General features: G+C 34.4%; 51 protein-coding genes (1 of these 51 running past the window's edge). 25 read left to right on the forward strand and 26 right to left on the reverse strand.

Translation table 11 applies throughout. The annotated features are described in order from the left end of the window. Nucleotides 1-280 precede the first annotated feature (280 nt). Nucleotides 281-2,647 carry an efflux RND transporter permease subunit gene (locus B0A67_RS09530; protein WP_072964308.1) on the reverse strand — a complete coding sequence of 789 codons (2,367 nt, stop codon included), beginning with the start codon at nucleotides 2,645-2,647 and terminating at the stop codon, nucleotides 281-283. Between the two features lie 178 nt (nucleotides 2,648-2,825). Here B0A67_RS09530 and B0A67_RS09535 point away from each other — a divergent pair, with 178 nt between their 5' ends. From B0A67_RS09535 to B0A67_RS09550, 4 genes are all read left to right on the forward strand, one after another. Then, the gene (locus B0A67_RS09535; RefSeq protein ID WP_072964309.1) at nucleotides 2,826-3,155 is read left to right on the forward strand and encodes a DMT family transporter; all 330 of its coding nucleotides are present in this window, start codon (nucleotides 2,826-2,828) and stop codon (nucleotides 3,153-3,155) included. A gap of 254 nt (nucleotides 3,156-3,409) precedes the next feature. Beyond that, the gene (locus B0A67_RS09540; RefSeq protein ID WP_072964310.1) at nucleotides 3,410-4,171 is read left to right on the forward strand and encodes a sensor histidine kinase; all 762 of its coding nucleotides are present in this window, start codon (nucleotides 3,410-3,412) and stop codon (nucleotides 4,169-4,171) included. Further along, nucleotides 4,134-4,853: a LytR/AlgR family response regulator transcription factor gene (locus B0A67_RS09545; RefSeq protein WP_072964311.1), complete on the forward strand. Its 720-nt coding sequence runs from the start codon at nucleotides 4,134-4,136 to the stop codon at nucleotides 4,851-4,853. Before B0A67_RS09540 ends, B0A67_RS09545 begins: the two co-directional genes overlap by 38 nt. A gap of 573 nt (nucleotides 4,854-5,426) precedes the next feature. Further along, a complete protein-coding gene (locus B0A67_RS09550; RefSeq protein ID WP_072964312.1) occupies nucleotides 5,427-7,697 on the forward strand; it encodes a cation:proton antiporter in 2,271 nt (756 codons plus the stop codon). Between the two features lie 405 nt (nucleotides 7,698-8,102). Here the strand turns inward: B0A67_RS09550 and B0A67_RS09560 are convergent, their stop codons facing one another. From B0A67_RS09560 to pyrH, 3 genes are all read right to left on the reverse strand, one after another. Beyond that, nucleotides 8,103-10,595: a DUF5686 family protein gene (locus B0A67_RS09560; RefSeq protein WP_072964314.1), complete on the reverse strand. Its 2,493-nt coding sequence runs from the start codon at nucleotides 10,593-10,595 to the stop codon at nucleotides 8,103-8,105. A 117-nt stretch (nucleotides 10,596-10,712) separates the two neighbouring features. Continuing rightward, a complete protein-coding gene (gene frr, locus B0A67_RS09565) occupies nucleotides 10,713-11,276 on the reverse strand; it encodes a ribosome recycling factor (RefSeq protein WP_072964315.1) in 564 nt (187 codons plus the stop codon). A 161-nt stretch (nucleotides 11,277-11,437) separates the two neighbouring features. Beyond that, complete coding sequence (gene pyrH / locus B0A67_RS09570; RefSeq protein WP_072964316.1) at nucleotides 11,438-12,145, reverse strand: UMP kinase; 708 nt, start codon at nucleotides 12,143-12,145, stop codon at nucleotides 11,438-11,440. 190 nt (nucleotides 12,146-12,335) lie between these two features. Between pyrH and B0A67_RS09575 the strand changes: the two genes are divergently transcribed. Beyond that, nucleotides 12,336-12,953 (forward strand): thioredoxin family protein, encoded by a 618-nt coding sequence (locus B0A67_RS09575; RefSeq protein WP_072964317.1) that lies wholly within the window; start codon nucleotides 12,336-12,338, stop codon nucleotides 12,951-12,953. 408 nt (nucleotides 12,954-13,361) lie between these two features. On the opposite strand, the gene truB is transcribed toward B0A67_RS09575, so the two are convergent. The 5 genes from truB to B0A67_RS09600 all read right to left on the reverse strand — a co-directional run bounded on the left by truB (nucleotide 13,362) and on the right by B0A67_RS09600 (nucleotide 17,013). Then, nucleotides 13,362-14,051, reverse strand: a complete 690-nt coding sequence (truB, locus tag B0A67_RS09580; RefSeq protein ID WP_072964318.1) for a tRNA pseudouridine(55) synthase TruB — start codon at nucleotides 14,049-14,051, stop codon at nucleotides 13,362-13,364. Then, nucleotides 14,051-14,848, reverse strand: coding sequence for an undecaprenyl-diphosphate phosphatase (locus tag B0A67_RS09585; protein ID WP_072964319.1), 798 nt, complete (start codon nucleotides 14,846-14,848; stop codon nucleotides 14,051-14,053). Before B0A67_RS09585 ends, truB begins: the two co-directional genes overlap by 1 nt. Nucleotides 14,849-14,932: 84 nt before the next feature. Beyond that, nucleotides 14,933-15,190 carry a DUF3098 domain-containing protein gene (locus B0A67_RS09590; RefSeq protein WP_072964401.1) on the reverse strand — a complete coding sequence of 86 codons (258 nt, stop codon included), beginning with the start codon at nucleotides 15,188-15,190 and terminating at the stop codon, nucleotides 14,933-14,935. 81 nt (nucleotides 15,191-15,271) lie between these two features. After that, on the reverse strand, nucleotides 15,272-16,147 hold the full coding sequence (locus B0A67_RS09595; RefSeq protein ID WP_072964320.1) for a cell division protein FtsX: 876 nt from the start codon (nucleotides 16,145-16,147) through the stop codon (nucleotides 15,272-15,274). Between the two features lie 269 nt (nucleotides 16,148-16,416). Then, the gene (locus tag B0A67_RS09600; protein WP_072964321.1) at nucleotides 16,417-17,013 is read right to left on the reverse strand and encodes a molybdopterin-dependent oxidoreductase; all 597 of its coding nucleotides are present in this window, start codon (nucleotides 17,011-17,013) and stop codon (nucleotides 16,417-16,419) included. Between the two features lie 338 nt (nucleotides 17,014-17,351). On the opposite strand from B0A67_RS09600, the gene leuS reads away from it, so the two are divergent. Next, complete coding sequence (gene leuS / locus B0A67_RS09605; RefSeq protein WP_072964322.1) at nucleotides 17,352-20,270, forward strand: leucine--tRNA ligase; 2,919 nt, start codon at nucleotides 17,352-17,354, stop codon at nucleotides 20,268-20,270. 94 nt (nucleotides 20,271-20,364) lie between these two features. On the opposite strand, the gene B0A67_RS09610 is transcribed toward leuS, so the two are convergent. Then, nucleotides 20,365-20,763: an MmpS family transport accessory protein gene (locus tag B0A67_RS09610; protein WP_072964323.1), complete on the reverse strand. Its 399-nt coding sequence runs from the start codon at nucleotides 20,761-20,763 to the stop codon at nucleotides 20,365-20,367. Nucleotides 20,764-20,928: 165 nt separating this feature from the next. Here B0A67_RS09610 and B0A67_RS09615 point away from each other — a divergent pair, with 165 nt between their 5' ends. The 3 genes from B0A67_RS09615 to B0A67_RS09625 all read left to right on the forward strand — a co-directional run bounded on the left by B0A67_RS09615 (nucleotide 20,929) and on the right by B0A67_RS09625 (nucleotide 24,345). Continuing rightward, nucleotides 20,929-22,935, forward strand: a complete 2,007-nt coding sequence (locus tag B0A67_RS09615; protein ID WP_072964324.1) for a tetratricopeptide repeat-containing sensor histidine kinase — start codon at nucleotides 20,929-20,931, stop codon at nucleotides 22,933-22,935. Beyond that, nucleotides 22,928-23,563: a response regulator gene (locus B0A67_RS09620; protein WP_072964325.1), complete on the forward strand. Its 636-nt coding sequence runs from the start codon at nucleotides 22,928-22,930 to the stop codon at nucleotides 23,561-23,563. The genes B0A67_RS09615 and B0A67_RS09620 overlap by 8 nt, the downstream gene beginning before the upstream one ends. A gap of 95 nt (nucleotides 23,564-23,658) precedes the next feature. After that, on the forward strand, nucleotides 23,659-24,345 hold the full coding sequence (locus B0A67_RS09625) for a zinc metallopeptidase (RefSeq protein WP_072964326.1): 687 nt from the start codon (nucleotides 23,659-23,661) through the stop codon (nucleotides 24,343-24,345). A 518-nt stretch (nucleotides 24,346-24,863) separates the two neighbouring features. Here B0A67_RS09625 and B0A67_RS09630 read toward each other — a convergent pair. From B0A67_RS09630 to B0A67_RS09640, 3 genes are all read right to left on the reverse strand, one after another. Continuing rightward, nucleotides 24,864-25,334, reverse strand: a complete 471-nt coding sequence (locus B0A67_RS09630) for an Lrp/AsnC family transcriptional regulator (RefSeq protein ID WP_041518480.1) — start codon at nucleotides 25,332-25,334, stop codon at nucleotides 24,864-24,866. A gap of 634 nt (nucleotides 25,335-25,968) precedes the next feature. After that, complete coding sequence (locus B0A67_RS09635) at nucleotides 25,969-26,718, reverse strand: uroporphyrinogen-III synthase (protein WP_072964327.1); 750 nt, start codon at nucleotides 26,716-26,718, stop codon at nucleotides 25,969-25,971. A 14-nt stretch (nucleotides 26,719-26,732) separates the two neighbouring features. Further along, nucleotides 26,733-27,425, reverse strand: a complete 693-nt coding sequence (locus B0A67_RS09640) for a DUF4271 domain-containing protein (protein WP_072964328.1) — start codon at nucleotides 27,423-27,425, stop codon at nucleotides 26,733-26,735. 106 nt (nucleotides 27,426-27,531) lie between these two features. Between B0A67_RS09640 and B0A67_RS09645 the strand changes: the two genes are divergently transcribed. From B0A67_RS09645 to B0A67_RS09655, 3 genes are read left to right on the forward strand one after another with little or no spacing between them, the layout of a single operon-like run. After that, nucleotides 27,532-28,257, forward strand: a complete 726-nt coding sequence (locus tag B0A67_RS09645) for a polyprenol monophosphomannose synthase (protein ID WP_072964329.1) — start codon at nucleotides 27,532-27,534, stop codon at nucleotides 28,255-28,257. A 13-nt stretch (nucleotides 28,258-28,270) separates the two neighbouring features. Then, nucleotides 28,271-29,611: a dihydroorotase gene (locus tag B0A67_RS09650; protein WP_072964402.1), complete on the forward strand. Its 1,341-nt coding sequence runs from the start codon at nucleotides 28,271-28,273 to the stop codon at nucleotides 29,609-29,611. A gap of 9 nt (nucleotides 29,612-29,620) precedes the next feature. After that, nucleotides 29,621-30,100, forward strand: coding sequence for a DUF4296 domain-containing protein (locus B0A67_RS09655; protein ID WP_072964330.1), 480 nt, complete (start codon nucleotides 29,621-29,623; stop codon nucleotides 30,098-30,100). Nucleotides 30,101-30,102: 2 nt separating this feature from the next. On the opposite strand, the gene B0A67_RS09660 is transcribed toward B0A67_RS09655, so the two are convergent. After that, nucleotides 30,103-31,104, reverse strand: a complete 1,002-nt coding sequence (locus B0A67_RS09660) for an NAD-dependent epimerase/dehydratase family protein (protein WP_072964331.1) — start codon at nucleotides 31,102-31,104, stop codon at nucleotides 30,103-30,105. 175 nt (nucleotides 31,105-31,279) lie between these two features. Here B0A67_RS09660 and tyrS point away from each other — a divergent pair, with 175 nt between their 5' ends. After that, complete coding sequence (gene tyrS, locus B0A67_RS09665) at nucleotides 31,280-32,575, forward strand: tyrosine--tRNA ligase (RefSeq protein WP_072964332.1); 1,296 nt, start codon at nucleotides 31,280-31,282, stop codon at nucleotides 32,573-32,575. Between the two features lie 72 nt (nucleotides 32,576-32,647). On the opposite strand, the gene B0A67_RS09670 is transcribed toward tyrS, so the two are convergent. From B0A67_RS09670 to B0A67_RS09685, 4 genes are all read right to left on the reverse strand, one after another. Further along, nucleotides 32,648-33,628, reverse strand: coding sequence for a LuxE/PaaK family acyltransferase (locus tag B0A67_RS09670; RefSeq protein WP_072964333.1), 981 nt, complete (start codon nucleotides 33,626-33,628; stop codon nucleotides 32,648-32,650). Between the two features lie 138 nt (nucleotides 33,629-33,766). Next, the gene (locus tag B0A67_RS09675; protein ID WP_072964334.1) at nucleotides 33,767-34,105 is read right to left on the reverse strand and encodes a T9SS type A sorting domain-containing protein; all 339 of its coding nucleotides are present in this window, start codon (nucleotides 34,103-34,105) and stop codon (nucleotides 33,767-33,769) included. Nucleotides 34,106-34,314: 209 nt separating this feature from the next. After that, complete coding sequence (locus tag B0A67_RS09680) at nucleotides 34,315-35,508, reverse strand: hypothetical protein (protein WP_072964335.1); 1,194 nt, start codon at nucleotides 35,506-35,508, stop codon at nucleotides 34,315-34,317. Between the two features lie 140 nt (nucleotides 35,509-35,648). Continuing rightward, entirely contained in the window at nucleotides 35,649-38,399 is a 2,751-nt protein-coding gene (locus B0A67_RS09685) for a TonB-dependent receptor (RefSeq protein WP_072964336.1), read from the reverse strand. A 233-nt stretch (nucleotides 38,400-38,632) separates the two neighbouring features. Between B0A67_RS09685 and B0A67_RS09690 the strand changes: the two genes are divergently transcribed. From B0A67_RS09690 to B0A67_RS09700, 3 genes are all read left to right on the forward strand, one after another. After that, nucleotides 38,633-39,316 carry a response regulator transcription factor gene (locus tag B0A67_RS09690; protein ID WP_041518469.1) on the forward strand — a complete coding sequence of 228 codons (684 nt, stop codon included), beginning with the start codon at nucleotides 38,633-38,635 and terminating at the stop codon, nucleotides 39,314-39,316. Nucleotides 39,317-39,510: 194 nt separating this feature from the next. Further along, nucleotides 39,511-40,590, forward strand: a complete 1,080-nt coding sequence (locus tag B0A67_RS09695) for a sensor histidine kinase (protein WP_072964337.1) — start codon at nucleotides 39,511-39,513, stop codon at nucleotides 40,588-40,590. A 169-nt stretch (nucleotides 40,591-40,759) separates the two neighbouring features. Further along, on the forward strand, nucleotides 40,760-42,055 hold the full coding sequence (locus B0A67_RS09700; RefSeq protein ID WP_072964338.1) for a porin: 1,296 nt from the start codon (nucleotides 40,760-40,762) through the stop codon (nucleotides 42,053-42,055). A gap of 2 nt (nucleotides 42,056-42,057) precedes the next feature. Here the strand turns inward: B0A67_RS09700 and B0A67_RS09705 are convergent, their stop codons facing one another. The 3 genes from B0A67_RS09705 to B0A67_RS09715 all read right to left on the reverse strand — a co-directional run bounded on the left by B0A67_RS09705 (nucleotide 42,058) and on the right by B0A67_RS09715 (nucleotide 44,530). Then, the gene (locus B0A67_RS09705; protein ID WP_072964339.1) at nucleotides 42,058-43,128 is read right to left on the reverse strand and encodes a glycosyltransferase; all 1,071 of its coding nucleotides are present in this window, start codon (nucleotides 43,126-43,128) and stop codon (nucleotides 42,058-42,060) included. Nucleotides 43,129-43,347: 219 nt separating this feature from the next. Continuing rightward, entirely contained in the window at nucleotides 43,348-43,905 is a 558-nt protein-coding gene (locus B0A67_RS09710; protein ID WP_072964340.1) for a hypothetical protein, read from the reverse strand. Nucleotides 43,906-44,302: 397 nt separating this feature from the next. Continuing rightward, complete coding sequence (locus B0A67_RS09715; RefSeq protein ID WP_072964341.1) at nucleotides 44,303-44,530, reverse strand: DUF5808 domain-containing protein; 228 nt, start codon at nucleotides 44,528-44,530, stop codon at nucleotides 44,303-44,305. A gap of 342 nt (nucleotides 44,531-44,872) precedes the next feature. Between B0A67_RS09715 and B0A67_RS09720 the strand changes: the two genes are divergently transcribed. From B0A67_RS09720 to B0A67_RS09730, 3 genes are all read left to right on the forward strand, one after another. Beyond that, entirely contained in the window at nucleotides 44,873-45,214 is a 342-nt protein-coding gene (locus B0A67_RS09720; protein ID WP_072964342.1) for a helix-turn-helix transcriptional regulator, read from the forward strand. A gap of 38 nt (nucleotides 45,215-45,252) precedes the next feature. Then, on the forward strand, nucleotides 45,253-46,314 hold the full coding sequence (locus tag B0A67_RS09725) for a helix-turn-helix domain-containing protein (RefSeq protein ID WP_072964343.1): 1,062 nt from the start codon (nucleotides 45,253-45,255) through the stop codon (nucleotides 46,312-46,314). Between the two features lie 113 nt (nucleotides 46,315-46,427). Next, nucleotides 46,428-48,605 carry an outer membrane beta-barrel family protein gene (locus tag B0A67_RS09730; protein ID WP_072964344.1) on the forward strand — a complete coding sequence of 726 codons (2,178 nt, stop codon included), beginning with the start codon at nucleotides 46,428-46,430 and terminating at the stop codon, nucleotides 48,603-48,605. 258 nt (nucleotides 48,606-48,863) lie between these two features. Here B0A67_RS09730 and B0A67_RS09740 read toward each other — a convergent pair whose 3' ends face one another. Further along, the gene (locus tag B0A67_RS09740; RefSeq protein WP_072964346.1) at nucleotides 48,864-49,094 is read right to left on the reverse strand and encodes a DUF5808 domain-containing protein; all 231 of its coding nucleotides are present in this window, start codon (nucleotides 49,092-49,094) and stop codon (nucleotides 48,864-48,866) included. Nucleotides 49,095-50,073: 979 nt separating this feature from the next. Between B0A67_RS09740 and B0A67_RS09755 the strand changes: the two genes are divergently transcribed. Beyond that, entirely contained in the window at nucleotides 50,074-50,424 is a 351-nt protein-coding gene (locus B0A67_RS09755) for a helix-turn-helix domain-containing protein (RefSeq protein WP_072964403.1), read from the forward strand. A 178-nt stretch (nucleotides 50,425-50,602) separates the two neighbouring features. On the opposite strand, the gene B0A67_RS09760 is transcribed toward B0A67_RS09755, so the two are convergent. From B0A67_RS09760 to B0A67_RS09770, 3 genes are all read right to left on the reverse strand, one after another. Further along, nucleotides 50,603-50,839 carry a hypothetical protein gene (locus B0A67_RS09760; protein WP_072964349.1) on the reverse strand — a complete coding sequence of 79 codons (237 nt, stop codon included), beginning with the start codon at nucleotides 50,837-50,839 and terminating at the stop codon, nucleotides 50,603-50,605. 178 nt (nucleotides 50,840-51,017) lie between these two features. Beyond that, a complete protein-coding gene (locus B0A67_RS09765; protein WP_072964350.1) occupies nucleotides 51,018-52,277 on the reverse strand; it encodes an aspartate kinase in 1,260 nt (419 codons plus the stop codon). Between the two features lie 204 nt (nucleotides 52,278-52,481). Then, a complete protein-coding gene (locus tag B0A67_RS09770) occupies nucleotides 52,482-52,970 on the reverse strand; it encodes a GNAT family N-acetyltransferase (protein WP_072964351.1) in 489 nt (162 codons plus the stop codon). 262 nt (nucleotides 52,971-53,232) lie between these two features. Here B0A67_RS09770 and fbp point away from each other — a divergent pair, with 262 nt between their 5' ends. Then, nucleotides 53,233-54,240: a class 1 fructose-bisphosphatase gene (gene fbp, locus B0A67_RS09775; RefSeq protein WP_072964352.1), complete on the forward strand. Its 1,008-nt coding sequence runs from the start codon at nucleotides 53,233-53,235 to the stop codon at nucleotides 54,238-54,240. Between the two features lie 137 nt (nucleotides 54,241-54,377). Here the strand turns inward: fbp and B0A67_RS09780 are convergent, their stop codons facing one another. Then, nucleotides 54,378-54,809, reverse strand: coding sequence for a tellurite resistance TerB family protein (locus B0A67_RS09780; RefSeq protein ID WP_072964353.1), 432 nt, complete (start codon nucleotides 54,807-54,809; stop codon nucleotides 54,378-54,380). 170 nt (nucleotides 54,810-54,979) lie between these two features. Here B0A67_RS09780 and B0A67_RS09785 point away from each other — a divergent pair, with 170 nt between their 5' ends. The 4 genes in view from B0A67_RS09785 to B0A67_RS09800 are tightly spaced (at most 17 nt apart) and all read left to right on the forward strand, a layout consistent with a single transcriptional unit that may run on beyond the window. Next, nucleotides 54,980-55,573: a HupE/UreJ family protein gene (locus B0A67_RS09785; RefSeq protein ID WP_072964354.1), complete on the forward strand. Its 594-nt coding sequence runs from the start codon at nucleotides 54,980-54,982 to the stop codon at nucleotides 55,571-55,573. A 5-nt stretch (nucleotides 55,574-55,578) separates the two neighbouring features. Next, a complete protein-coding gene (locus B0A67_RS09790; RefSeq protein WP_072964355.1) occupies nucleotides 55,579-56,010 on the forward strand; it encodes a deoxycytidylate deaminase in 432 nt (143 codons plus the stop codon). Continuing rightward, nucleotides 56,010-57,587, forward strand: a complete 1,578-nt coding sequence (locus B0A67_RS09795; RefSeq protein WP_072964356.1) for a S41 family peptidase — start codon at nucleotides 56,010-56,012, stop codon at nucleotides 57,585-57,587. The genes B0A67_RS09790 and B0A67_RS09795 overlap by 1 nt, the downstream gene beginning before the upstream one ends. Nucleotides 57,588-57,604: 17 nt before the next feature. Next, nucleotides 57,605-57,671 carry the beginning of a nuclear transport factor 2 family protein gene (locus B0A67_RS09800; protein ID WP_072964357.1) on the forward strand. The gene runs 299 nt beyond the window's last position, so 67 of the gene's 366 nt are visible here — the first part of the coding sequence; its start codon is at nucleotides 57,605-57,607; its stop codon lies beyond the right edge, outside the window.

Consider the following 57,671-nt stretch of genomic DNA (forward strand, 5'->3'; position numbering starts at 1 on the left):
TTGTGTCCAGACGGTAGGCTGCTATCGGGGCTAGGGCAATCGTTTTCAAAAGTGCGTAACTGCTGCTTTATAATTTTCGTATCTCACTTTTTTTTGTCATTCCGAGGAACGAGGAATCCCCGCAAGTAACTCTACAATCAAAATCGTCAATCTTTGGCGAGCTTCTCATGGGGTTTCCTCGTTCCTCGGAATGACAAGATTGTGTGTAAAAACTTTGTCAAAGTTTTAAACATTGACAAAGATGATATGTTTAATTCGTGAATTCGTGGCGAAAAGAAATCTAATTCTCTAATCCCTCCAAATCCTCTTTCTTAGCTTTCTTCTTTTCAAAAGTCAAAACTAAAGCCGGTAAAACCAATAAATTGGCAAACATTGCAAACGCTAATGTGCATGAAATTAATCCGCCAAGAGCGATTGTTCCGCTGAAACTAGAAAGCGTGAAAGTAGCAAAACCTAAAATTAAAACTACCGAAGTATAAAAAGTACTGATTCCTGTTTCTCTCAAAGCACTGAAAACAGATTTTTTGACTTTTCCGTTGCTCTGAATTAAATCATGTTTGTATTTCGCCATAAACTGAATCGCATTATCAACCGAAATACCGAACGCTATACTGAATACCAAAATCGTAGAAGGTTTAAGCGGAATCCCGAAATAACCCATTAATCCGGATGTAATGCAAAGCGGTAAAATATTTGTAATCACAGACGCCATTACCATTTTGAAAGATCGGAATAAGTACAACATTAATCCTGCAATTACTAAAATCGCAAAAATCAACGATTCGATTAAGTTGTCGACCAAATACGATGTTCCTTTCTGGAAAACCAATGCTTTTCCGGTCAGAGTCACTTCATAACGGTCTGCAGGAAAAATTTCAGCAATTTTTGAGCGTAATTTTTTCTCAACTTTTGCCATTTCCTGAGTTCCAATATCTTTCATGAAAGTCGTGATTCGGGCGTATTGTCCAGTCGAATCTACATACGATTTCATCAGATTGTCTTTGCTGTTTTTTGTTGCATTTTTAGCATACGATAAAATAAATGTCTGTTCCTGCGAAGTGGGCAATTGGTAATATTCCGGATTTCCGTTATAGAAAGCCTGTTTCGAATACTTCACCAAATTCACTATAGAAACCGGTTTTGACAATTCAGGAAGTTCGGCAATCGTGTTTTGCAATTCGTCCATTTTTTTCATCGTCGATAATTTCATAACACCTTTTTTATGTTTGGTGTTAATCATTATTTCAAGAGGCATAACGCCGTTGAATTCTTTTTCGTAAAATAAAATGTCTTTATAGAATGAAGCGCTTTTTGGCATTTCACCAATCAAACTTCCGGAAACTTTCATTTGTGCAACTCCAATTACACTAAAAACCAAAAGCAAACCATAAATAGTATAAATTACTTTTCGTTTGTTTTTTACCACATTTTCAACAAAATTCAATAAAGTCGAAATATAGGTTTTGTTTAAGTGATACAAATGTCTTTCTCCCGGAATCGACATGAAACTGTACACAATTGGCACAATTAAAAGCGTTAGTAAATAAACGGAAATCACATTGATCGAAGTCACCAGTCCAAATTCAAAAAGTAAATCATTCCCTGTAATCATGAAAGTAGCAAAACCTATCGCCGTAGTTAAATTCGTCATCAAAGTCGAAACCCCAATTTTGGAAATAATACGCTGTAATGCTTTTGCCTGATTGTTGTGTAATTTGATTTCCTGCTGGTATTTATTGATCAGGAAAATACAGTTTGTGATTCCGATTACGATAATTAATGGCGGAATAATAGCTGTTAGAATCGTGATTTTATAATGAAATAAACCAAGCGTCCCGAAAGACCAGATTACCCCAATTATTAAGATGCAAATCGAAATAAAAGTCGCTCTGAACGAACGGAAAAAGAAAAAGAAAATCAAGGAAACCGTGAATAAAGCCGCGCCAATAAAAAGCCCGATTTCACCTTTCATATTATCCGCATTAATCGTTCTGATGTACGGCATTCCAGAAACTTTCAAGTCAACTCCTGTAGTTTTTTCGAATTTATCGATTTTCGGAACCAGGTTTTCAAGAATAAAAGTCTTTCTTTCCGGTGTGTTTACAAGCGCTTTGTTGATGTAAATTGCCGAACGAATACTACCACTTTGTTTGTTAAACAATAATCCTTCGTAAAAAGGTAAATTGTGAAACAAATCATATTGTACCTTTTTTAAGTATTCAGGATCAAGTGCTTTTTGTTGATCGATAAACGGAGTCAGAACAAATTTTTCGTTGACAGTATCTTTTTCCAGTTTCTTTAAATCGTTTAAGGAAACGACCAAATCGACCTCTTTAGAGTTTTTTAAACCCGTCATTAATTCATTCCAGGCAGCATAATTTTTAGGTGTAAAGAATTTTGGATCCTGAAACCCAATTACCACTAAATTTCCTTCCTCACCAAATTTATCCAGAAACTGTTGGTATTGTTTATTTACGATATGATCTTTAGGAAGCAAATTGGCTTCAGTATAAGTCATAGAAAGGTTTTTCCATTGGTAGCCAAGGAAAATCGTTAAAACAGATAGGATTACTAGTATTACTATTCTGTTCTTAAGTATGATTCGGGCTAGTTTTTCCCAAAATCCAACTTGTACTGCGTTTTTCATAAAATCTTTAAAATGGATGCAAATGTAGTGAAAAGTGCTCTATATCATAAATAATCAGTTCTGTTTTTACTGTTTGTTAACATAAATGATACTCTGTTATTTAGGAAAATTTGGCCGTTTTGCGCAATTCTACGTTAGCTTTTCTCATATTTGTACTTAATTTAAAAACGAAAAGAATATGAATTGGATTTTATTAGTAATTGCAGGACTTTTTGAAGTTGGATTTGCATCTTGTCTGGGCAAAGCCAAAGAAACGACAGGAATGATCTCAACATATTGGATGGCTGGCTTTTTTGTTTGTCTTTCGATTAGTATGTTATTGCTGTATAAAGCCACGCAAGTTTTACCAATAGGAACCGCATATGCTGTTTGGACAGGAATTGGAGCGGTTGGAACCGTTTTAGTCGGGATTTTGGTTTTTAAAGAACCGGCAACTTTCTGGAGAATATTTTTTCTTTCGACTTTAATTGCTTCAATCATTGGGTTGAAGTTCGTTTCTAGTCATTAAGAAATATTGGCCCACGGATTTTGCTCAAACGGGTTAACGCAGATTATTTGATAAAAGCTCTTGGGAAAAATATGCCACAGATTGCACAGATTTTCACAGATTAAATTTTTGTCAATTATTAGAAAAAAATCTTTTTAATCATTTTAATCTGTGGCAAAAGAATACATGCAGATTTAGGCAGATAATTATAATCCGTTTAAACCCGTTTGGTCCGTAAAATCTGTGGGCAAAAAACTTTGTAATTTTACATAACTATGCAAGAAAACAACACCATCACTTTTATATTTCTAGCGATTCTTTTAGTGCTTATCGTTCTAATTTGCTTTTTGATCTATCAGTTGACTCAATTTAAAAAAGCAAAAGATAATGCCGAAAAGAGTTTTTATGCACTCGAAATGAAAGTGAACGATTTACAGTTAGAAACGTTAGAGTCAAAACTGAATCCGCATTTGTTTAAGAATATACTGAATTCGATTCAGTCACATGCGTACCAAACCTATTTTGCATTAGATAAACTCGCCAACGTTCTGGATTATATTCTGTACGAAAGCAAAAAGAAATTTGTCACGGCAAAAGAAGAAATTGATTTTGCTTTGAATTTAATCGAAATCAATAAAATCAAGATCAGTCCGCTTTTTGAATTGAAGATCAAAACCAATATCAATAAAGAAGATAAATTATACGATCAGCCATTATTAGCGCCGTTGATCTCGATCGATTTAATCGAAAATGCTTTTAAACATGCTGATCTGCAAAGTGCGGATGCTTTTATTTCGGTTGTTTTTGAGTTTAAGGACAATGCTTTTTTTATGACGGTTTCGAATAAAATCTCCGATAAAAAAGTGTTGAAGAAAGAGCGCAGTGGTTTTGGTCATACGACTTTAGAACACCGTTTGCGTATTATTTATAAGAATAACTTCAAACTTGATAAGTTTGTTGAAAATGACGTTTATATTGCTCATCTTAAAATAGATTTACTTGAATACAAAACTGAAATGCTTGCTGCTGGACGATGAGTTACCGGGATTAACGTACCTGAAAATGCTTTGCGAACAAATTCCCGAAGTTGAAATTGTAAAAACGTTTAATAATCCTGAGAAACTCCTTGCCGATATTCCGAATCTTGATTTTGATTTGTTGATATCAGATATCGAAATGCCCGGAATTGATGGTTTGCATCTGGCCGAAATGCTGGACAATAAATTGGTGATTTTCTGTACGGCGTATAAGGATTATGCTGCTGATGCTTTTAATATTGATGCAGTAGATTATATAACAAAACCAGTGAAACTGGAGCGTTTGCAAAAAGCAATCTCAAAAGCTTTTGAACGTTTTCATAAACCGGATGCGGCCAAAAAATTCATTCAGCTGAATACGGATAAAGGTAAGACCTTACTATATTTTAATCAGATTCAATATATCAAAACGGCAGTGAGTGACAGCCGTGATAAAACAGTTTTACTTGTTGATGGAAGTTTTCTGAACCTGAAAAATGTAAAATTCGATACTCTTTTAAACGAATTGCCCGATCCGGATTTTTGCCGCGTAAACAAAAAAGAAATTGTGGCGGTAAAAGCAATTAAGTTTTTTAATCATAACGAAATTGTCCTGCACCATTTAGAGAAAAATGACAAAAACAGCACTTTGATTTTAAGTGAAACATATCGTTCTGACTTTTTGAAAAAGGTGAAGTTATAAAATATTATATGTTAGGCTGAGCGGAGTCGAAGCCATTATTGTGATTGAGCCTTCGACTTCGCTCAGGTTGACAGTCATTTTTTGAGAAATGATATGAATTAAGGTTTGTCCGGCTGAGCGGAGTCGAAGCCCTTTAGTATAATCAAGCTTTCGTTAGAAGTCGGTTTTATCTAGTCAAGCCTTCGACTTCGCTCAGGGTGACAGTTATTTTTTGAGAAATGATATGAATTAAGGTTTGTCTGGCTGTACAGAGTCGAAGCCCTTTAGTGTAATGAAGCTTTCGTTAGAAGTCGGTTTTATCTAGTCAAGCCTTCGTTTTCGCTCAGGGTGACAGTCATTTTTTGAGAAATGATATGAATTAAGATTTTTGTCCGGCTGAGCGGAGTCGAAGCCTCTTTTTACGATAAATACCCTCTGTTTTATTCAGAATGACAGTGGTTTATTGCCAATTATTATAACTTATTACAAAGTTTTTCCGACTTGTTACATACATTGAAAATTAGGTTTAAAATTTCTTTTTCACTTAATTCTCGCTTCTGATATTTGCACCATTAAAATCAAAAAAAATGAGTTATGAATAACATAAAAAACTCCTTATTTTACGTTACTGTTATTGGTGGTTTTACTGCTCTGATATATTGGGTAATTTCAAAAGGTGCCGCACTCGAAGTGGGTCGCGGAATCGTACACAAGCAAATCGAAAGTAATCATTGGAATGATTTTCTTCATTCGATGGTCGAGAATCTGCAACATCCTCTTGCTATTTTATTGGCGCAGATCGTTACTATTATTTTAGTGGCACGTTTGTTTGGATGGGTTTTTAGAAAAATCGGACAGCCATCTGTAATTGGAGAAATGATTGCTGGTATTGTTTTAGGTCCCTCTTTGGTGGGAATGTATTTTCCTGAATTCTCAGCCGCATTATTTCCAAAAGAATCTTTGGGAAATCTGCAATTTTTAAGTCAGATTGGTTTGATTCTTTTTATGTTCGTTATCGGGATGGAACTGGATTTGAAAGTATTAAAAAATAAAGCACACGATGCAGTAGTTATAAGTCACGCAAGTATTGTTATCCCTTTTGCCCTGGGTCTGTCATTAGCTTATTTTATCTACCATACTTTTGCTCCGGTTGGAGTTGAGTTTGCATCATTTGGTTTGTTTATGGGAATCGCCATGAGTATTACGGCATTTCCGGTGTTAGCCAGAATCGTGCAGGAGCGAGGCATGCAAAAAACAAAATTAGGAACCATTGCCATAACTTGTGCTGCGGCAGATGATATTACGGCCTGGTGTATTTTGGCAGTTGTAATTGCAATTGTAAAAGCAGGTTCGTTTACAAGTTCTTTATATGTAATTGGTCTGGCTATTTTGTATGTAATTGTCATGCTGAAAATAGTTCGTCCGTTCCTGAAACGTGTTGGAGATCTAAATTCAACCCGAGAGAGTCTGAATAAACCTGTTGTTGCTATTTTCTTTATTACACTTCTGTTCTCTTCGTATGCTTCAGAATTAATCGGAATTCATGCTTTATTTGGCGCTTTCTTGGCGGGAGCAATTATGCCAGAAAACAACAAATTCAGAAATATTTTTATTGAGAAGGTAGAAGATGTTGCTATCATTGTTTTACTGCCTTTATTCTTTGTATTTACAGGTTTGCGTACACAAATAGGATTGTTAAACGATCCTTATTTATGGAAAGTTACTGCTGTAATTATTGCTGTTGCAGTAGCCGGGAAATTCTTAGGTAGTGCTTTTGCTGCTAAATTTGTGGGGCAAAGCTGGAAAGACAGTTTAGCCATTGGAGCATTAATGAATACGCGTGGTTTAATGGAGCTGGTGGTGTTGAATATTGGTTATGATCTGGGAGTTCTTTCTACGGAAATTTTTACCATGATGGTCATTATGGCTTTAGTGACAACGTTTATGACTGGTCCGGCATTAGATTTTATAGGTTTTATTTTTAAAGATAAAATACCGGCGGTTCCACAGGAAATTGGCAATAAAAGCAAATACAAGATTCTGCTTTCGTTCGCAACTCCTGAAAGAGGTAAAAAATTACTGAAACTGGCCAATAGTCTGGTTAAGAAACAAGGAGATAATTCGATTGTAACAGCAATGCATTTGTCATTAAGTACAGAGATTCATTCGTTTGATATAAAAGATCATGAACGCAAAATGTTAGTTCCTGTGATAGAAGAGTCAGAACGTCTGAATCAAAACATGGTAAGTGTTTTTAAGGTAACAAACGATATCGATACTGATATTATAGATACGGCAAACCAGGGCGACTACGATTTATTGTTAGTTGGTTTGGGACAGTCTATTTTTGACGGAACTTTACTTGGGAAGATTCTTGGTTTTACAACCCGAATCGTAAATCCGGATCGTTTGATCGATAAGTTTACCGGAAAAGAAGGTTTGTTCGAGAATTCTCCTTTTGATGAAAGGACACGTCATATTATTTTAAAAAGTAAGATGCCTGTTGGGATTTTTATTGATAAGGATTTAGAAGAAGTGAATCAGGTTTTTATGCCAATTTTTAGTAAAGAAGATTCTTTTTTAATAGAATACGCGAAGAAATTAATCAATAATAATGGTTCTCAAATCACGGTTCTGGATGCAAGCGGCGAAGTAAAGAATACCAGAGATATTCAGGAAACGATTCGTTCGATCGAGCAAATTGCACCCAACCATATCATGATTATGCACGACAGAACAATTAAGAAAGAGTTTCTTGAAAATCAAAGTTTGATGATTATTAGTCTGGACAGCTGGAAAAAACTGATAGAATCTCAAAGTACATGGTTGAATAATACGCCTTCGGTTTTGATTTTGAAACCATAAGAGTTTTTTAAATTTCAATATTTTTAAATTCCAAATTCCAATTTTATGATTGGGGTTTGGGATTTTTTTTGTTGTGGTTTTCTTTGCTGACGTGACGAATAGTTTGTGGAAACTTTGTCAAAGTTTTTTGATGTAAAGCATTGTCATTGGATTGCGGGATGGCACGCGGATGACACGGATTCGCTAAATCGAAAACGCGGATTTACACGGATTTTTTTTGTTGCATTATTTTTTCTTGTGAAAACGAATGCCCTAGCCCTGATAGAAGTGGGAAATCCTTTTGTGTCCGCCGCCGCGGACACAAAAGATTGAAACGGATAGCAGGAAATAGCTCCTGACTCTTCGACTTCGCTAAGAGTGACAAACATTGATTTAATTGGAATTTTAAAATTTATGGAATTTAATTTATAACCCCAAATCAAGTACATAAGAAATCTTAACGGCAATATTGTCTTCGAATTTCAACAGCTGATTTGGTCCGTAACGATAGAATCCTCCAAGACCGAAACCTTTATAAATTTTGTTGAGTTCGATTCCGGATTCAAAGAAACCTCTGTCAAGAGTTTTATACGTTGGCCCCACATGCTGCTCGGGATTTTTCATGTTTCCCCAAGCCATTCTGGTTACTAATACCAATGATGGACGGACTTTTTTGAGTATTCTGATTCGGTCAAAACCATGTTTGATCTGAAAAAAGATATATTGGCTGGAGAAAAACTCATTAAAATACATGGTTTCAAAACTATTTCTGCCGGCAAAAGTAATACGCTGAACAACGGTTTCTTTGGTTAAGTTATTTGGCATCGTGTTGTAAAGATGCGTAAGCGGTACATCGCCCATGGCATATCCTCCCTGTAATAATAAACTCGTTTTCTGACCGTTTAAATATTTCTTTTCATACTCGGTTTTGAAATCGATTTTACCAAAAGTAAAATCATTTTCTAAAACATTAGGCAGTGATTGTGTGTACTGAAAAGTAAATCTTGGAAATCTTTTGTCCGTTTCATTTCTTCCGGTTGGCGTTTGCATAAAATCGCTAAACGGCGCCCAGACAATCGAAACCATTGCGGTTGTCATAACATAATCAGAATATAATTTTCCGCCGTAATTAAAGAGATAATCAAATTGAGGCGCAACGTAAGTTCTGGCGAGTTCAAAGACGGCTTCGGTTTTTGGAATAATTTTGGTCTGGACATTCGCTTTCCAGCTCACATATTTATAAAACGTGCTAATATTGATAGGACGCGGATCATAAATTTTAAAAACACGTTTGTCAACTGCAAAAACAGTACTTGCAATCTCGCGAACGTCATCTGTATAATAGGCATTTACCCAGGTATTGCTGCTTTTATCCAGTAGAACTCCCGTCCCTAAACTGTATTTTACTTCGCCATCTTTTGTTCCGTAAGCAGAATATCCCTCGATTCTGAAATTTTTAGAAAAACGATCGTTTGTGATTCCGCCAAGCCCCAGTCGAAAGCCTTCGTAGTTATTGTAGCTGATAATTTTTTTAAGATCAAGGTCAACAGGTCCAATCGGGATATAGCCATTGATTATTTTGCGGCCAAATCCTAAACGGCTTTCAATTCTTTTTTTGATAGAAAGGCTGTCTATCAATTGATATGTTTTCTGGCCTTTTAAGTCCAGGCTTTCTTTTCGGTATTCATTCCAGAATTCTTCCGGCTTTTTACTGGCGTCCTCTTTGATCTCCATATAAAGCGCCGGGTTTTTTATAGGAGTAGTGGTGTTGTAGTGAATGTCGAAATTATCACTTTCTGAAAGTAGATAAGTAAAGTCAGAAGCTGATTTTTTTCTGGGTTCAAAGTTGTCTTCCACGTCTCCGTCAAACTGAATTGTTCCGCCCAGAATTTTAATGTCATCGTCGTTTTTTCCCTTTACAATTTTGAATGTTGTATTGCTCTGGAACCATATTTTTTCGCTTGGTACGTATTCAAATTCGTGAATTCCACTAATATCCAAAACGCCTTTTATGCGCATTACGGCTTTGGCTATGGCAAAATTTTCCTGATCGATATATAAGACACCTTCTAAGCCTGACGATTTTCTTTTGTGCTTGTTTTTAAAGTAAATCATATAAGTTTCACGGCCTTTTATGTTTACAGTATCGAGTATTTTATAATTGTAATTTGCCGGAGCACTATTCGAAATCGGGTTTTCATATTTAGTTTCAAATAGTTCGTATTTGTTGTCATAAATAGATATCGACTGCAAATTGAAAGCGATAACTTCATAGATCGGATTTTTGAATCCCGCCATTTTAGTCCCTAAAATAGTTTCTTTGAGCTTGTTGTTGCCAAACTGATATTGGGATACTTTTTCGGTTTGAAATAAATGCTGTTTACTGATTATTTCTTTGAATTTATAATCAGAGGAATCGATATTAATGCGTTTTTTATTGAAATCTTTATACGCTGCTGTAGAATCGATTCTGCCATCGATAGAATCCGGATTCGCGGTAACGATAAGTTTATTGTAGCTTTTGTATTCGAAAGTACTGAGCTTTTTTTGCGGATTGTTTTTGTTTTTATTTTCGATTACTTTTTTTATAATCGTTAAAGCAGGATTTTCATTAGAAATAACGACTTCTTTTAAATCATCTGTTTTTTGAGAAAGCGGAATCAGATAATATCTTTTGTCTGTAATGGCAATAATTTTGGTTTGAAAGCCAATGTAGGAAACTGAAAAACTGCTTGCGTTTGCAGAGGGTTTAAAAATGAATTTTCCGTCAACATCTGTAATGGTATTGATATTGTCTGACGTCGTTATCGTAGCAAAAGGGAGCGGCTTATTGTTGGAATCAGTTACAATTCCGTTTATTTGAAATTGCGCCTGAATAGTAAGTGTGAAAAACAAAGACAATAAACAAAATAGCTTCATACAGATATTATAGTTTCAAAAACGAAAAGAATGTGATTTTGGTATGCAAAAATAAGAATAAAAAAATCCGCTTAGTACTAATTTAACTAAACGGATTTTATTTTGTGTTCGATACAGTTATACCTTCATAATTTCGGCTTCTTTTGCTGCCAGTAATTCGTCGATTTTTTTGATATAAGTATTCGTTAGGCTCTGTACTTGCTCTTCTGCAGATTTACAAATGTCTTCAGAAGTCCCTTCTTTTTCTAATTTTTTAATATCGGTATTCGCATCTTTACGCACATTACGTACACCAATTTTTGCATCTTCGGCTTCCGTTTTTGCTTGTTTAGCTAAGTCTCTGCGACGCTCTTCTGTCAAAGGCGGAACACTGATGATAATCACATCACCATTATTCATCGGGTTGAAACCAATATTAGCCACCATAATGGCTTTTTCAATGGTTTGCAGCATGTTTTTTTCGAAAGGCTGTAAAGTAATTGTTCTGGCATCCGGAACACTTATTTTTGCTACTTGCGATAGTGGTGTTGCTGATCCGTAATAATCTACAAAAACACTTCCCAGCATTGCCGGAGAAGCTTTTCCTGCACGAATGTTAAGAAATTCTTTCTCTAAATGCGCAATCGAACCATTCATTGATTCTTCAGTACTATCTAATATAAATTCTATTTCTTCAGTCATTTTTTTTAGATTTTTAGATTTTCAGATGGTTAGATTTTCAGATTTCTAAAAATAGTATCATCTAATTATACTAACTATATGTTTTTTGTTTTTTATGAATATTTTGCGATTATTGAAATTTAGAGAAATCTAATGATCTAAATTTGAATAATCTAAGTAGTCTAAATATTTACTACAGTTCCGATGTTATCGCCTTCACAGATTTTTAATAAATTTCCAATTTTGTTCATATCAAAAACAACGATTGGTAATTTATTTTCCTGGCTTAATGTAAAAGCAGTTGTGTCCATTACATTCAATCCTTTTTTAAGAACATCTTCAAACGAAATAAAATCGAATTTTACTGCTGATGCATTTTTTTCAGGATCAGAATCATAAACACCATCAACACGTGTTCCTTTTAAGATTACATCTGCGTTGATTTCGATACCTCTTAAAACGGCAGCAGTATCAGTTGTAAAATATGGATTTCCTGTTCCGGCACCAAAAATTACAATTCTTCCTTTTTCAAGGTGGCGATCTGCTCTTCTTTTGATGTATGGTTCTGCAATAGATTCCATTTTTAAGGCAGTTTGCAAACGGGTTTTCATTCCGTTTTCCTCAAGGGCACCTTGCAAAGCCATTCCGTTTATAACCGTGGCAAGCATTCCCATATAATCACCTTGTACTCTATCCATACCGGCACTTGCACCAGCAACGCCTCTAAAAATATTTCCTCCTCCAATAACAATAGCAATTTCGACTCCTTTACTGTGAATTTGCTTAATTTCTTCAGCATATTCGGCCAGTCTTTTAGGGTCAATTCCATATTGTAAATCACCCATCAAGGCTTCGCCGCTCAGTTTTAGAAGAATTCTTTTATATTTCATGTGTTGTTGCGTTAATTTGTGCAAATATAGACATATTCTGATTTTTAAAAATAATGTTTTCAAAAAAATACTTGTTCTTTTATTTTTAAATTTATAGTGATTTTTTAAAGGATTTTCTGAATGTGATAAAAGTCATTCTTTGAGTCTCCCTGAAAATTGTAATTTTATGCAATTCAAAAATTAAACAAATATGAAAAATATTATTGCTAAAGCATTATTTAAAAGTCATACGTATCCGGAATATCGAAAATTAGTGGCGGATTTATTAGTAGACGGAAAATCAACCGGCAGCGAACAATCTGAAAGTTTAACCCATTATAGTAAGTTAAACGATGCCAGAATGAATAGGTTAGATAAAACGATACAGCTTAAGGATGAAGTTATCTCAAAGATCGAAAACCTGGAGCACCGGTATATTTGGCTTGTAATTTCTGAAGGCTGGTGTGGTGATGCGGCTCAGATACTTCCTGTGATTAATAAAATGGCTTTGGCATCGCATAAAAAAATAGATCTTAGAATTGTGCTGCGCGATGAGAATGAAGAATTAATGAATGAATACCTTACCAATGGCGGAAAAGCAATCCCTAAAGTTATTATCATTTGCAAAGAAGCCGGAATTGTCCGAGCTGATTGGGGACCAAGACCAAAAGGAGCAGCTGAATTAATAACAAATTATAAAAAAGAATTTGGTGTTCTTGACGAAAAAATCAAAACCGATTTGCAATTGTGGTACTTAGCGGATAAAGGCGTGTCAGTACAGGAAGAACTCATGCAGGTAGTCGAAAATATTCAGTACAGCCGATTATAATCTGAATTAGAATAAATTAGTGTGTAGTTCGTTTGTTTGGTTAATGTGTTGAAAATAAATGGTATATGTTTTAAAATTATATTAAATGTTTTTTTAGAGTTAAAATATTTTGTAACTTGGTAACATCATCCCACTTCTATTATCATTTTCTTAGTTACTCTTTTTATTGGTGTCTCTTTAATGTTTAACAATTAAAAATACACTATTATGAAAAAGTTATTCGAAAGATTTTATGATTTTGTTTCAGGTTTATTATTTGGAGGAAAAAATGTATCTCATTATTAATTCCAAAAGAACGAAATTTATGTAACAGAACTACTTAGTTAGAAGTTGGCACATTACTATTGTTTAATTGGTAATGTGCTTTTTTGTTTTGTCTCTATTAAAATTGCTGCAGAGTCAATAGTTTTACTGTAAGCTTTCCTCGAATAAAGTAACGTCAATAGCATTTTTTACGTCATAATCACCAATTTTAGTTCGGCGTAAAGCAGTTAAATGCGAACCTGAATTCATCGCTTTTCCAAAATCAAAGGCGAGAGAACGAATATAGGTTCCTTTGCTGCACACGACTCTAAAGTCGATTTCCGGCAAAGCAATTCGCGTAATCTCAAATTCGTGAATGGTTGTTTTTCTGCTGGCAATTTCTACTGTCTCACCGGCGCGTGCGTGTTCATATAAGCGAACGCCATCTTTTTTAATAGCGGAGAAAATAGGTGGTTTTTGATCGATTTCACCTAGAAATTGCTTTACGGTTTCATGAATCAAAGCTTCGTCGATATGTGAAGTTGGAAAAGTTTCGTCGATTTCTGTTTCCAGATCATACGATGGAGTAGTAGCTCCAATATAAAAAGTTCCCGTATATTCTTTTGCCTGTCCTTGTAACTCCGTAATTCTTTTGGTAAATTTTCCGGTACAGATCAATAATAATCCCGTTGCCAAAGGATCTAATGTTCCGGCATGACCAATTTTGAACTTTTTAGGAAGTCCGACTTTATTGATCAACAGGTATTTTAATTTATTGACAGCTTGAAACGAACTCCATTTTAAAGGCTTGTCTATCAATAAAATTTGTCCGTTTAAATAATCTTCAGGCGTCATTATAGGATGGTAAGGGGATGAATGAAAAAGTGAATCACTAATAAAGCGATTCCGGCGATGATTCTGTAATAACCAAAAACTTTAAAGCCGTTTTTAGTCAGGAAACCAATGAAGGTTTTAATGGCTAATAGGGCTACAATAAAAGCAACCACATTTCCAATAACTAATAAGTTAACCTGATCGTGAGATAATTCGAATCCGGCTTTATAATAATCATAACATTTTTTTGCTGTTGCACCTAGCATCGTTGGTACAGCCAAAAAGAATGAAAACTCAGCAGCGGTTGTTCTGGATAGTTTTTGAGACATACCTCCAACAATACTGGCTCCGCTTCGTGAAACTCCCGGAATCATTGCCAAACATTGAAACATTCCTATTTTAAATGCTTGCAGATACGTAATTTCCTGAGATGTTTCGGCAGTGTTTGGATTGTTGAACCATTCGTCGACTTTTAGTAAAATGATACCTCCTATTAAAAGTGAAACAGCAACAGTAACCGGGTTTTCTAGTAAACCGTCGATAAAATCACTTAATAATAATCCTAAAACGACAGCTGGAATAAAGGCAACTAAAAGTTTAAAATAAAAATCAAGTGTCTGAAAGAAACGTTTGAAATATAAAACAACGACAGAAAGTATAGCGCCAAGCTGAATAACGATCGTAAAAAGTTTTGTAAAATCTTCGTGAGCAATTCCGAAGAAAGAAGAGGCAATAATCATGTGACCAGTTGAAGAAACAGGTAAAAACTCTGTGATTCCTTCAATTATGGCAAGAACAATAGCTTGTAATGTATTCATTTATTAGATTGTTAGATTGTTAGAATATTAGACATCTTAGATAAGATGAATCTAATAATCTAAGATGTCTGAAGTCTAAGGAGTCTACTTAGATTTTTTAAAAATAGAATAAATCGTGATTCCAAAACCAATTAAAACAGTGGTTGGCGCTAAGCGAATACGTCTAAAGTTAAAAACATCTTCATTAAAGATATTAGGATCTTTACTTCCTCCGCCAGACATTAAGATAAAGCCTAATGCAATAACTGCAATTCCAATTAAAAGGATTTTATAGTTAATCCCGTCAAAAAGAAATTCTTGATTTTTTTGAATTTGTTGTTCTTCTTTAATATTATTTTTCATTGCTGTTTTTTTTGTCACCCCAAGCGAAGTCGAAGGTATTTTTGTTTTTAAAATCTAAAATCTAAAGTCAGAAATCTGCAATTAATAAAGATCGTCAGTTCTTAAGTTCAGGAAACGTTGTGTTGCAAAATGTGTACTGACCCAGGTAATCAAAACCCCTAATCCGAAAACGGCTAATAATACCAATCCAATTAAAGCTTTGTCTTCCAGAATGCCTAAGCCGGGGAAATTGGTTTCTACATAAAATAAAACCCCAATCAAAGCGATGATCGCCAGTCCGGCACCTAACATTCCTAATTTTACACTACGCAGTACAAAAGGTTTACGGATAAACGATTTTGTTGCGCCGACCATTTGCATGGTTTTAATAATAAAACGGTTTGAATGTATGGATAAACGTAACGAACTGTTGATTAGCAAAACCGCGATTACAGCAAGGAAACCACTGATAATCAAAATCCACATACTTACTTTTTTGATGTTGTCATTTACCAGATTCACCAGTTGTTTGTCATAGACAATATCTTCGATCATGGTGTTTTTACGCAATTGACTTTCAATTTGCAGGATACTGTCTCTCTCTACATAATCAGCTTTTAAGTGAATGTCGTAGGAATTCAATAAAGGGTTTTCTCCTAAAAATGTCAGGAAATCTTCACCAATAATATCGGTATGTTCTTTTGCGGCTTTTTCTTTCGTTACATAAGCATAAGATCTGGCGAAAGGCGCTCTTTTCAATTCGGTGTTGAATGCTTTTATCACACTATCATTAGCTTCATTTTTAAAGAAAACCGTCATGGCAATTTTTTCTTTAAAATCATTAGCCAGTTTTTTAGAATTGATAATGAATAATCCCAGTACTCCTAAAAGGAATAAAACCAGAAATACACTTAGTACAACTGAAAAATAAGAGGAAATTAACCTGCGCTTTTGAAATTTATCAAAGTTAGAACTCATAGTTTGCTTAAATTATGTGGTAAAAATAATAAAGTATTTCTTTATTTGAAGTTAATAACGTTCAAAGTTTTGACTTTCGTACTATAAATGTACAATTAGATGTTGAATAAAAAGTTTATTTAACCGCAAAGGGGGCAAAGTTTTGTAGTGATTTGACCGCAGAGAACGTTAGGATTTTTTAGCAGCCCAATTTATGGGTAAAAAACTTTTTGATTCTGAGGTTAAATTTAATAGGAGAAAAAGCCGCTTAATCTTTCTTTCTTAAAAATTTATTTCACTTTATAAACTTCAATGCTTTTCAGCCAATAAACATGTCTTGGTCCGGTTTTGATATCGTTTTTACAGATTAGAATCATTTCGCCGCTTTTAACCGGTTTTCCATTTTCTTCAAATAATACATAGGTGTTTTCTCCAGTTGGATTGTTGAAAATTTCAGCCCAGGAAAAAGTTGCTTTATAATCGTCTGAGGCCCTTGCTACTATATAGAAGTTTCTGTCTTTATGGCCGTTTTGCCTGATTTTAGCTTTTTCTAAAATATCCTTCAAAAGGACACCTTTACAGACCTTGTCGGCTTTTTTAATTTCGCCGCTTTGGCAGACTACTTTAAAATTATCAATAGTTACAACTTTCATTTTCTTTAAAGAGTCGATACTCAACTGCAACGGAAACTCAACATCGCCTTTTACTTCAATTTGGTGATTTACTAATTTTAAACTATCGGTGGGAGTGAGAACCGGATGTTTGTCATTGTCTGTTTTTGAAACTTTTTCTGCGGATTTTGTATCTCCTTTTTCTTTTTTAGGAGAGTTGCACATTATGCTTGAAAATGCAATTAATAAAACGAGAATAAAATTTTTAGTTTTCATGGGAAATAGGTTTGTATAAATAATAATTCAGTTTGCTTTAAAATGAATAAAGGAAATATTTTTTTTTAAGTTCTGTGTTTCTCGACTTCATAAAAATCAGTTATTAGCTATTAAGAATATTTTTTTAGTGTTTAAGGATGAAAAAGGATTTTAATTACGTACTTAAAATGTAAAATTAAGTATTATTACGTAATCAAAAATAAGTATTTTGTTATTTTATTTGTTTGTCAACGAAATAGCTTTGGTACAATCTGTAATAAATGTAAATTTGCCAACTTATAATCCATTTAGTGAGAAAGTCTTTGCGCCTTTGTCACTTTGCAACTTTGTACCTTAATATGAAATACAATCCAAACGAAATCGAACAAAAATGGCAGAAATATTGGGCTGAAAACCAAACTTTTGCTGCAAAAAACAATTCTGACAAGCCAAAGCATTATGTCTTAGACATGTTTCCTTATCCGTCCGGAGCGGGATTACACGTTGGGCATCCGCTGGGTTATATTGCTTCAGATGTTTATTCTCGTTTCAAAAGACATCAGGGTTTCAATGTTTTGCACCCAATGGGATATGACAGTTTTGGATTGCCTGCAGAGCAATATGCCATACAAACAGGACAGCGTCCGGAAGATACAACACGCGTAAATATTGACGGTGGAGTAGATAAAGAAGGAAAACAAATTGCCGGATATAGAAAACAATTGGATAAAATCGGGTTTTCGTTTGACTGGAGCCGTGAAGTACGTACTTCAAATCCGGATTACTATAAACATACACAATGGATTTTTATCCAGTTATTTAATTCATGGTATTGCAAAAAACAAGGAAAAGCATTTGACATTTCAGAACTTGTAAAAGTTTTTACTGAAGAAGGAAATGTTTTGGTTGAAGCAGTGTGTGATGATAATGTTGCCATTTTTACAGCTGAAGAATGGAATTCGTATTCTGACGACCAGAAAGAAAAAATCCTTTTGCAATACAGAATGACGTATCTGGCAGAAACAGAAGTAAACTGGTGTCCCGGTTTAGGAACTGTTTTAGCAAATGACGAAATTGTAAACGGAGTTTCAGAACGTGGAGGATATCCTGTTATTCGTAAAAAAATGACGCAATGGAGCATGCGTATTTCTGCTTATGCAGAGCGTTTGTTACAAGGTTTAAATGATATCGACTGGAGTGAATCGATCAAAGAATCGCAAAGAAACTGGATCGGAAAATCTGTTGGAGCATTAGTAAAGTTTCAAGTTTCAAGTTTCAAGTCTCACAACGATGCGCAAACTGAGGCAACTTTAAACGTGAAACCTGAAGCAAATTTTATTGAAGTATTTACGACGCGCCCTGATACTATCTTCGGAGTAACTTTTATGACTTTGGCGCCGGAACATGATTTGGTCGCTAAAATTACTACTCCGGAACAAAAAGCGGCTGTTGAGGCTTATATCGAAAAAACGGCAAAGCGTTCTGAACGTGAGCGTATGGCTGATGTGAAAACTATTTCTGGTGTGTTTACCGGAGCTTATGCAGAACATCCTTTTACAAAAGAACCAATTCCGGTTTGGATTGGGGATTATGTTTTGGCTGGTTACGGAACTGGTGCTGTAATGGCGGTTCCTTGCGGAGACGAAAGAGATTATGCTTTTGCGAATTTCTTTAAAGGTCAGAAAGGCATGCAGGAAATCAAAAATATCTTCGCCAATGTCGATATTTCTGAAGCGGCGTACGGATCTAAAGACAATGTAGAAATTGCCAATTCTGATTTTTTAAACGGATTAAATTATAAAGCAGCAACTCAAAAAGCGATAGCTGAATTAGAAAAAATAGGACAAGGAAAAGGAAAAACAAATTACCGTTTGCGTGATGCTGTTTTTTCCCGTCAGCGTTATTGGGGAGAACCTTTCCCGGTGTATTATGTAAACGGTTTGCCAAAGATGATCGATGCGCAGCATTTACCGATTATTTTGCCTGAAGTAGAGAAATATTTACCAACCGAAGATGGTTTGCCTCCGTTAGGAAACGCAGCTGTTTGGGCTTGGGATACTCAAAATAATAAAGTTGTTAATACCCATTTAGTCAATCATGCAACGATTTTTCCTCTGGAATTGAATACGATGCCAGGTTGGGCAGGAAGTTCATGGTATTGGATGCGTTATATGGATGCGCATAATGAGAATGAAATTGCAAGTAAGGAAGCTTTGAAATATTGGGAAAGCGTAGATTTATATATTGGAGGAAGCGAACACGCTACCGGACATTTATTGTATTCTCGTTTCTGGAATAAATTCTTAAAAGACAAAGGTTTTGCTCCAACCGAAGAACCATTCAAAAAACTGATCAATCAGGGGATGATTTTGGGAACGACTGCTTATGTTTATAGATTAGAAGGAACGAATACATTTGTTTCGAAAAATAAAATTGGAGATCAAAATGTTCAGCCTATTCGTGTAGACGTTTCTTTTGTTAATTCTTCGGATGAATTGAATATTGAAAAGTTCAAAGCATGGAGAGAAGATTTTAATACTGCCGAATTTATTTTGGATGAAAATGGAAAATACATTGTTGGCCGTGAAGTCGAAAAAATGTCGAAATCATACTATAATGTAGTGACGCCAGATGATATTTGTAATGAATATGGAGCGGATACATTGCGTTTGTACGAAATGTTCTTAGGGCCGTTAGAGCAGGCAAAACCTTGGAATACTGCCGGAATTTCAGGTGTATTTGGTTTCCTGAAAAAATTATGGAGATTGTATTTTGATGAGAACAATGGTTTAATCGTAAACAATGATCAGCCAACAAAAGACAACTTAAAATCATTGCATAAAACCATTAAAAAAGTAGCAGAAGACATTGAGAGTTTTTCTTTTAATACTTCGGTTTCTCAGTTTATGATTTGTGTAAACGAATTGTCGACTCAAAATTGTCATTCAAAAGCCATTTTAGAACCTTTGGCGATTTTGGTTTCGCCTTATGCACCGCATATTGCTGAAGAGTTATGGGCACAATTAGGACATACAACTTCAATTTCTGAGGTTGCTTTTCCTGTTTTTGAAGCCAAACATTTAGTGGAGATGAATAAAGAATATCCGGTTTCTTTCAACGGAAAAATGCGTTTCACTATCGAATTGCCTTTGGATTTAACCGCAGCACAAATCGAAGAAATCATTATGAAAGACGAAAGAACATTAAAGCAATTAGATGGCAAAACACCAAATAAAGTAATTATTGTTCCCGGAAAGATTATTAACCTTGTAGGGTAATGTCGTAATGTTTTATAAATTCCAATTTTTATTGGGGTTTACTTAAAAAAGAAAAGCTNNAGCTTTTCTTTTTTAAGTAATAAAATCCTAAATGTTATTTTGCGAATACAAAAGAACCCGGAGCTGCTACAATAATTCCATCGCTGGTTGCTTTTGCAGTTGTTTCTTTTTCTACTTTTCCGCCAACAATGATTTTTACAGTTATTGTTTGGTCTACAATACCGCCAAACCCACTTACTGTTATTCCTGCTCCGTAAGTGTCTGCACCGGCCGTAAATTCTTTAGACCATGGTAATGCATTGATATCTGCATTTTGTCCGCCATTTCCTGACTCAGTATAAACTGTGCTAAGCTTTCCGGTGTAATTTCCGGTTACTTCATATTTAATGTCTCTTGATCCTGCTCCTGAATTGTTGTCGTTGTCGCTGCTGCAGGAAACTACCGTAAAAGCAAGAGTCAGTACAATCGCCAGAGTTTTCAAAATTGATTTCATAAAAAATTCTTTATAATTAATAATAGTGTCTAACAAAATTAGAAGCTTGACAATGAAAGGGCAATACCTGATTAAGTGTATTTTGTACTACCTGATATCAGGTAAAAAGAGCTGGTTGTTTTTGGAATGGTGTTAATTTTAATAAATTTGAGGAAATACCACTTTATGAAGAAAATCTACTTTTGTATATTATTCCTATTGTTATCAGTCACTATAAAATCCCAAGTGGTCCTTTCGCTGGAAGACCATTCTGCTTATATTGACAGTATTGCTAAAGTCACCGACAATATAAAGTCAGACAGTTTAAAAAGCCTTTATAGTTTTAGATTGTCAAAACTGTATTTGATTGTCCAGGATGTCGAAAAGTCTAAAAAGTACCTTGCGCAGGCCAACAGGCTTAAAACTAAATTTCCGTACTTAAACGACATCGCACTCTACTACAATTCCTTTATTTTTATGGATAAAGGGGACAGAGATGGATTTGAGAAAGCACTTCTTGAAGCAGATAAAAAGCTTAAAAAATACAATACTAGTGAAGTTTACAGGTTTCGTGCCAGTATCCTGCACAATTACGGGTTTGTACAACAGCAAAAAAATAATGAAAAAGCATACATGAAACTGCTGGTGAATGAAGCCATTCCCATTGCGAAAAAAAGTCGGGATTACGAACTTATAAGTAGTTTGTATAAGGCAATCGCAATTATTTTTATGGATAATGATGAACGTGAAAAGGCAAGTGAATATTTGAGTGAGGCGCAGAATTATATTGAGAGAGCAATAAAAAAAACGCCAACGGTCGCGGAGTCAAAAATGGAAACCTACATTATCAATGCTGAAAATCTCGTCGAGCTTAAGCACTTTTACGATGCAAAAAAAGTGTTGGATAAAGCATTTTTAACTTTGAAAAAATTTCCGGAATCCAACTTAAATGATTCTTACTTTTATTCAGAAGGATTGTATTATGCCAGGCAGAATAAACACGAAAAAGCCTTGGAAAGTTTTGAAAAAGGGATCAAATCAGCAGGGAAACATCAGAATCAGATTGCGCTAAACCGGCTGAAATTTGCTGAGTATGAAGTGCTTTTTAAATTAAAAAATTATGATAAAGCCAAGGATAATCTTGAATACCTATTAGAGAAAACCCCTTTTGTTGTTGATAAAAAGAATTATTACAACGAGTTGTCGAAAGTGTATAGTGCAACAAAGAATTATGATAAAGCTTATTTTTATTCTAATAAATACAATGTTATCAATGATAGTCTCAATGATACAAAATTTAAAAGTGAAATTGTAGAACTCGAAGCGAAGTATAAGAAAGCTGAGAATGAGAAAAAGATAAGCCTGCTTCAGTCGCAAAATGAAAAAGCAGCTTTGATGGTCAATAATAATTGGCTGAATTCTGTTCTTTTTGCGGTATTGTCTGTCCTTTTATTTATTATTGTTTTGTTCTTATGGCTGTTGAATAATAATCAGAAAAAGTTAAGTATTCAGAAAGAAATTAATCATGAGCAGGAATTGAGTGCACTTGAGAACCAGCAAAAATTATCGGTTTCTAATGCTTTGATAGAGGGAGAAGAGGTAGAAAGAAAAAGAATCGCCAGGGATTTGCATGACGGACTTGGGAGTATGCTTTCAGGGCTCAAAATTCATTTGAAACTCGCTGAGAAAGAAAATGCGCTCAGTCCTGCAGAAATCAATACGCTGTTGGATAATTCGATTAAGGAACTGCGGAATATTTCGCAAAATCTAATGCCGGAAAGTTTGTTAAAACTAAGTTTAGAACATGCGTTACGGGATTTGTGTGTGGGCAATTCAAATGCAAAGACTAAAATTGAATTTCAGTATTTGGTTCAGAAACGTAATTTGCCTAAAAATTATGAAATTGTGATTTACAGGATTATTCAGGAATTATTGATAAATGCTTTAAAATATGCCGATGCATCAGAAATTTTAGTTTCCTGCTCTCAGAATAAAGATACTTTTTATATTACAGTCGAAGATAATGGGATTGGGTTTGATGTCTCTGTAAAAAGTACCGGAATGGGATTGAGGAACATTAAGAACCGTGTTGAAATCCTGAAAGGAAAATTAGAAATAGAAAGTGCCTTGAATAAAGGAACTTCTGCCTACATCGAATTAAAAGTAAAAAACGAAACGCCATCAAATGGATAAAGTGTATAAAGTGGTGATTGTAGACGATCATCCAATTGTAATTTCAGGAATTTCAGGATTATTGTCGGATTTGGAAACTGTTGAAATTGTGGGTAAATTAGAATCCGGAGTAAAACTTGTTGATTATATCGACGAGAATCAGGTCGATCTGATTTTGATGGATATCTTTTTGCCTGTCATAAATGGTGTTGATCTTTGTAAAATAATCAAACAGAAATTTCCGCAAATGATTATTATCGGAATGAGCAGCCAGTCAGAAAGAAGTCTGGTAATGCAGTTTATTCAGAATGGCGGAAATGGCTATGTTCTTAAAAGTGCCTCATTTGAAGAGTTTAAAAACTGTATCAATCAAGCTATTGAAGGTGAAATCGTGTTTAGCGATGAGGTTAAAACGATTATTAGTCAGCCTACATCTGATGGTTTAGAGCATATTCCTAGTTTGAGCAGGAGAGAAAAAGATATTACTTTATTACTGTCAAAAGGAAAATCGACACAGGAAATAGCAGATGAATTATTTTTAAGTTTTCTGACAGTTCAAACACACAGGCGCAATATTTTACAAAAGTATAAAACCAAAAATGTAGCTGAATTAATCGCTTTTCTCTTGAAGAACAATCTTTTAAATTAGTTATATCGGGCTGTCAAAATGACATTTTTTGAAATTGGTTCAGAAATTGCAATTTGTTTTGTAACTTTAATAATCAATCAAATAAAGATAAAAATATGGGAAGTGGATATTTAATTCTGGCCGGAGCAATTATGTTGTTCAGCTGGATGGTGAGTTCAAAGCTCAAAAGTAAATTTGAATTGTACTCAAGAATACAACTAAGAAACGGAATGAGTGGTGCTGAAATTGCTGAAAAAATGCTGGCTGATAACGGGATCACTGATGTTCGTGTTATCTCGACTCCGGGGCAGCTAACAGATCATTATAATCCTACAGATAAAACAGTCAATTTGAGTGAGGCAGTTTACAATCATCGCAATGCGGCGGCTGCAGCTGTTGCAGCGCACGAATGTGGTCACGCTGTGCAGCATGCGATCGGGTACGAGTGGTTGACAATGCGTTCGAAATTAGTGCCAATCGTAAATATCGCATCAAGTTATATGCAGTGGATCTTATTGGCAGGAATTCTTATGATTAGAGTTTTTCCAGGTTTGTTGCTAATAGGAATTATCATTTTTGCAGTGACAACATTGTTCTCGATAGTGACTTTGCCTGTAGAATATGATGCGAGCAACAGAGCGCTGGCCTGGTTAGAAAATAAACACATGCTAACACAAGAAGAGCAGGCAGGAGCAAAGGATGCTTTAAAATGGGCGGCAAGAACCTATCTGGTAGCTGCTATAGGATCGATCGCAACGTTGTTGTACTATATTTCGATCTATTCAGGAAGCAGAAGAAACTAATTTTGTAATTGAATAATTAGTCAATTAGATAATTTATTAAACAAACCCGACAGGTTTTTGAAACCTGTCGGGTTTTGTTGCTTAGTAGATTATGTATTTTAACAAGTTGTAAAATATGATCCATAATGCGGTTACTATAAATAGGGCATTTATGTAGTTTCTATTTCCGGATTTGAAAAATTTATAAAACAAAACGATGCTATAAATTATGCTTGTGGGAATTGATAATAAGAAAAAAATGTCGCTGATATTGGGTCCGTGCGGACTGCCAATTGGCTGAAATGTTCTTATAAGTATAAAAAGTATAAAGTAAGCTATGAAAAATAAGATGGTTTTAATCTCGGGTCTAATGTCTTTCATGGCGTTTTTAAAATGGCACATTGGGTAATAAGATAATTTAGTAAGCAAACCGGGAGGTTTCTAAAACCTGCCGGATCTATTATTTATAAGGTTTTGGAAAAATATCAAATTTAGATATTCAGTAATTGTCTAATTATCAAATTGCCACATTATCTAATTTACAATTGTATTTGCCTGTCTATTTGTTGATCCAGCGAAATAAATGTTTCTGTTCTTGAAACGCCTTCTATGGCTTGAATTTTAGTATTTAAAAGCTGCATTAAGTGTTCGTTGTCGCGACAGATGATTTTTATCAAAACAGACCAGTTTCCGGTTGTGTAATGGCATTCCAGAACTTCAGGAATCTTTTTTAAATCTTTTACGGCTTCAGAGTTTCGGGATGCTTTATCCAGGTAAACGCCTATGAAAGCCATTGTATTGTATCCTAAAACTTTTGGGTTTACCGTAAATTTAGAACCGGAGATAACGCCTGATTGTTCCAGTTTTTTCAAACGCTGATGAATTGCAGCTCCAGAAATCCCTATTTTATTAGCGATCTGCAAAATAGGTTTTCGGGCATCATCCATTAAGTAGCGCAGGATTTCTTTATCGATGCCGTCAATTTCAATTATAAGAGAGTTGATTTTCATAGTTGTGGTTTGAAACTTATTTAGGTGATTTGGTTTAAAATAGAAATCAAATTTAGGAATAAAACTTTAAAATATTTGAAAAAAGAGAATTTTAATTGTTGTTTTGTGTTGATTTTTTTTTTTTTTTTTTTTTACCATTAAGAGATTAAGAAAATAAAGGGAAGTTCTTAAAATGTGAAATTTAAATAGAGAACGAAGGAAGCTTTGATGAATGTTTACGTTCAAAGTTATTATGTGTGTTTTTTTTTTCATCCTGAGGAACGAGGGGTCTCTGCCAATGTCATTAAGTTAAGAAAAACAGCCGCAATACTGTACCGAATAAATCTCACGCAAAGTTGCCAAGCCGCCAGGTTTACGCCTAAAACCTTTGCGCTTTTGCGTCTTTGCGCGAAAAAGAATTAACCATTAATTAGATCAAAAGAGCTTAACTTAATGACATTGGACTCTCTGCGAGTAGCTCGACAAAGATAGGTGACTTACTTTACGGAGTTTCTTGCGGAGATCCCTCGTTCCTCGGGATGACAATGATTGTGTTTAGGTGCTTAAAATCCAAAGTGATTTAAAATAAAAAATTCCAAATTCCAACAATGAAGTTGAAATTTGGAATTTTGAAAATTTGTATATTTTTAAAGGATTATTTTCCTTTGTTTGCTTCGCTAATGTATTTTTCTAAAGCCATTGTCATAGAAGGTGTTTCAGGTGTGGGAGCAAGAATATCGATTCTTAATCCGTAGTCTAAAGCTTCTTTTTGAGTAGTGCTTCCAAAAACAGCAATTCTGGTTTCGTTTTGTTTGAAATCAGGGAAGTTTTTAAACAATGATTTTATTCCGGTTGGACTAAAAAATGCTAAAACATCATAATAAACATCTGCAAGATCTGATAAGTCACTCATTACAGTTTTGTAAAAAACAGCTTGTGTCCAGTCTACTTTCAGGTTGTTTAGTGTTATAGGGGCATCAGCATTTAACTGATCAGATGCCGGAAGCAGGAATTTTTCGTCTTTATACTTTTTGATAAGAGGTGATAAATCTGCAAAATCTTTTGCTCCAACGTAAATCTTACGTTTTCTATACACAACATACTTTTGCAGGTAAAATGCAACAGCTTCAGATTGGCAGAAATATTTCAATCCTTCAGGAACTTTATAACGCATTTCATCTGCTACTCTAAAAAAGTGATCCACCGCATTACGGCTTGTCAAAATTATTGCAGTATAGTGATTAAGATCGATTTTTTGCAATCGAATCTCTTTAGCATTAACCCCTTCCACATGAATAAATGGTCTGAAATCAATTTTTATTTTGTGTTTTTGTTGGAGCTCAAAGTAAGGAGAATTTTCCACTTTAGGTTCAGGCTGTGACACCAAAATTGTTTTCACTTTCATATTATAAACATTTTCTAAGCACTCCCTTTTGTAATCCAATAATAGAGAAAATAATAAGGGGCTATTTCAAGAGCGCAAAGATATAAAATAAAATAAAATAACTTGCTGATTATTACGTTTTGATACGTTTTTATTGAAATAAAATATGAGTATAGGCTGATACATAGCGAAATACCTATGATTACAAGCGGTATTATTTTAGGAATATGGTCGTAATAAAACAAAATAGCATTAATAGGAAGGATTAAAATGCCAATATAAGTTCGATAGGTGACTTTTTGTAAGTTAAAAAGATCGGCAAACTCATCGATGTTGAATGAAGTTGCAACAATTTTCTCGATTAAAAACTTCGCTAAAATGAAATAAAGCAGAAAGGTCGCAATCTGAATAAACAAAATCCAGTCCGTTTTTAATATGCTGTAAGTTCCGCTTTTAGCATCCTGTGAAAAGATGTGCATCGTCAACTGAATGAAAAAAGCATACGAAACAATTTGCACGAAAAATAAACCAAGAGTAAAACTGCTTTTCAAATGGTTATTATCGCGATAGATTTTTGCGTATTTGTCTGAAAAAATAAGCTTGCTAAATTCACTAAACCTCGTTTCGTAAGAAGATTTAGTTATAGCAACAACAGCAAAAGTCAACACGAATAAAAGTGTTGCCCAGTCTTTGTTTTCAATAATTCGAGGGTGAAGTTGTTCAATCATAACGACACAAAATTAGTAATTTTTTGTATCAATACTTTTATTATATATTTATTATGAATCAAATGCTATAAAAAGTTTACTTTTGCGATGAAATTTACGCAGAAAAATGAATGATTGTATTGTCATAATTCCCACTTACAACGAAATCGAAAATATTGAAAGTATAGTTAGAGCTGTGCTTTCACAACATAAACCTTTTCATCTTTTAATTATAGATGATAATTCGCCGGATTTTACGGCTGATAAGGTAATTGCGTTGCAGGAAGAATTTCCGGACAGGTTATTTTTAGAAAAAAGAGCTAAAAAATCAGGTTTAGGAACCGCTTATGTTCACGGTTTCAAATGGGCTCTGGAACGCAATTATGATTTCATTTTTGAGATGGATGCTGATTTTTCCCATAACCCCAATGATCTTGAGAAATTGTTTGATGCTTGTCATTTTGGCGGAGCAGACTTGGCTATTGGTTCTCGTTATGTAACCGGTGTAAATGTTGTAAACTGGCCTTTAAGCCGCGTTTTAATGTCTTATTTTGCTTCAGTTTACGTGAAGTTTATTACCGGAATGAAAATTCATGATGCTACTGCAGGTTTTGTTTGTTATAAGAGAGAGGTTTTGGAAAAGATCAATCTTAATAAAATTAAATTTGTGGGTTATGCGTTTCAGATCGAAATGAAATACAGGACTTATTGCGCTAAATTTGAAATTACCGAAGTGCCAATTATTTTTACAGACAGAACAAAAGGAGTTTCAAAAATGAGCAATGCGATTATCAAAGAAGCTATTCTGGGGGTAATTTCATTACGATTAAAAAAATTATTCAATACCTTATAATACCACTATGGCGATGAACAGGATTTTAATAAAGAATGCTAAAATTGTAAACGAAGGATCAATTTTTGAAGGCGATGTCCTGATCGAAAACGATTTGATCGTTGAAGTTGCAGACAGCATTAGTTTAAAAACATCTGACTGCAAAGTAATTGATGCTGAAGGAAGTTATTTAATGCCTGGTGCAATCGACGATCAGGTACATTTTAGAGAGCCGGGACTAACGCATAAAGGTGATATCGAATCTGAGTCAAGAGCTGCAGTTGCCGGAGGAATTACTTCTTTTATCGAGCAGCCTAACACAGTTCCTAATGCCGTTACTCAGGAAATACTTGAAGATAAATATCAGATTGCAGCCAAAAAATCATTTGCGAATTATTCGTTTATGATGGGAGCAACGAATGATAATCTGGAAGAAGTTTTAAAAACAAATCCAAAAAATGTTGCCGGAATTAAGATCTTCCTGGGATCTTCAACCGGAAATATGCTAGTCGATAATGAAGCGACTTTAGAAAAAATATTTTCAAGCACGCCACTGTTAATTGCTGTGCATTGCGAAGATGAAACAACCATTCAAAATAATCTTGCTGCATTCAAAGAGCAATACGGAGATGATGTTCCGGTAACAGCGCACCATTTGATTCGTAGTGCTGAGGCTTGTTATATTTCATCTTCAAAAGCTGTGGCTTTGGCTAAGAAAACCGGAGCACGTTTGCATATTTTTCACCTTTCCACAGCAAAAGAAATGGAATTGTTTACCAATAAAATTCCGTTAGAAGATAAAAAAATTACCGCTGAGGTTTGTGTACACCATCTTTGGTTTACAGACGAAGATTATAAAACAAAAGGAAACTTTATTAAATGGAATCCTGCTGTTAAAACCGCTGAAGACAGAGCAGAACTTTGGAAAGCTTTGAATGACGGACGTATTGATGTAATTGCTACAGACCATGCGCCACATACCAAAGAAGAAAAAATGCAATCCTATCTTAATGCGCCTTCAGGAGGACCGCTTGTGCAGCATGCTGTTGTAGCAATGTTCGAAGCGCACCATCAGGGGAAAATTAGTGTGGAGAAAATCGTGGAGAAAATGTGCCACAATCCGGCTAAAATTTTCAAGATAGAAAAAAGAGGTTTCGTAAAAGAAGGTTATTTTGCTGATTTGGTAATTGTAAATCCAAGTTTGCCGTGGAGTGTTAAGCCAGAGAATATTTTGGCAAAATGTGGATGGTCGCCTTTTGAAAATTATACTTTTAAGTCAAGAATTACACATACTTTTGTAAATGGTGAATTGGTTTACAATAATTTTAAAGTAAAAGACATCCGCAACGGAAAAAGATTATTGTTTGATAGATAAAAAACTGAAATGAAGAATTGTATAGTAATAATATTGGTTTTGTTTCTTTCTGTAAGTTGTAAAAAAGAGTTGGTCAAACAACCTGCAAAACTTATCGAGAAAGGAAAGATGATTGATATTATGTATGATTTGTCGCTTCTGGATGCTATGAGATATCAGAATCCGTTGTCTTTAGATTCTATAGATACTAATCCGGTTAAGTTTATTTTGCAAAAATATAAAGTAGACAGTTTACAGTTTGCTCAGAGTAATATGTACTATGCGACAGATTATGAGACCTACAAGGAAATGTTTGATGAAATTGGTAAAAGAATTGCTGTCAATCAAAGAGCTACAGATTCTATAGTGAAAATTGAAGATAAAAAGGCGGCGAAAGAAAAGAAAAACAAAGCCAAAGATTCTCTTAAAGACGTTGTTAAGAAACCTGTGAAACAACAAATTAATGTAGATTCGATAAAACAATTAATACAATCAAGAAAGAACAGATAGATTTAGAATTTCGAACTGTCTCTTATGTATTGATGCACATCTAAAAAAACCGTTCCCAGAGCGGTTTTTATTTTTTCATTCGAATATAGATTTTTAGAATAGGAAGCTTTTGCGGTTGCTTTTGTTAAACGCCTCTTTTGGAAAAATAAAGTAGAAAACACCAAATCTGCCATCCAGAGAAAATTCATCAGTATTGGCTTCGCATGCTTGTTAGGTCTTTTTACTTTTAGGGTGTCAGCAATTGTATTCAGAATATCTCGGAAAACAATATTATCAGCTATTAATGTAAAACGTTCATTCTTGATATCGCTTTTCATTAATTCGCCTGCAGTTCTTACTACATCGTCTACGCTAATAAAACCAGTACTTCCTAGAGTATAGAAAGAAAGCCCGTTGGCTACTTTCTGATACAGTTCACTGCTTCCCTGTTCGAAGATTTTTGTTATTGAAACCGGCCCTAAAATCACACCCGGATTGATGATGATGACATCAAGTCCTTCCTGAAGTCCGCGCCAGACCTCCATTTCTGCACCATATTTAGAAATGGCATAATCACTATGAGGCTTTTCCGGATTCCAGTCCGTTTCTTCCGTGATATAGGTTTCGTGTGGGGCAATATCTCCTAAAGCCGCGATAGAACTTACAAAACAAAATTTCTTTATTTCTTTAGCGATAGAAAAATTAACCATATTGGCAGTTCCTTCAATATTGGCCTTTCGGAGCTGATCTTCCTCTTTAGGGTCAAATGAAATTAAAGCGGCACAATGGTAAACGCAATCAATATTTATAAAGGCAGTTTCTAAGGAAGGAACATCTAAAATATCGGCTTCAAGCCAATTGATTTTTTCGAATAAATTTCCTTTTTTATACAATTCAAAAACGGATTTTGTTTTTTGAATGTTTTTTCGGTTTCGGTAAATAGCCCTGACATTTTCTCCATTTTCAATTAAATGAAGTAATAAATGCGCGCCCACTAAACCTGTACCTCCAGTTACTAATACCATTTTGTAAAGATACCGATTTGCCTGAAAGGGACAAAGTCGCAAAGGGACAAAGTTGCAAAGGTTTTTCGCTTTGTGTTTTTAAATTGATGTACATGTGGCTTTTTGACCTTGATATTGGCATTGCTTTTTGATTTTGAGATTGACATTGATTACATTTGCACAAATTATTTTAAAAATGAAGAATCTAGTTGAAGAATTAAAGTGGCGCGGGTTGTATCATGATAGCATGCCCGGAACGGAAGAACAATTGCTTAAAGAAGTAACAACGGCATATATAGGTTTTGATCCAACGGCAGATTCACTACATATTGGTAGTATGGTTCAGATTATTTTATTGGTTCACTTAAACAGAACCGGTCATAAAGCTATCGCTTTGGTAGGTGGTGCAACCGGAATGATTGGTGATCCATCGGGGAAATCTGACGAAAGAAATTTGCTGAACGAAGAAACTTTGGCTATAAACGTTGCGGGAATAAAAAGTGTATTGTCCCGTTTCCTTGACTTTAATTCGAAAGAAGCAAATGCTCCGGTTATGGTGAACAACTATGACTGGATGAAAGAATTCTCGTTTATTGATTTTGCACGTGAAGTTGGAAAACGTATCACGGTAAACTATATGATGGCGAAGGATTCAGTAAAAAAGAGATTTGCCGGAGAAGGCGAAGGAATGTCTTTTACAGAATTTACGTATCAATTGATTCAGGGTTACGATTTTTATCATTTATATAAAAACAACAATTGCGTTTTGCAAATGGGAGGTTCTGACCAATGGGGTAATATTACCACAGGAACAGAATTAGTACGTAGAATGGGAGGAGAGAACGCTAAAGCTTTTGCTTTGACAACTCCTTTGATAACAAAAGCAGACGGTTCTAAATTCGGAAAATCTGAAGGTGGAAATGTATGGTTAGACGCAGATAAAACTTCTGTATATAAATTTTACCAATTTTGGGTGAATTCTACTGATGTTGATGCTGAGAAATACATTAAAATCTTTACTTTTTTAGATAAAGAAACGATTGATGCCTTGATCGAAGAGCACAAAACGGCTCCGCATTTAAGGGTTTTACAAAAGAAACTGGCGGAAGAGATTACTATTTTTGTTCACTCTGAAGAAGAATTAGAAAAAGCAATCCAGGCTTCGAATATTTTGTTCGGAAATTCGACTGCAGATGATCTGAAGAAATTAGATGAAACTACTTTTTTAGAAGTTTTTGACGGAGTTCCGCAAGCTGAAATCGCAAAAGCGGATTTAGAAAACGGTTTGGATATTGTAACTGTTTTAAACGAAAAAACAGGTTTCTTTAAATCAAACGGAGAAGCGAGACGTGCCTTAACAGCAAACTCAATTTCTGTAAACAGAGAGAAAATAAAAGAAGATTTTGTATTAACACCAAATGATTTAATCAACAATCAGTTTGTGTTGCTACAAAGCGGAAAGAAAAATTATTTTGTAATAAGAGTGGTTTAAAAGGTTTAACTGTTTAGTCGGTTAACTGTTTAATCGAGTGCAAAAGCGATTTAACAAATCCACGATTCAGCTTTAAAGAACCATTAAGTTACACCCACGAATATCAGAATTATCAAAACGTCCCAATACCTCGAAAGAGTTATTGGGATTTTTTTTGCCTAAATCCTGCGTGGCAATAAACGAACAGGAATTGATATTAGCCAAATCAATAACGTTGATGCCACCTGTTTTTCCATCTTTCACGTAAGTGAGTGCGTCTTCAGGATCACGAACTAAAATGTGCATCCATGACGGACATTCGAAAACGCCTTCGCCCAGAGAATAAGCTTGTCCGAGAAGTTCCGTCATTCCGTATTCTGAGTGAATTGCTGTAACGCCAAAACCTTTGCAAAGAATGTCGTGCAATTCTTCGCGAATCATTTCTTTGCGCTTGCCCTTCATTCCTCCGGTTTCCATAATGATGGTATTCTGAAGGTTGAATTGGTGTTTTTCAATCAAATCCAGTAAAGCATAAGTAACCCCAATTAAAATGACATTTTGACCCGATTCGTCAAGCGCGGTCAATTTTTTTATTAAGTCGTCGTGGTTGTGCAAGTAAAACCCACTTTCAGACTGATTGGATAGTTGTATTAAGTCTTCGACCATATAAACCAACGAAGAGCCGTCGCGCTCAAGATAGGATGGTAAAAGGGCTAAAACAACGTAATCTTCGATGTTGCCGTAAAATTGGGAAAATCCTTTGCGGTAACTTTCTTCGTAAAGCGAAACATCTGTTACCATATGTCTGCTGGTAATCATTCCTGTAGTTCCGCTGCTGGTAAAAGTAACCTGTGCAGGATCGTTATTAGAAACTACATTGTGGCTTTTGAAAAACTGAATAGGCAAAAAAGGAATTTGCTGCAGCGACTTTACCTGTTGTGGATTGACTTTTAAAAAATCACAGAAATCACGATATACAACGTTATTCTCGTGTTGAAAACGAAACACCTTTAATGCTGTTTTTTCAAATTGTTTATGACTCGAAATCGTAAATATATCGTTGGCTGTAATCAAAACTTTTTTGTGCAAAGATATTGTTTTTAGTTTTTAGTCATCGTTTTAAGCCACAGTTTTTGGCGTGAAGTACAGATGAAAACTGTGACTGTATACTGAAAACTAAAAAAAGCTCCATCAGGAGCTTTTTTACAATTTTTATCGAATGATGAGCTTTCTGGTTGCAGAAGCATTCTGTTCGCTTATTTTGATGATATAAACACCGGGAACAAGATCTGATACATTTAGTTCTCTTGAACTTAAATGTGTCTGAAGTACTTTTTTGCCCAGAACATCAAAAATTATTATTTCTTTTTCTAAATCATTTTTAGATGAGATGTATACTTTTCCGCTCGTCACCGGGTTAGGGTACAAGCTTAAACCCTCAATGGTAGTTGCATCTTGAGGTTTTGCTGATTGCTTACTATCTTGCGCCGAGACACTGATAGTAAAGAAAAAAGCCAGTAAGAATGTAATATAAAAGTAGTTTTTTGCCATCGCAGTATTTTGATTACAGTAAATATACAAAAAAAATTACAAAAATTACGCCAAAAGAAAACATCCTAAAAATTTAGGATGTTTTTAACAATTTGTTCCCTAAGCCATTAGAAACGATAAAAGCAATTGTTTAAAATGATCTGCAAAATAGGGATAAAAAAAACACTCTAAAAAATTAGAGTGTTTTTGAATATTGTGTGTTTTAAGTATTATAGACCTTTTGTCCATCCAGCAGCCCAAGTTGGAACTCCTGATCCGTTTCCTGCTCCGTTTGCAGTTGTAGATTCTGTGAAAACTTTAGTAACATCAACAGTTACTCCAGCAGTACTTGAACCTTTTGATTTAGCAGCTACGTCTTCAAATTTAACGTTAGTAGCTAATAAGTCAACTCCAACATATGAAACAGTTTCGTCATGTTGAACATCAAAACCAGTTTTCCAGCCTTTTAATACAACGTTGTCAAATTTACCTTTTGTTCCAACTCTCAATTTGAAAGCTTGAGATTCTGCACTTGTGTCAGCTGATCCAAAACCAACTAAAGTAAGGTTTTTGATTGTAGGGAAAGAAATTGGACTAGCTAAGTGGTTGTTAGAATTGTTATCTGCTTCAACACCTCTGTTACCAGCGTTTGTTCTGATTCCGTAGAAGAACTCACCAGTTCCGTTCCATCCTTCAGTCCAGTCAAATAAATCATCACCAACGTTTGCAGCATCTTTATTAGAAACTACTAAGTGAGTTGCATTTACAGTTCCACCAAACCACTCGAATCCATCATCAGAGCTTTCGAAAATTTGAACGTAATCAACGCTTGTTCCTTTTCCAACACCAAAGAAAGAGATTCCGTTGAATTCTTTATCAGAGTTGTAAGCGTATCCAGGATATTCAATTCTTAAATATTTGATTGATCCAGAATTGTCATTAACATCAGTTCCACCGTATGGTAAATCAGAAACTTCAGCAGATGCAGTTGCTCCTTTGTTGATAGGTGCTTTTCCGCAGATTACTAATCCACCCCAAGCTCCTGGCTTATGATTTACAGCTGTCATAACTACTGGATTTGCAGCTGTTCCCTGAACATCGATTTTTCCACCTTGAGAAATAGCGATATATCTGATAGATTCAATTTTGTTTGGATCTAATGTAGTTGCTTCAATAATAACTCCAGGTTTGATCGTAAGTTTTGCAGTACTCTTAACGACTAATTTTCCTGTTAGTTTATAAGTTCCAGATTCTAAAATAACTTCTCCATCATTAATTTCTCCTTGAAGATTGTCTCTGTTTACTACGAAAGTAGATCCCGGTACAGTAGGTGCGTCATTGTTGTTGTCGCTTGAGCAAGACGTTGTAATTGTTACAAGTGATAAAGCTGCTAAGCCGAAAATTGTTGAAAGTGTTTTTTTCATTACTTTTTTTATTAGTTTGTGTTTGTGCAAATATGAAAACTTAAGTCTGAATGAATGTTAAGTTGTCGTAATGGATTTGTTATATGTTTTTTAACCAAATGTTAAGAAATTAACAAGCGGGTTTGTTCTTTATGTTTTTATTAGAATTGGTAATTCATACCTAATCCAAATGTTACTCCTTTTTTATAGTTAAAAACTAAAACGTCTCCACCTGAATTTTCCTGAACCCTCTTAAATTGTGGGTTCAAAAGGTTTCTTGCTCCAAAATCAATTCCGAAGCTTTTGTTTAATTTAGTTTTTAGAACAAGATCTAAAGTTCCCATTGCTTTGTCTACTAAATTTCCTTTTTGTTCAGATCCGATTGCATAAAGTTTATCAGAATAATGGTTGTATGCGATAGTTGCCATAATTCCGGAATCATTTTTCCAGTTTTTAGTATAAGACAGATCCGCATTTAAAATCAAATCAGAAGCTCCTGTAAAACCTGAACTGGTATCAGTAAGGTTAATGTTCATTCTGCTGTTGGTTTCTTTTTGAACTTTTTGAGAATCGATATCCTGATGTGTCTGCATTAAAGAAGCATTAAATCCAAAAGAAAGTTTATTAGTATATTCTCCTTCAATTTCAAAAATGTTTTTTCTTGCTTCCAATTCAAGTCCGTAAGCATAACCTGAATCTCCAATGTTTACCCATGAAATATCATTTGATGCAGAAGCAATAACAACTTCGTTTATTGGATCTAAAATGTATTTTCCAAAAGCAGTAACAGAGAATAACTCATCGCTTTTTGGGAACATTTCCCATTTTAAGTCAAGATTGTAATTTTGTGAAGGATACAAATCAGGATTACCAATTTTAGTTTCCATTACATCTTCGTAAATAAATAAAGCACGCTCTTTAAATTGTGGTAATGTATATGTTTTGCTAGCTGCTAAACGAAGATTTTGTTTTTCGCTTAATGCATATTTTAATGCTAAACTTGGTAAAAATTCGTTTCTGTCAAATTCGTTTTTACCACCAGATGCATCAAGTTGTGTTCTCCAGGTAACACTTTGAGATATTTTTTCGTATCTAAAACCTAAAACACCGCTTAGTTTGTCCGTTAATTTGTATTCGATATTAGCAAATCCAGCATGAATGTCCTGATCACCGCTATAAGTTTGTGGAGTCATTCCTGCAAAAGCACCAATTGAAAATATACCGTTGTCGTAATTGGTCTGATTAAAGAAAGCATCCAGATTATTTGGAGTTACACTTGTAGCCAAACCTGCCTGACTTACATTAAAGTTGAACTGTATCGCTTCGAAATCGCGTTTTTTAAATTTACCGTTATAGCCCACAACGATTTTACCATGTGAAGTTCCACTTTCTTTATCACCTAATTTATAAGTAAAAGCAAGATTAGCGGCAGCTTCATCTTCTTTTAGGTTTTGATAATATCTCTGATTGTCAGTAGTTGTTCTTTGCGCAATTGTGTAGATATCAGTAGTTGGATTGTAGAACATTTTGTTTTGAGTTCTGTCCGGCATGTCCCCTTTTACAGTGTTGTATGAAACACCCCAGTCAAAATCAATTTTATCTGTTATTTTGTGGTTTCCTAAAAGTTGATTGATGAAAACAGTGTTCTGCGAGAATGTACCTCTTTGAACCAAAAGGCTGGCATCAGCATTATCAAAATCACGGTCAGTACCAAAATAAGTGTCTCTCGTTTGCTCAGATGAATTGATGAATAAAAAGTTGTAACCAATTTTGTGGTTTTTGTTTAAGCGGTAATTGGCATTAAACATCCCTGTAGAATTGGTATTGTAAGTGTATTTTTCTTGTTGAAAAGACTTTAATGAAGCGCCCTGTGCATTTACACTTTGGCTCAGACCTTCTCTGTATTCATAACCATTGTTGAAGCTGGCAGTTGCAAAAAGGCTTAGTTTTCCTTCTTCACCAATGTTGAAAGTTTTTCCGGCTTTTACGTTAAAGTTTCCGCCAAACGGGCTTTCTTTTTTAGGGTTCAGACTGTTTTCGAAATTATATCCGGTCAACGCATTTTGAGGAACGCCGTAAGAAACAAACCCTGATTTATTTGGACCTTGCTGTAACAAAAAGTTATCAGAATTTTGTAATGCATTTGTGTTTACTTTAGATCCCAGTGAGATTTCAAACATTCCTTTTCCGCGGTAATCTTTAGATACAATATCTACGTTTCCTCCGGCGAAATCTCCATACATTCTTGATCCGTAAGATTTGTCGATAGAAATGTATTCAACGATATCTGTTGAAAAAAGATCAAGAGCGATATTTTTTCTTTCAGGATCATTTGATGGTATTGGCAATCCGTTCATCGAAGTAGAATTATAACGGTCACCAAGTCCTCTTACAAAAACATTGTTGCTTCCTTCTTGTTTAGAAACTCCGGAAGTTTTTGCTACAGCCGCTGCTACATCGCCAACTCCTTTTCTTGACAACTCCTGCGCACCAATAGTTTGTTTAATGTCCACTGCATTCTTTTGTTCTAAAAGTAGCGCTGTTTCTTTTTGTTTGCTTACTGCTGCTGCTTTTACAACAACATCTTTTAGAGTAAAACTTCCTGAAGAAAGTACCTGATTGACTGTAATAGTTTCGTTTGCCTTAACAGTTACAGGTTTCTCAACAGATTCATATCCAACGAAACTAAAGATAATAATATAATTTCCCGGATTAACGCTCAACGAATATTTTCCGTCAATGTCAGTGTTCGCGCTTGTGTTAGTCCCTTTTACTAAAACATTTGCGAAAGGCAGTACTTCATTATTGGTTTCTTTGTCGGTTAATACACCAGAAATCGTACCTTTGTTTTGCGCGACCGAAATCGTACAAATAAATAATGTAATAAATAGAAATTTTAAATTGAATTTCATTTTTGTGTTGTGTTTGATTTATTTTTGTGCAAAGAAAGAAACGCTGTGTAAAGTTCATGTTAGGCACTTGTTATGTTTTTGTGTCTTGTAGATTATCAAATTGTTACCAGATTAAATTACCGTTAACCGCAATTTTTAACGGTTATTTTGTTAGTATATTTACGCTGTGAAATAAAAAACATCGAATGTATAATGAAGAAAATTTGATGTAAAAATCTCAATTTTTGCTATTTATGAAAAAAACACAAACCAAGATTTTATTAGTTGACGATGAACCAGATATCTTGGAAATCGTAGGCTATAACCTTGCTCAGGAAGGCTACCAGATTGTTACAGCTTCTAACGGAAAAGAAGCTATAGCAAAGGCTCAGAAAGAATTGCCGGACTTAATTATTATGGATGTTATGATGGCCGAAATGGACGGAATGGAAGCCTGTGAACACATCAGGAAAATCCCGGAATTAAATAATGTTATCATAACATTTCTGACAGCCAGAAGCGAAGATTACTCACAAGTTGCTGGTTTTGATGCAGGTGCAGATGATTATATTACCAAACCAATAAAACCTAAATTATTGGTAAGCAAAGTAAAGGCTTTGTTAAGAAGGTTAAAAGAACAAGAAGTTGTTAGTGATACCTTAAATGTAGGCGGAATCGAGATCAATCGCGAAGAATACAAGATCATTAAAGGCAATGTCGAAATTGCTTTACCAAGAAAAGAATTCGAATTATTTTATTTATTGGCTTCTAAACCCGGAAAAGTTTTCAAAAGAGACGAAATCCTGGATAAAGTTTGGGGTAATGAAGTCGTAGTAGGAGGAAGAACAATCGATGTTCACATCAGAAAACTACGTGAAAAAATAGGAGAAGACCTTTTTAAAACTATCAAAGGTGTTGGTTATAAATTTGAAGTTTAATATTCAGTAAAAATTTGAACCATATAAGTGATATAAATTCATTTAATTTGTTGTTCGCAATTTTTAAAAAATAGTATATTTAGCACATATAAGCATCGCGTTTGTATGTGCTAAGTTATTTATAGTCAAAGTATAAATGGACTTATATCACTTATATGGTGAAAAAAATAATCTCTTAATGGTTAATGATATAAATGAAAATTAATTTTAAAAAAACATACAAATTCGCTGTAAAATCGGCATTATATATCAGTCTTTTTGGGACAGGATTTGTGTTGATATTGATGAATTTATTTTATAAAAATCAATTAAAACATCAAATTGCATTTGGAATAATTTTTATTATTTCGATTTATATATTCTCCTTTTTGGTTTTGCAATATCGTGTAGAGCGTTTTATTTATCGAAGGGTAAAGAAAATCTACGATGAGGTTTCGTTACTTGAATCTACTACACTTATCAATCAGCCCATAACTACTGATATGGAAACTCTTTCACGCGAAGTGAAAAAGTTCGCTACCGATAAAAAGCTGGAAATCGAAATGCTCGAAATTCGGGAACAATATCGAAGAGAGTTTCTGGGGAATGTTTCGCACGAATTAAAAACACCTTTGTTTACCGTTCAGGGGTATGTTTCGACTTTGCTTGATGGCGCGATGGACGATAAAACCATTCGAAAAAAATACCTTAAACGTGCCGAAAAAGGAGTGGAGCGACTTATTTATATCGTCGAAGATTTAGACATGATCACCAAATTAGAATCCGGTGATTTAGATCTTAACATTACAGATTTTAATATTGTCGAATTAATCCAGAATGTTTTTGACTTGTTAGAAATGAAAGCTGACAAAAAGAAAATTAAACTGGCTTTTGAAAGCAAAAATGTACAATCTGTTATCGTTCGCGGCGATCAGGACAGAATTCAGCAAGTTTTGGAGAACCTGATTGTCAATTCTATCAAATACGGTAAAGATGGTGGTTTGACAGAAGTTGGTGTTGTAAATTTAACCAAGAAAAAAGTACTGATCCGTATTAGTGATAATGGCGAAGGAGTGGAGAAACAAAATATACCAAGGCTTTTTGAACGTTTTTACAGAGTCGATAAAAGCGGAACACGCTCTGAAGGCGGTTCTGGTTTAGGATTGGCAATTGTAAAACACATTATTGAAGCACATAAAGAGAAAGTATATGTAGAAAGTGAATTCGGAATTGGTTCTGAGTTTTCTTTAACGCTCGAAAAGGCCCATAAAACCGTAAAATCAGACGTTAAATAATTGCGAGCAGATTGAGGTAAAGCGGTGTGAAATATGATGTTTTAACAATTAATCAATTTACAGTAAAATCCCATAACATTAAATTCTTATTATAGTAACATCCTGTTAATGATTTCTTAACATTGATGCGGCATCTTTGCACCGTGAAATTAAGGGAATTAGAGAAAGGATGATAAAAAGAAAATTAGTGGCCGTTTTATTGCTGATGAATTTCGCAGCAATTGCTCAGGATTTGAATAAACAAGAGGTAAAAAATGAAGTAATTCGTATTTTAGATTCTATTAATAAGGCAAAACTTCCGGATACCAAGTCGGGAGTTAGCAATGAAGAACATTGGTACGACAGAATCTCGTTAAGAGGTTATGCACAAATACGATACAATGGTTTGTTCTCTACAAATGATAAAGTTTCTTGTGAGCAATGTGATAAATCCTGGGGAACAACTTCTATTGAGCCGGATGCAAAATCAAACAACGGGCTTTTTATTCGTCGTGCGCGTTTAGTGTTTTCGGGTCAGGTACATCCTAATGTGTTCTTCTATTTTCAACCTGATTTTGCCAGTTCGCCAAGTACCGGAATCCAGAATTTTGTTCAGATCCGTGACTTGTATTTCGACCTTTCTTTTGACAAGAAAAAAGAATATCGCGTTCGTGTAGGACAAAGTAAAATTCCTTATGGTTTCGAAAACATGCAATCCAGTTCTATCCGATTAGCATTGGACAGAAATGACGCGATGAATAGTGCGATATTAAACGAACGTGATTTAGGAATATTCTTTTATTGGGCTCCAGCCGAGATCAGAGAGCGTTTTGCCATGTTAGTAAAAGATGGTTATAAAGGTTCAGGAGATTATGGTGTTTTTGCCTTTGGGGTTTATAACGGTCAAATAGCCAATAAGCTGGATGGTAACAGAGATCTGAATGTTGTGGCAAGAGCGACTTATCCCTTTGTTATTGGCAGTCAGATTATCGAACCTGGAATTCAGGCCTACACCGGAAAATGGGCTTTTACCGGCGAAATTTCGCCGGGAGTAAAAGTCAACGATCCGCAATATGTAAAAGACCAGAGAGTAGGTGCAACTTTTGTTTTGTACCCAAGACCTTTCGGAATCCAGACAGAATATAATATTGGTACGGGACCACGTTATAATAAAGTAACCAATACAGTCGACGAAACAGATCTGAACGGAGGTTATGTGTTACTGAATTATAAACTAGATATAAAAAAGCAACACATCTATCCTTTTGCTAAATTTCAATATTATGACGGAGGAAAAAAGTATGAAAAAGATGCCAGAAGTTATGTTGTCAGAGATTATGAAATTGGGATAGAGTGGCAGCCTTTTAAAGCTTTTGAACTTACAGCAGAATATGTTATAGCAGACAGAACTTTTGAAGACAGCGTGCTTCCAATCAACCGTCAACAAGGTAATTTGTTACGATTGCAGGCACAGTTTAATTTTTAAAATTAATCTTCAAAAACCGTAAACAACGCATCCCAGTCTATGGTGTCGTTGAATTGGGTTAAACCTTTAAACGACTTTACTTTTGAAAGATCTTCAATGGTAAAGTCGTCTTGCATTGCATACGGTACCAGATTCTCTTCCTGAAGTTTGATCGCTAAATATTCCTGCTCGTATTGTCCCGGAGTAGGGATAAAAAAAGCCTTTTTTCCCAATTTTGCTAAGTCCATTACCGTCGTGTAACCGGAGCGGCATAAAACAAAATCACTCTCATTGAAAGTCTGCTCCAATTGTTTAGAATTCATGAAATTGTAATACGTGACATTTCCGGCTTGCCATTTGGTTTGTGTTTTCTCTACAATACCCTGCACAAAAACAACCTTGCCTTTGTAGTTTAAAACCTCTTTTTGCAGTTTTTCATCCAGAAAAGTGCGTTGAGGTTCCGGTCCGGATAAAATAATCATAAGATCATACAATTTTGGCGTTTCCTTTTTGCGCATTCTGCTTAAAGGCCCAATATATTTTAAGTTAAGATCAGTTGTTTTAAGATGGCCAAGATCTCCCGTTAGATTTATATTTTCATTAGTATCGGGAACCCAGCATTCCGTATATTTTTTTATAATATGCTGATGACATTTGCTTGTAAACCAAGTGGTATTTCCCGTCATGACATTTAACTGATGGGTCATAAAAACAGATGGGATTTTTTTGCTGAAAACCCCAAGTCGGTTATCTGAAATGATTCCGTCGATTCCGTGCTTTTTGATCCAGCGTTTTACTATTTTTTTCTCATCCATAATAGCTACAATCATTTTAGGAAGGTTTTTAATCAGCTTCCATTTAAAGTTTTTCGCATTCTTAGCATATTCAATATGATAAGAAGGCAACTCCAGTGTCTGAATGTATGGAAATTCTTTTCGTAATAGTGCCAATGCAATACCGTCAGAAGCTATTATCGGAATATAATTATTATCCTGAAGCGCTTTTATGATCGGGATACATCTTGTGGCGTGGCCCAATCCCCAGTTTAATGGAGCAACTAAAATTGTTTTGTTCGCAGAATAGTCAATGCTCATAGTATAACGCTTTTTGAAAACGAAGATAGAGAAATATGTTTTTTATGTTATTTCGCACATATTACTAAATTATTAACTCTGTAATTTTTTTTAAGGTTCTAAGATACTGAGGGGCTAAGGTTCTAAGTTTTTTTTAGCAAATAAAAAAGCCGAACTTACGTTCGGCTTCAAAGTTTTTTATGTTGTAATCTTTCGGGATAGAGTCTTAGCACCTTTTTCCTAATCCTGAATATATGTTTTATTTCCATTTTTGTTAATGTAGTATTTACCGCCTTTTGGTCCCGTATATACTTTTTTCCCGTTGTATTCCCCCGTAACTTTGTCCGCTACTTTTGGTGCTTTTTCAGAAGTTTCCTTTAGCGTTTTGGTAGTAGTTTTAGTTGTTGCCGTAGCGTCTTTTTTAGCGGTTTTAGCTGTTGCGTCAGCTTTGGCTGCTGTTTTCTTTACGTCAGCTTTTGTGCTTTCTGCTGCTGCAGTAGCTTTTTTTGAGGCTTTTGTAGCATCACTTTTTGCTTTGGCGGCTTCTTTATCAGCTGCTTTTTTGGTTGCTGCGGCAGTTTCTTTTTTTGCTGCTGCTGAAGCATCAGTTGCATCCTTGGCTGCTTTTTTCGATTTTGCGGCTTCTTTTTTCGCATCGGTTGCCGCTTTGTCTGCAGTTGCTTTTGTTTTTTTAGCAGTAGCTGCAGTTTTGCTTTTTGCATCTTTTACAGCTGTTTCCTGTGCATAGAAATTAGAGGATAAAACAACTATAAAGCAAAGTAATAATAATTTTTTCATAGGATTACAATTTTTAAATTTCAATTAAAATTAATCAATTTATTAATATGTTTTTCGTAAAGTGTTAAAAATAAGCATGAAGCTCAATGTTGTCAGTGCGAACAATGTATTGGCCAACGATAAGAATGTTTCTAAAAACTCAAAGTTCACAAAGCTAAGTCAATACAAATCTTGAAAGTTTACCTGCTTTTTATCTGATTGTAAAGAGCAAGAGATATAGAAAGTGCCAGAACAAGAGAGGTTCCCATTTTGATCATATTTCCCGTATGGTCCGGGTTGTAAAAAAAGTAAGCTAAATAAAGACAGCTCATAATGGCTATGCTGTATTTGAATATAAAAAATTTCATGTTGTCAATGAATAACTGATCCCTTAAGATCATTAGTTTTTGTGTTTTAATTATTTTATTTGTTCGCTTATTATAAGAAGAACTGCAATGATAATTACAGCTAAAAATACAGAGTTAGGATGGGCAAAATTAATAGTCCATCCCATTTGTTTTAATCGTTTTGGCGGAAACAATCTTTTGTCTTTAGGATTATAATAAAAAAATCCCCAAATCCAGTTGTTGGGATCATTATTCCATTCGTTCTGAGTTTCTTCGCTTGGATTATTGTTGTAGTTCATTTGTTTGCAGGTTTAAAAAAAGCTGGTAAAATGTATTAAAATGATCAGGAACGTTTTTTACCAAAGCGGTATCCTAATGCAATTATAATGATAAGTAGAGTTAGGAATATTGTCGAATTATTCATGTGTTTTCAGGAGTTTTGGTGATTTATCTTGTCAGATGTGGATGCTGTTTTTTTAGCATGTCTAAATTACTACATTGTCAGCGTTTGTTTTATGTGATTATCGGGTATTTTTAGTACGTAATTTACAGGTATTTTTTATTTGAAAATAATGACTTGTTTGTGAGTATATATTTATAAAACTGTCCTCTATTGGTTTGTAAGGAAAACTCCGTCTATTATGAATATTGTTGTAGCGAATAAAATCAAGACACTTCGAAAAGATAAAAAGATGTCACAGGAAGAAATGGCTGATTATCTTAGTATGTCACAATCCGCTTATGCGCGAATGGAGAATGGCGAAAGTCATACCTGGGCGATTCATATTCTAAAAATCTGTAAAATTTTTGCAATAGCTCCTGAAGAATTACTTCGGATAGAAACCAGTCAGAAAGCCGTTTCTTCTGAGGATACAAGTCTAGTATTATCTCATAAAGTGATAGAACAATATGAGGAACGTATCAAAGAATTGAAAAAAATGATTAAGGATCTGAAGCACAATAAAAAAACGCTGAAGTCATAATTTTTTTTAGCTTTGTCAGAATATAACAAACGTAATTTATGGATACCAGTAAGGAACTCTTATTCTTTTTTAGTGCTTTGGGAGTTTTCAACGGAATTATTTTGGGCGTGTATTTCTTTTTCTTTACCAGAAAAAAATACCTGACCAATTATTTTCTGGGCGCACTCTTATTTGCCCTAAGCATCAGAATTGGCAAATCGGTATTTGTATATTTTAGTCCCGCGTTGCCTAGATTATATTTACAAATTGGGCTAACCGCTTGTTTTTTTATTGGTCCCTGTTTGTATTATTTCCTGAAATCAGCTGTTGCCGAAATTAATGTAATGCCCAAATCCTGGAAAGGCACACTTTTATTCTGGGCAATATTGATTATTTCGGTCGGGATTATTTATCCGTATGAATATTATCCTTTGCTTTGGAACCAAATTTTCATAAGGATTATTTATTTTCAGTGGTTTGCTTATATTGTTTTCTCCGGTTTTGCGATCAGAGAAATATTGGCAAAAATCGTAAACAGAAAACACAAAACAACTCCGGCAGAAATGTGGTTTGGAATGCTTTTTCTGGGTAATTTCTTGTTGTTCCTTTTTTATTTTCTGGCCATCATGCATGCTCCGGCGGCAACCTATATAAGTGGCGCGGTTGTTTTTTCTTTTATTCTGTATTTGGTTATTTCGATTTTGTTGTACCGAAAAAGAACAGATGATTTGTTTTTATTGAATGGACCCAAAACTTCGGCTAAAAAAATAGACTCAGCCGAGGCCATAATTTTATCCGAAAAACTCGAAAAAGTAATGGTTGAAAAAGAATGGTATAAAAACTCCAATCTGACTTTACAGGATTTGTCTCAGGAACTCAATATCACAAGTCATCAGTTATCGCAGTTTCTAAATAACAATCTCAACAAGAATTTTACGAGTTTTGTGAATGAGTTCCGAATAAATGAAGCCTGCAAAATCATCACTTCAAATGATAAGCTAACGTTAGAATCTATTGGTTATGATGTGGGTTTTAATTCTAAATCCACCTTTTTTGCAGCCTTTAAAAAACATACCGGAACTACGCCCTTAAATTATCAGCTTCAGGCTTTACAGGCTTAGAACGAGTGTGAATTTATAAATTCGTACTCCTGATTTCAGTTACGATTACCTCATTTAGTGATTTACAATAGACTTTTGTCTTCAACAAAGTCAAATTTTAAATTGTCAAATCTATGAGATTCCCAGTTTCTGTTTTCATGTATATCTATTGTTTGTTTTTTTCTATTGAAGAAATAAAAGCACAATCCAAGCCAACAATTTCCGAGAAAAATACCAGTCAGAATAATGAGTTAAACGAAGTTGTTATTAAAAGACAAACTTCATTAGTAAAATATTCAGCAAACGGAACTATCGATGTTAATGTCGCCAATACGTTACTTTCGACAAGCAGTTCTGTCAATGAATTATTGGGCAGGGTTCCGAATGTTATTGTGGCCGAAGGACAAATAAGTGTTCTCGGAAAAGGGGAAGCGATTATTTACCTTAACGGAATCTTGATTAATTATGAACGTTTTGCCGCGATTCCGGTTTCTCAAATTTTAAAGATTGAAGTAATCTCAAATCCATCCTCAAAATATGATGCCGAAGGAAAAGCGGTGATCAATATTATTACCAAAAAAAATATTGAAAACGGTATGATGGGAACGGCTAGTCAGCAAATTACCGTTTCTGAGTTTGCCGGAACGAGTACGAATACACTTCTGGATTTTAATTATACAAAAGGCAATTTTTCGTTTATCACCAATTACGGATTGCAATTGGGTAAAGGCCGCGAATTATTATACACAACCAGAACGCGACCTAATCCGGAGGATTATATGCGATCTGAATTAACGACAGACTGGAAAAGACAATTTAATAATTATTCAAATTTTGGTTTTGGATTGCAATACACGTTCTCTGAAAAGAATTATATTTCGTTGGCCTATAGCGGGAATATTGAAGATTTAGGCGGAATTGTAGAAAGCCGAAATTCCATCAGTAATAATGTTGGAGATAGTTTTTATGCCACGGATGTTGCTAAAAATGATGTGTTGCTAAATCAGTTCATTAATCTAAATTATAATGCCATAACAGATAGTAAAGGTTCGTCGTTATTTATAGGAACGCAATACTCTAATTATAAAGGAATTGTAAAAGATTTTATTGATGAAAATAGTTTGGTCGACGAAGGAAATACTGAAAAGTATTTGAAGAATAATGTTGACAATACAATTGATATTATAAGCATTCAGGCAGATTATTCTAAAAAGATAAATGAAAATACAAAGCTCGAAACCGGAGCAAAATTTAGCAATGCGAAAGTACAATCAGGAACAGATTTCCTGATTTCTGATGTAGAAAATGGAGATTTTGAACCTGATGATCAACTTTCGAGTGATTTTAAATACGTTGAAAAAATCAGTGCCGTTTATTTTAATTATGGAAGTTCATTAGGAAAGAAGTTTAATTTTTCTTTTGGCGCCCGAGGCGAATGGACGAGTTATAATTTGTATACTACTGCAAACGGGATTCAGGAATTCAAAAAAAGTTATGGCAATTTTTTTCCTAATGTGTTACTAAATATGGATGTTTCAGATGATTTGAAAGCACATTTATCGTATGTTTCCAGAATAACAAGACCACGATATCAGGGTTTGAATCCGTTTGTTATTTATCAGGATCCGTTTACCACTATAGAAGGAAATCCTAATTTATTACCTGAAAAAGTTCATGCCTTTGAAATTGGTGCGATGTACAAAAAGTTCGATTTTAGAATAGGATATTCCTATAAAATCGATCCAATTTCCGGAGCTGCTTTGCGTGGCGATACGCCCAACAGTTATATTTTGAGATCATTAAATATAGAAAAAGAACATACTTTTTTTACTTCGCTTTCAAGATCATTTACAAACAAATGGTGGAATTCGACAAATACAATTAGTATGAATTTAAGTAAATCGATCGATAGTTTTTATGAATATGCTTCGGGTCCGGTCAAACCTCAAATCTATCTGTATTCGAATAATACATTTACGATTCCGAATCTTTTTAAAGTTCAATTGCTTGCCTGGTATCTTGGCGATAAAAGCTATGGATTAAGAAGTGAAAATAGCAGATCGACAGTTACTGTAGGAATCGAAAGAAACTTTTTTAAAGAGGCCCTAAAACTCAATTTTACCGCAAATGATATTTTTCATGACTTCATGGTTTCTGGTAATTATGACGTAGGACAAACTGAAATCTATTATCACAGAACGTATACAACCAATTATTTTAAATTGATTGCCACTTATAGTTTTGGAAACTCGAAGAAACAGGTTTTTAAGAAAACGGAGATTGAACAAAGCGAAAATAATAGGGCGAGGTAAATTTTTTAGTGCGTTAGATTGGCTTGCTTTGCAGTGCTTTTCTCTTTTTTAATTTGTGCTTTATAGCTTAAAAAGACGGCAATAGAAGTCAAAAAAGGTCCGATCGAATGTCTAAAATCTAAAAATGAAATGTCTTTCAGACTTTCTGTTTGAAAAATGTGATTTATGTCAGAACCAATAAATAATAGAATAAGAATTAAAAAAAGAAGTAAAAGGTTTTTTTGATTTGCCATATAGTTATAAAAAAATAGATTAAAATTATCTTTGTACACTCTCACACAAAATCATTAAAATCAGAATCATAATAACGCAAAGAAAAACAGAATTGGGATTAGCAAAGTTAATTGTCCATCCCATTTGCTTTATTCTTTTAGGAGGAAACGTTCTTTTGTCTTTTGGATTGTAATAGAAAATCCCCCAAACCCAATTATTAGGATCCTGACTCCAATTGTTTTTTTCTTCTTCAGATGGTTCGCTGTTGTAGTTCATATAAAGTTTAGATTTAAAAAAAAATACTTTTTTTACTAAATTGATATCCTAATGCAATTATGATTACAAGAAAGGACATCAAAAATCCTGATTTATTCATGGTTATGAGATTTGTTTATTGTTTTTCGGAAATTTCGCTCCCCATTGTATAAAGAGCCAGCTAATTACCGCAAGTATAAATGCGAGATACATCATAGGATCACTTTTATGTTCAATAATTTTTTCTGTAAAAGATTCATAGTCTTCAAAAAAAGTAATCCTAAACATAAATAGTATATAGACAGGGCCTAAAATGTAATTGATAAAAAAACGTGCTTTTTTAGTTTTGGATTTCATGCTTATTTTTTTATGGTGTCATTGTGTTTTAATTTTTTTTCGGTTTTATATATAATAATACCAAAACATAACAGCCAATACGCCAGTATTGATAAGTCAATTAGTGCAGTAGTGCCGTATATGGCGTATAATAAAATTTGAAGTAGTAATAAAGGGAACAGTAATATTAAAGGACAAAAGATACAAAGTAAGTATAAGGATTACAGCAAAGAAAACAGAGTTAGGATTACCGAAATTAATTGTAAGGCCTAATTGCTTTATTCTCTTAGGGCAAAGTAATCTGTTATCTTTTGGATTATAGTAAAAAAGACCCCAAACCCAATTGTTAGGATCGTTGTGCCAATCATTTTTTTCTTCTTCGGATGGTTCGATGTTATATTCCATAGTTTAAAGATGGGGCATTTTGATTTTCTTTCGTTTACTTTTTTTTATTTAGATACCGGTATCCCAGAGCAATTATTATAACAACTAGTGATGGAAATAGAGCTGGATAATTCATTTTCTTATTTGATTAAGAATAATTAATAAAGATCAAATCTATCTATAATTTTAAATAAGTCTTGTTCGGAAATCGGTTATTTTAAATCTGTATTCGGGATATTGCAAAATATTTCTTACGTTTACTTTCGTAAAAATGTTAATTATGAACACAATTATAGGAAATAAGCTTAAAGAATTGCGACGGTCTAAGAATCTGTCACAAGAGCAAGTGGCAGATTTTTTGCATATATCATTATCTGCGTACTCAAGAATGGAAAGAGGAGAAAGCACTTCCTGGGCAAGTCATTTTAATAAAATTTGTGAGGTTTTTGAAATAGCACCGGAAGACTTGGTGCGGAAAGAATCGAAATTTTCGTTAAATGGAAATTTAATAAAAGAACCTTTTGAGGAAATTAAAACGCTTAGCGGTTACAAAAAAATAATAAAAGAATACGAATTGAAGATTGAAGATCTAAAAATTATAATAAGTAATAATAATAAGAAGAAGAAATAATAAAGGCTTCACTTATTGGTGAGGTCTTTGACTGTCTAATATTTCTGTTTTCTGAGCTTTAAAAATTTAGATAAAAACTGTTATCAATAGTATTTTAAATATATAAGTTTATGATGTAATAGATTCACATTGTAAAATGTTGTCGAGGGGATTAGTTTAGAAAAGTATAGTAATGATGCTATTGTTTATATTTAGCATATTTTATGAAGATCAGAATTATGGCAAATAATAATGAAAGGATAATTATGTTGTTGGAGTTTGCATAATTAGCGTGCCACCCAAGTTCTTTCATTTTCTTAGGAAAGTATTGCCTTTTGTCTTTCGGATTGTAATAAAACATTCCCCAGATCCAATTTTCAGGATCATTTTCCCATTCATTTTTGATTTCTTCGCTTGGCTCATTGTTATCTCTCATGATTTGGGAACTTTAAATTTTTAGAAAAACATAAGTAAATTTAGTAAATTATTTTTAGGTTTTTTAATAATGATCTATTTGTAAAGCAGTGTAAGTGGTTTAAGAAACAAAAAAGGCTTCACCAATAAGTGAAGCCTTTCGTATAATTGAATTAAATAATTAACTTAATAAAGAAGATTTAATTAATCTCTTTAGTAACGATTTGCATTGTCTCGCGGCTTACTTGTTTAAGTAAAACCACTTTATTGTCTTCTACAGTTTCTGCCGCCTGTTCTGTAAAGTGACGAATCGTATATAAGGTTACATTTTCATTAAAATCGACTTTGAATTTTTTAGAAAGTATCGCATTTAGTTCTGTAAAATTTTCGAATTTATCCTCTACACAAACAGAGAAACTAATAGCAGAATTCTGAATCAGATTTACTTTTATCTTAAATTCGTGAAACAAAGCAAAAATCTCACTGATGTTTTCTTCCATTATAAAAGAGAAATCAATTGATGAAAGCGAAATCAAAAGCTGGTTTCTTTTTACAATGAAACATGGATATTGTGGTTCTAAATCAACACCTTTAGAAACACAAGTTCCTTTTAGTAACGGGTTGATAAACGATTTTACGTATAACGGAATTTCCTTTTTCTGTAAAGGCTGTAATGTTTTAGGGTGAATAACCGTTGCACCGTAAAACGCCAATTCGATCGCTTCACGATACGAAATCTGGTTTAATAAACTCGCATTTTCAAAATAACGAGGGTCAGCATTCATAACTCCCGGAACGTCTTTCCAGATCGTTACACTCTCCGCATTCAGGCAATAAGCAAAAATTCCTGCAGTATAATCAGAACCCTCACGGCCCAAAGTAGTAGTAAAGTTATTTTCGTCAGCACCTAAAAATCCTTGTGTGATGTTTAAGATTTTGCGTTTTACATTTTTACTGATCAATTGTTGGGTGGTTTCCCAGTCTACTTCGGCGTCTCTGTAATTCGCATTCGTTTTAATAAAATTACGAACATCAAGCCACTGTGTCTGAATTCCTCTGAAATTCATATAATGACTTAAGATTGTAGTCGAAATCAACTCTCCAAAGCTCACAATCTGATCGTAAACAAAATTGTAATTAGGAGATTTATTGTGTGCAAGGAAATATTCTAATTCAGAAAATAGCGCTTTTACAGCAGTAAAAACTTCATGTTTTTCATCCTCAAATAAATCCAATAAGATTTGATTGTGGTATTTTTTTATTTCCTGTACAGAGGAGTTCAACTCTGCTGATTTATCAAAATAATTCTTGATGACAACCTCAAGGGCATTTGTGGTTTTTCCCATTGCCGAAACAACCAAAATCACATCTTCATAACCTACTTTTTGCAAAACGTCATATACGTTTTTAATTCCATCAGCATCTTTAACTGATGCGCCACCAAATTTAAATACTCTCATTTTTAATTTTAGATTTTTAATTTTAGACTTCAGATTAATGAAATCTACTATTCTTTATGATTTTTTTGCCACAGATTAAAATGATTTCAAAGATTTTTTGCCAATAGTTGGCATAAATAAATTTGTGTACATTCGTGAAATTCGTGGCGAACTTACCCCAGATTTTAAAATCATTTTAATCCTATAATCTGTGGCAAAATATTTTTATAATTTTTCTAAGAACGAATTAATTCCGTTTTCATCCATTTGAACCACTTGCCAGTCTTCAAGAATTTTAGCTCCTGAATTTTCATAGAACTTCACAGCGGGAGTATTCCAGGCCAGAACATTCCAGTCTATTCTTCGCACGTTATCTCGCTTTCCTTGTTTCATTATTTCAGAATAAAGTGCAGATCCTAAACCTGTCCCGCGCATTTTTTCTTTAACAACCAAATCCTCAAGATGTATTGTTTTTCCTTTCCAGGTAGAATATCTGTAATAGTACAATGCGATTCCAACAATTTCTTTATTACTTAATTCATCTTCAATCTCTGCAACAAATACATGAAATAACGGTTTTTCGCCAAAGCCATCACGTACTAAATCGTCAACAGTTATAACAACAGCTTCAGGTTCATTTTCGAATATTGCCAACTCCTGTATTAATCCCAAAACCGATTTCATGTCTTCAGGATTTCCTTTTCTAATATTCATATTATGTCATTTTATTTTATTCCGGAATATAGTGTTGCCTTTTTTTAGCTCAAAAATTCTTTGTACGAATTTCTTGTAAGGGCAATTCATATATTCTTATTATTAAGCGTTTATTCGCTAAAAATCTATTTTTTTATTCGGTACTTACTGTCTTTAATTAGCAAATATACAATAGTGTCAAACTAACAAAATAATTTTTGAATCATTCTCACAAAAAAAGCGATATTTGTGACTTATAATCAAAAACTACAACGATATAGCAATGGAAGAACGCAATAAAACACTAGGAGAGTTTATTATTGAGAACCAAAAAGCATTTCAGTATTCGTCGGGAGAGCTTTCCCGAATTATCAACTCTATACGTTTGGCGGCAAAAGTCGTAAACTATAAAGTCAACAAAGCCGGATTGGTGGATATTATTGGCGCCGTAGGCGAACAAAATATCCAGGGAGAAGACCAGCAAAAATTAGATGTGTATGCAAACGAAGTATTTATCCAGACGTTAATAAACCGTGAGATTGTCTGTGGTATTGCTTCAGAAGAGAACGACGAATTTATTACTGTCAAGGGGAGCGACAACAGTAATAATAATAAGTACGTGATCTTGATGGATCCGCTTGACGGATCCTCAAACATTGATGTAAATGTTTCTCTTGGGACTATTTTTTCTGTTTTCAGAAGAATTACACCAATAGGAACCCCGGTAACAAGCGAGGATTTTTTACAACCGGGAATCAATCAAGTTGCAGCAGGTTATGTAATTTATGGAACTTCGACCATGTTGGTGTATACTACAGGTCATGGCGTAAATGGTTTTACACTGAATCCGGCGATCGGAACATTTTATTTGTCACATCCTAATATGAAATTTCCGGAAAACGGAAATATCTATTCGGTAAACGAGGGAAATTATGTTCATTTTCCGCAAGGTGTAAAAAATTACATTAAATATTGCCAGAGAGAAGAAGAAGACAGACCTTATACGTCAAGGTATATTGGAAGTCTCGTATCTGATTTTCATAGAAATATGATCAAAGGCGGAATTTATTTGTATCCAACAAGCTCAAAAGCACCAAAAGGAAAGTTGCGTTTGTTGTATGAATGCAACCCAATGGCGTTTATTGCAGAACAGGCAGGAGGAAAAGCAACAGATGGTTTTGGAAGAATTATGGAAATCCAGCCAACTGAATTACACGAAAGAGTTCCTTTTTTCTGCGGCAGTTATAATATGGTAGAAAAAGCGGAGCAGTTTATGGCGGAAGCTTTATAGTATTCAGTGACAGTCTCAGATTGAACTATAAGTAGAAAACCCGACAGATTTTTGAAATTTCAAATCTGTCGGGTTTATTTATTTTAGCTAAACTGTTTACTGTGACTGAAAACTGCCACTGAAAACGGAATACTTTCTTACTTGTTCATGTTTTCCATTTCGAAAAGGAAAGTATCCAAATCTACTTTTTTATCTACTAAAGACAATGCTTTTGATACAATGTAATTTACGTTTCCAGGAGTAAAACCTAATGCCAATCCCATACGGGTTAACATTACTTCCTGCTGATCTCCTAAATGATGGTCTACGTGCACCATTCTCGCTAAATCAAACAAACGCTCTAAACGCTGTGTATATAAATAAGGAGGATTTATTGCATGTTTCCAAGGATCTGTAAGGATTTCATTGTATTCGTCTTCCGAAATTTCTAATCTGGAAGCTAATTTATTTAAGAAGTCTTTTTCTTCTAAACTTACTTTGCCGTCAGCAAAAGCTACACGAACAATGGCAGAGAAATGACCTCTGTTTCTTTCTTTGAATTCGTTATCAAATAATTCTGAAAATGGCATAATTTGTTGATTTTTATATGGCAAAGATAATTTTTATTTTAAATTATTAATTTTAATTTTCTCATAAAATTTAACTTATTTTTATTCCTTCATTTACGCTGTGTCCTCTTTAGTTTTTCAAAATAAATCGTAAGTTTACAGCCCCTAATCATTTTAATAGTAGTACCCGTATGTCAGAATTTTGGATTTATTTTCAAATAGGATTAAAGCACGTTTTAGATATTCATGCTTATGATCATGTTCTTTTTTTAATTGCGTTAACAACTCCTTATTTGTTTAAAGACTGGAAACGTATTTTGCTTTTAGTTACTGTTTTTACAATTGGCCATACTTTGGCTTTGTTACTTTCAGTTTTTGGAATCATAGCAATAAAAGTGAATACTGTTGAATTTTTAATTCCAATCACAATTTTAATAACCGCGGTCTTTAATCTTTTTACAGCAGGGAAAGCGTCAAAGAATGACGGATTGAATTTAGTGTTTTTTGTAACGTTGTTTTTTGGAATAATTCACGGACTTGGATTCTCCAATTATTTCAAGACGATTTTAGGAGGCTCACCTGGTTCAAAATTACTACCTTTAGGCGAATTTGCTTTGGGAATCGAAGCAGCTCAGTTAGTTGTAGTCTTTGTGGTTTTGATAGTATCCTATATTGTACAGACCGTATTTCGTTTTTCAAAACGCGATTGGGCACTCGTAATGTCGGCTTTTGTTATAGGAGTAGTAGTTCCTATGATTATCGAAAGCCCAATTTGGAACAGATAAAATAAATGGAAGAAAAAAAATTAAATAAATACGATAAGGCGTATTTGAGAATTGCCAGAGAATGGGGTTCGCTTTCGTATTGTAAACGAAAACAAGTAGGTGCGATTATCGTAAAAGACCGAATGATTATTTCTGATGGCTACAACGGAACGCCATCCGGTTTTGAAAATTGCTGCGAAGATGAAGAAGGTTTAACGCGATGGGATGTTTTGCATGCTGAAGCAAACGCGATCCTGAAAGTAGCCAGATCAACACAATCCTGCGAAGGAGCGACTTTGTATATTACACTTTCGCCCTGCAAAGAGTGCAGCAAATTAATACATCAGTCCGGAATAAAAAGAGTAGTGTATCAAAATGGATATCGTGATGATTCCGGAATTCAGTTTTTAATAAAAGCAGGTGTTGAAGTACAGCATATTCCTGTTTTAGAAGAGTGATGAAATTGAACTCAAAATATTTGCCAATCATTATCGGAGCGACTTTTGCTCTTGGTATTGTCATCGGAAGCCTTATGAATGCTCCCGTTGATGATCAGCTGTTGGCTAAAAATTACTCAAAAACCAAGCTGAATAAACTCATTGATTTTATCAATAACGAATATGTTGACAGTATCAATACAGATTCTATTGTAAACCTCACCGTAGACAATATCTTATCAAAATTAGATCCCCATTCTGTTTACATTCCGCCTACGGAACAAGCTGAAGTAGCTGAAAGCATGAAAGGTGATTTCGTTGGAATCGGAATCAATTTTTATATGTATAAGGATTCTGTTGCGATTATAAAACCTATTGAAAACGGACCTTCGGCGAAAGCCGGAATAAAATCAGGAGACCGAATTTTATTTGCCGGAAAAACAAAACTATACGGCAGAAGATTGCCTTCAGATAGTTTATTCTCCAAACTAAAAGGAATTAAAGGTTCTGAAATTGAATTGACTGTCTTTAGGAAATCAGAACAAAAGAAACTGAAGTTTAAAGTAAAACGAGATATTATCCCAATAAAAAGTGTCGATGCTTCTTTGTTGCTCGATAATAAAACGGGTTACATCAAAATCAATCGTTTTGCCGAAACTACTTTTAATGAATTCAAAACCGGTTTAACAAGGCTGAAACAAAAAGGAATTGAATCGCTAATTATAGACCTTCGCGATAATGGCGGCGGCTATATGGAAGAAGCTATTGCAATTGCCGATGAGTTCTTGAAAGACAAGCAATTGATTGTTTTTACCAAAAATAAAAACGGAACCACTGAAAAAACATATGCTACAAAAGCAGGAAGTTTTGAAACTGGAAAAGTCTATGTTTTGATCAATGAAAACAGCGCCTCGGCAAGTGAGATTCTGGCCGGAGCAATTCAGGATAGTGATCGCGGAACGATTGTAGGCCGACGTTCTTTTGGAAAAGGATTGGTACAGCGCGAAATGGATTTCAATGACGGCTCGGCTGTGAGATTAACCGTGGCAAGATATTATACGCCAACCGGAAGATCGATTCAAAAGCCATATAAAAAAGGCAATGAGGAATATTTTAAGGAATCAGAATCCCGTATCAAATCCGGTGAGCTTTATGCAAAAGACAGCATAAAAGTAGCAGATTCTTTGAAGTTTAAAACTCCAAAAGGAAAAATTGTATACGGAGGCGGCGGAATCGTTCCGGATGTGTTTGTGCCAATGGAAGCAGAACACGGAAATGAAAATGTAGCCTATCTGATGCAGACCGGAATCGTTGGGCATTTTGTCTTCGAAGAATTAGATAAAAACAGAGACGCTTTTAAAGATCTTCATTTTAATGAGTTTTTGGATAAAATGAAAAACTCAGATGTTTATTTTAAAAAGTTTAGAACCTATATTTTAATGACAGGTTTAGACCTGAAATTAGATAAAACCAAAGCTTTGGTGAATCGTTATATTACCGCAGAATTTGCGAGACAACTGTATGGTGAATTGTATTATTATGATGTGATCCTGAAAGAAGATGCGATGATTAAAGCAGTTTTGAGTCCAAAAAAGTAATCCTTAATTTTTGTCAGATGAAAATAGAAACTATTGTAAATGCTGAAATCGAACTTCTAACGGCTATTAAGAATGCGGATGTTC

This window comes from Flavobacterium aquidurense (assembly GCF_002217195.1).
Classification (GTDB): Bacteria; Bacteroidota; Bacteroidia; order Flavobacteriales; family Flavobacteriaceae; genus Flavobacterium; species Flavobacterium frigidimaris.

Excerpts from the sequence above, each read along its gene's own strand:
- B0A67_RS09530 (WP_072964308.1), bottom strand. The coding sequence starts at position 2,647 with ATGAAAAACGCAGTACAAGTTGGATTTTGGGAAAAACTAGCCCGAATC.
- B0A67_RS09535 (WP_072964309.1), top strand. The coding sequence starts at position 2,826 with ATGAATTGGATTTTATTAGTAATTGCAGGACTTTTTGAAGTTGGATTT.
- B0A67_RS09540 (WP_072964310.1), top strand. The coding sequence starts at position 3,410 with ATGCAAGAAAACAACACCATCACTTTTATATTTCTAGCGATTCTTTTA.
- B0A67_RS09550 (WP_072964312.1), top strand. The coding sequence starts at position 5,427 with ATGAATAACATAAAAAACTCCTTATTTTACGTTACTGTTATTGGTGGT.
- B0A67_RS09560 (WP_072964314.1), bottom strand. The coding sequence starts at position 10,595 with ATGAAGCTATTTTGTTTATTGTCTTTGTTTTTCACACTTACTATTCAG.
- frr (WP_072964315.1), bottom strand. The coding sequence starts at position 11,276 with ATGACTGAAGAAATAGAATTTATATTAGATAGTACTGAAGAATCAATG.
- pyrH (WP_072964316.1), bottom strand. The coding sequence starts at position 12,145 with ATGAAATATAAAAGAATTCTTCTAAAACTGAGCGGCGAAGCCTTGATG.
- B0A67_RS09575 (WP_072964317.1), top strand. The coding sequence starts at position 12,336 with ATGAAAAATATTATTGCTAAAGCATTATTTAAAAGTCATACGTATCCG.
- truB (WP_072964318.1), bottom strand. The coding sequence starts at position 14,051 with ATGACGCCTGAAGATTATTTAAACGGACAAATTTTATTGATAGACAAG.
- B0A67_RS09585 (WP_072964319.1), bottom strand. The coding sequence starts at position 14,848 with ATGAATACATTACAAGCTATTGTTCTTGCCATAATTGAAGGAATCACA.
- B0A67_RS09590 (WP_072964401.1), bottom strand. The coding sequence starts at position 15,190 with ATGAAAAATAATATTAAAGAAGAACAACAAATTCAAAAAAATCAAGAA.
- B0A67_RS09595 (WP_072964320.1), bottom strand. The coding sequence starts at position 16,147 with ATGAGTTCTAACTTTGATAAATTTCAAAAGCGCAGGTTAATTTCCTCT.
- B0A67_RS09600 (WP_072964321.1), bottom strand. The coding sequence starts at position 17,013 with ATGAAAACTAAAAATTTTATTCTCGTTTTATTAATTGCATTTTCAAGC.
- leuS (WP_072964322.1), top strand. The coding sequence starts at position 17,352 with ATGAAATACAATCCAAACGAAATCGAACAAAAATGGCAGAAATATTGG.
- B0A67_RS09610 (WP_072964323.1), bottom strand. The coding sequence starts at position 20,763 with ATGAAATCAATTTTGAAAACTCTGGCGATTGTACTGACTCTTGCTTTT.
- B0A67_RS09615 (WP_072964324.1), top strand. The coding sequence starts at position 20,929 with ATGAAGAAAATCTACTTTTGTATATTATTCCTATTGTTATCAGTCACT.
- B0A67_RS09620 (WP_072964325.1), top strand. The coding sequence starts at position 22,928 with ATGGATAAAGTGTATAAAGTGGTGATTGTAGACGATCATCCAATTGTA.
- B0A67_RS09625 (WP_072964326.1), top strand. The coding sequence starts at position 23,659 with ATGGGAAGTGGATATTTAATTCTGGCCGGAGCAATTATGTTGTTCAGC.
- B0A67_RS09630 (WP_041518480.1), bottom strand. The coding sequence starts at position 25,334 with ATGAAAATCAACTCTCTTATAATTGAAATTGACGGCATCGATAAAGAA.
- B0A67_RS09635 (WP_072964327.1), bottom strand. The coding sequence starts at position 26,718 with ATGAAAGTGAAAACAATTTTGGTGTCACAGCCTGAACCTAAAGTGGAA.
- B0A67_RS09640 (WP_072964328.1), bottom strand. The coding sequence starts at position 27,425 with ATGATTGAACAACTTCACCCTCGAATTATTGAAAACAAAGACTGGGCA.
- B0A67_RS09645 (WP_072964329.1), top strand. The coding sequence starts at position 27,532 with ATGAATGATTGTATTGTCATAATTCCCACTTACAACGAAATCGAAAAT.
- B0A67_RS09650 (WP_072964402.1), top strand. The coding sequence starts at position 28,271 with ATGAACAGGATTTTAATAAAGAATGCTAAAATTGTAAACGAAGGATCA.
- B0A67_RS09655 (WP_072964330.1), top strand. The coding sequence starts at position 29,621 with ATGAAGAATTGTATAGTAATAATATTGGTTTTGTTTCTTTCTGTAAGT.
- B0A67_RS09660 (WP_072964331.1), bottom strand. The coding sequence starts at position 31,104 with ATGGTATTAGTAACTGGAGGTACAGGTTTAGTGGGCGCGCATTTATTA.
- tyrS (WP_072964332.1), top strand. The coding sequence starts at position 31,280 with ATGAAGAATCTAGTTGAAGAATTAAAGTGGCGCGGGTTGTATCATGAT.
- B0A67_RS09675 (WP_072964334.1), bottom strand. The coding sequence starts at position 34,105 with ATGGCAAAAAACTACTTTTATATTACATTCTTACTGGCTTTTTTCTTT.
- B0A67_RS09680 (WP_072964335.1), bottom strand. The coding sequence starts at position 35,508 with ATGAAAAAAACACTTTCAACAATTTTCGGCTTAGCAGCTTTATCACTT.
- B0A67_RS09685 (WP_072964336.1), bottom strand. The coding sequence starts at position 38,399 with ATGAAATTCAATTTAAAATTTCTATTTATTACATTATTTATTTGTACG.
- B0A67_RS09690 (WP_041518469.1), top strand. The coding sequence starts at position 38,633 with ATGAAAAAAACACAAACCAAGATTTTATTAGTTGACGATGAACCAGAT.
- B0A67_RS09695 (WP_072964337.1), top strand. The coding sequence starts at position 39,511 with ATGAAAATTAATTTTAAAAAAACATACAAATTCGCTGTAAAATCGGCA.
- B0A67_RS09700 (WP_072964338.1), top strand. The coding sequence starts at position 40,760 with ATGATAAAAAGAAAATTAGTGGCCGTTTTATTGCTGATGAATTTCGCA.
- B0A67_RS09705 (WP_072964339.1), bottom strand. The coding sequence starts at position 43,128 with ATGAGCATTGACTATTCTGCGAACAAAACAATTTTAGTTGCTCCATTA.
- B0A67_RS09710 (WP_072964340.1), bottom strand. The coding sequence starts at position 43,905 with ATGAAAAAATTATTATTACTTTGCTTTATAGTTGTTTTATCCTCTAAT.
- B0A67_RS09715 (WP_072964341.1), bottom strand. The coding sequence starts at position 44,530 with ATGAACTACAACAATAATCCAAGCGAAGAAACTCAGAACGAATGGAAT.
- B0A67_RS09720 (WP_072964342.1), top strand. The coding sequence starts at position 44,873 with ATGAATATTGTTGTAGCGAATAAAATCAAGACACTTCGAAAAGATAAA.
- B0A67_RS09725 (WP_072964343.1), top strand. The coding sequence starts at position 45,253 with ATGGATACCAGTAAGGAACTCTTATTCTTTTTTAGTGCTTTGGGAGTT.
- B0A67_RS09730 (WP_072964344.1), top strand. The coding sequence starts at position 46,428 with ATGAGATTCCCAGTTTCTGTTTTCATGTATATCTATTGTTTGTTTTTT.
- B0A67_RS09740 (WP_072964346.1), bottom strand. The coding sequence starts at position 49,094 with ATGAACTACAACAGCGAACCATCTGAAGAAGAAAAAAACAATTGGAGT.
- B0A67_RS09755 (WP_072964403.1), top strand. The coding sequence starts at position 50,074 with ATGAACACAATTATAGGAAATAAGCTTAAAGAATTGCGACGGTCTAAG.
- B0A67_RS09760 (WP_072964349.1), bottom strand. The coding sequence starts at position 50,839 with ATGAGAGATAACAATGAGCCAAGCGAAGAAATCAAAAATGAATGGGAA.
- B0A67_RS09765 (WP_072964350.1), bottom strand. The coding sequence starts at position 52,277 with ATGAGAGTATTTAAATTTGGTGGCGCATCAGTTAAAGATGCTGATGGA.
- B0A67_RS09770 (WP_072964351.1), bottom strand. The coding sequence starts at position 52,970 with ATGAATATTAGAAAAGGAAATCCTGAAGACATGAAATCGGTTTTGGGA.
- fbp (WP_072964352.1), top strand. The coding sequence starts at position 53,233 with ATGGAAGAACGCAATAAAACACTAGGAGAGTTTATTATTGAGAACCAA.
- B0A67_RS09780 (WP_072964353.1), bottom strand. The coding sequence starts at position 54,809 with ATGCCATTTTCAGAATTATTTGATAACGAATTCAAAGAAAGAAACAGA.
- B0A67_RS09785 (WP_072964354.1), top strand. The coding sequence starts at position 54,980 with ATGTCAGAATTTTGGATTTATTTTCAAATAGGATTAAAGCACGTTTTA.
- B0A67_RS09790 (WP_072964355.1), top strand. The coding sequence starts at position 55,579 with ATGGAAGAAAAAAAATTAAATAAATACGATAAGGCGTATTTGAGAATT.
- B0A67_RS09795 (WP_072964356.1), top strand. The coding sequence starts at position 56,010 with ATGAAATTGAACTCAAAATATTTGCCAATCATTATCGGAGCGACTTTT.